Origin of the sequence: Nocardioides currus (genome assembly GCF_003057875.1) — a bacterium.
Classification (GTDB): domain Bacteria; phylum Actinomycetota; class Actinomycetes; order Propionibacteriales; family Nocardioidaceae; genus Nocardioides; species Nocardioides currus.
On the sequence record NZ_PYXZ01000003.1, the window covers coordinates 166,346 to 222,936 of the forward strand.

Below are 56,591 nucleotides of genomic sequence, written 5' to 3' on the forward strand. Positions count from 1 at the left end.
TCGACCGGCACCTCACCGAGGCCGCCGACCAGCTCGAGTCCGCGTTCGTCAGCGCCCGGTCGATGGTCGCGACGCTGGCCGCCGAGCGCGGCGACGAGGTGGAGGACTTCCTCGACAAGGCGTCCTCGTCGATCGACGAGCGCACCGACGGCAGGTACGCCGAGCAGGTCGGCAAGGTCCGTGAGGGCGTTTCCGGTGTCGTGGCGAAGCTGGCGGAGTACCGTCCTGCCAGCGCGCCGGTCGAGGAGATCGAGACGCCACCCGCCGAGTGACCGGCCCCCCAGCTGAAGGCCCGCTTCCACCCCCGTGGGGAGCGGGCCTTCACCCTTTCGGGCTTGTGTGCCGGCGGGTGGCGAGGCACGGTCGACGACATGACCGACACCAAGATCACCGTGGAACGGACCATCCAGGCCTCGACGGCCGACGTCTTCGACGTCCTGAGCAACCCCGAGCGGCACGCCGAGCTCGACGCCTCAGGCTTCGTCAAGGGCGACATCGGCTCCAACCGCATCCAGCAGGTCGGGGACGTGTTCACGATGGACATGACCGGCGACCACATGGGCGGCGACTACCAGACCGAGAACCACGTCACCGGCTACTCGCCCAACCAGCTGCTCGCCTGGCAGACCGCGCCCGCCGGTCAGGAGCCCCCCGGCTGGCAGTGGGTGTGGGAGCTCGAGGCGCAGGGGTCCGACGCGACGACCGTGCGCCACACCTACGACTGGACCAACGTCACCGACCAGGACCTGCTCCAGAAGGTCGGCTTCCCGCTGGTCAGCCAGTCGCAGCTCGAGGACACCCTGGCCAACCTCGACCAGGCGGTCACGGGCTCCTAGATTGGGTGGCGTCCCCACCAACCCCAGGAGCAGGTCATGGCGAGCAGGCTCAACCCCTACATCAACGTGCTCGACGGGAAGGCCCGCGAGGCGCTCGAGTTCTACCAGTCCGTCCTCGGCGGCGACTTCGACGTCATGACCTTCGGCGACATGGGCACCGAGGGCCCGATGGCCACGCAGGTGATGCACGGCCAGCTCGAGACGGACGCCGGCTACACCCTGATGGTCGCCGACGCGCCGCCGGAGATGGTGCAGGTGACGATGGGCAACAACATCACCGTCAGCCTCTCCGGCGGGACCGAGGACGCCGACGCGCTGCGTGGCTACTTCGCCGGTCTCGCCGAGGGCGGCTCCGTCCCGCAGCCCCTCGAGGCCGCGCCGTGGGGTGACGAGTTCGGGATGCTCACCGACAAGTTCGGGATCGGCTGGCTGGTGAACATCTCGGGCCAGGGCTGACGGCCTCGCGCCCGCCGCGCGTCATCGACGGCCTGCGGGGCGTCCTGCGAGGATCGCCGGCATGGACGCCGTACGACACCGCCCGGACCACCAGGAGTGGCTGCGCGCCGAGCGCATCCGGCTGCTGGACTTCGCGAAGGCCTCCGTCGAGCCGCGCGGCTTCGGCTGGCTCGACGAGCGGGGCCGGCTGACGCCGCACCGCGCCCCCGAGCTCTGGATCACGAGCCGGATGACCCACAGCTTCGCGCTCGGCACCCTCGACGACGTGCCGGGCTGCGAGGCGCCGGCCGACCACGGGATCGCCGCCCTGACCGGACCTCTGCACGACCCTGTCGACGGGGGCTGGTTCGCCTCCCTCGCCGACGACCCGTCGGGACAGGTGAAGGCCGCCTACGCCCACGCGTTCGTCGTCCTCGCCGGCGCCAGCTGCGTCGTGGCCGGGCGACCCGGGGCGGACGCGCTCCTCGACGAGGCGCTGACCGTCTTCACGCAGAGGTTCTGGGACGACGACGCCGGCATGGTCGTCGACGAGTGGGACCGCGGCTTCACCACGCTCGACCCCTACCGCGGCCTCAACGCCAACATGCACGCGGTCGAGGCGCTCGCGGCCGCCGCCGACGCGCTGGACGACGACCGGCTGCGCGCGATGGCGCTCAGGATCGTGACGCGCGCCGTCCACGACCTCGCGCCGGGCCACCAGGGACGGATCCCCGAGCACCTGGACACGGACTGGCGCCCGCTCCTCGACTACAACCGGGACGCGCCCCGCGACCAGTTCCGCCCCTTCGGCTCGACGATCGGGCACTCCTTCGAGTGGGCGCGGCTGACCGTCCAGCTCGCGGCCAGCCTCGGTCCGGACGCGCCCGCGTGGATGGTGGGCGACGCCGTCGCCCTGTTCGCCCGTGCGCTCGCCGACGGCTGGGCGGTCGACGGAGCCGACGGCTTCGTCTACACGGTCGACTGGGACGGCCGGCCGGTCGTCCGCGAGCGGATGCACTGGGTCGCGGCCGAGGCCATCGGCGCGGCCGCCGCCCTCCACGAGGCGACCGGGGACGACGCCTACGACGGGTGGTACGCCGCGTGGTGGGACTACGTCGTCGCCCACCTGCGCGACCCCGAGGGCGGGTCGTGGTGGCACGAGCTCTCGCCGACCAACCAGCCCAGCGCGACCACCTGGTCGGGCAAGCCGGACGTCTACCACGCCGTGCAGGCCACGCTCATCCCGCTCGCGCCCCTCGCGGGCTCGGTCGCCGGCGGGCTGGCGCGAGGCTGAGACACCTGCGTAGACACGCGGACGTAGGTCGCCTCCCAGTGGCGGCACGAGCCCGGAGCCTGCGGTCGACCTCGACCATGGTCCGCGCGTCTGCGCGGACCGACGGACCGAACGCACCCGTCCGGCTCGGCACCGGGTTCACGCCGACTCACCAGGGTGAGGGCTTGAAGTCCTTCACGAAGCAGCCGTAGAGGTCCTGGCCGGCCTCGCCGAGGACGACCGGGTCGTAGACGCGAGCGGCACCGTCGACCAGGTCGAGGGGCGCGTGCCAGCCCTCGGCGGCGATGCGCAGCTTGTCGGCGTGCGGACGCTCGTCGGTGATCCAGCCGGTGTCGACGGCCGTCATCAGGATCTTGTCGGTCTCGAACATCTCGCCGGCCGACGTGCGGGTCAGCATGTTGAGCGCGGCCTTGGCCATGTTGGTGTGCGGGTGCCCGGCGCCCTTGTAGCGCCGTCCGCCGAACTGCCCCTCCATGGCGGACACGTTGACGACGTACGCCCGTCCCGACGTCGCGGCGGAGGCGGCCGCCGCCAGCGCGGGCCGGAGCCGCGAGACCAGCAGGAACGGCGCGATCGAGTTGCACAGCTGCACCTCGAGGAGCTCGAGGGGGTTGACCTCGCCCACCGTCTGCGTCCAGGAGTTGTTGTCCTGCACGTCGGGGAGCAGGCCGCCGGCGTCCACGGCCGTGCCCGCGACGTGCGCGTCGAGGGATGCGTGCCCCGCGCTCAGGGCGAGCGCCGTCAGGGACGCGGCGTTGTGGGCCGCGAGCGCCGACTCGGCGGTCTCTCCGAGGTGGTGGGCCACGGCGGTGTCGGAGAGCGCGCCGGCGATGGAGGCGGGGTGGGCCGAGGAGATCTCGTCGAAGGTGACCATCTCCGGCAGCTCGCGGTCGGTCGGCAGCGGCGCCAGCTCGGCGTCGACCAGCGGTGCGTAGGCGCCCGGCGATCGCCGTACGGTCTGGCAGGCGTTGTTGATCAGGATGTCGAGGGAGCCGGCCGCGGCGACGTCGTCGGCCAGCGAGATGACCTGGGTGGGGTCGCGCAGGTCGATACCGACGATCTTGAGCCGGTGCAGCCACTCGTCGCTGTCCTCGAGTGAGGAGAACCGGCGCACCGCGTCCTTGGGGAACCGGGTGGTGATCGTGGTGTGCGCCCCGTCCCGGAGCAGGCGCAGCGCGATGTACATCCCGATCTTCGCTCGCCCGCCGGTGAGCAGCGCGCGCTTGCCGGTGAGGTCCGTGCGCTGGTCGCGCTTGGCGTGGCTGAACGCCGCGCAGGTCGGGCAGAGCCAGTGGTAGAACGCGTCGACGAGGGTGTAGTCGGTCTTGCAGATGTAGCAGCCGCGGGGCTGGATCAGCTCGCCCGCGAAGGCGCCCGGCGCGTGCGAGACCAGCGGGATGCCGGCGGTCTCGTCGTCGATGCGCACCGGCGAGCCGGTGGCCGTCAGCTCGGTGATCGCGCGGTCGTGGGCGAGCTCCTGGGCCCGCTTGGCCAGCTTCCGCTCGGACTTGATCGCCTTGTACATGTGGGAGGCGGCCCGTTTGACCTGCACGTGGTCGGGGTGGTCGGCCGGCACGGTGTGCAGCAGGCCCAGCACGCGGAGGGTGGCCGCCAGGTCGTCGGGGTCGATGCCGGGCTGCTCACTCACCGGCCAAGGGTACGGCGAGGGGTTCTCACCTCCCACTTCCCGACAGGCGTATGTTGGCGCGCACTATGAGCATCGGGGGCGCACTCGTGGCAGGCGAGGACACGCGATCCGGCGGCCCGGCGGGTGGACTCGGGGTCCGCTGCGAGGGCGTCGTCCACCTCTACAAGACCTTCGGCGGGCACGACGTCGTCGCGCTGCGCGGGGTCGACCTGGTGATCGCTCCGGGCGAGCGCGTCGCGTTCCTCGGTCCGTCGGGATCGGGCAAGTCGACCCTCCTGACCCTTCTCGGCGGCATCCAGAAGCCGAGCGCCGGCCGGATCTTCCTCGGCGACGAGGAGATCTCGCGGATGGGCGAGCGCTATCTCGCCCGCATCCGGTCGCGGTCCGTCTCCACCATGCTCCAGGGCGCCACCCGCAACCTCCTGCCCTACGCCACCGGCCGGCAGAACATCGCCTTCGCCCGCCTCGCGCTCAGCTCGAGCGAGCGCCGCGACGCGATGCTCGACACCGAGCTGCTCGGCCGGGTGGGCCTCGAGGAGCAGGCCGACCAGGTCGTCTCGACGATGTCGGGCGGCCAGCGCCAGCGGCTCGCGCTCGCCTGCTCGGTCGCCACCGCGCCGCGCCTGCTGCTCGCCGACGAGCCGACCAGCCAGCTCAGCCACGAGGACCGCGACCACGTCCTGCACCTGATCCACTCGCTCGGCGACGACTTCGGCACCACGATCGTCGTCGTCACCCACCAGCCCGAGGTCGCCGCCACCTTCCCGCGCACCGTCACCATGAAGGGCGGTCGCGTCGGCGCCGAGGGCCGCCACGGCTCGGAGTACGCCGTCGTCGGCGAGGACGGCGTCCTGCACCTGCCCGGCCACGTCGCGGCCGAGTGGCCCCCGGGCACCCTGGTGAAGTTCGAGGACGACGACCAGGGCCGGCTGATCATCACCCGCTCGAGCGGCGAGGGGGCCGGCCTGTGACCCATCGCGCGGAGGAGTCGACGGTCGTGGGCAGCGACCTCGTGCTGGAGAACATCACCTACGTCGCCGGCCGCACCCTGCTCGACGACGTCTCGCTCACCTTCCCCGCGGGCAAGGTGACCGCCCTGTCCGGGCCCAGCGGCTCGGGCAAGACCACGCTGCTCTCGATCGCGGGCGGGCTGCTCGAGCCGACGCAGGGCACCACGTCGTACGCCGATGCGTCGATGTGGCAGGGCACCGGCGACCCGCGACCCGACATCGCGTTCGTGCTGCAGGTCTACGGCCTGGTGCCGATCCTCAGCGCCCGCGAGAACGTCTCCATCGCGCTGCGCGCCCGCGGGGTCGAGCCCGCCCTCGCCGACGAGGAGGCCGAGGTCGCCCTGGGCCGCTTCGGCATCTCCGACCTCGGCGACCGCCAGGTGGAGGAGCTGTCCGGTGGCCAGATGCAGCGCGTCGCCTGCGCGCGCGGGTTCGTCGTCGGCGCCGGCATCCTGCTCGCCGACGAGCCCACCTCCGAGCTCGACGAGGGCAACCGCGGGGTGGTGCTGGCCGAGCTCCGCGCCGAGGCCGCCCGCGGCTCGGTCGTCGTCGTGGCCACCCACGACCCGGCGGTGGTGGACGCCTGCGACGTCCACTTCGCGCTCGACGAGGGTCGGCTGGTGGGCGGATGATCCGCAGCCTGCGGGGCGCCTGGAGCCGCCGCGGCGCCCTGCTGACCCTGCTCGCCATGACCACGGTCGTGGTGGGCGGCGCGGTCGCGGTGCTCGGCTTCGCCGAGGCCGCCGGCACGTCGCGCTGGCTGACGTCGCCGCTCCTGCTGCTCGGAGCGGTCGCCATCCCCAGCATCGGCCGCGAGCTCGCGACCGCCCGGCGCGAGGAGGTCGGTCTGGCGCGCCTGCGCGGGATCCGGGGCCCGCGCCTCGGCGCCGTGCTGCTCGCCGAGCCCCTCCTCACCATCCTGCTCGGCACCGGGCTCGGGCTGCTCCTCGGCCGCCTGGTCGTCCGGGTGGCCGGTGACGCGTGGCTGGACGGTGAGCCTCCCGGGCTCGGGTCGACCGCGGCGTACGTCGCCCTCGCCACCGCCGCCGGCAGCCTGCTGATCGTCCTCGTCGCCACCTGGGCGACCGTCAACGAACCGCTGTCGGTGCAGATCGCCACCCGCGTCCGCCCGCGGCGCGCCACCACGCTGGTGGTCTTCGCCAGCGTGCTCGTCATCGTCGCCGCCGGGGTCGCGGCGTTCCGCAGCCGCGAGGTCGTCGACGGCAAGCCCGACGTGCTCGTGCTGCTGGGTCCGGCCCTGGTCGGGCTCGCGCTCGGCCAGGTCGCGATCTGGGTGCTGCGGATCGTCGCGCGGGGCGCCACCAGCGCGACCAAGGGCTCGGGCCTGGCCGGGTTCCTCGCCACCCGCCGGCTCTCCCGCGCCGACGACCTCGTGACCCCGGTGCGCCTGCTGGTCGCGGCCGCCGTCGTCGGCGTGCTGGCCCTGACAGGCGCCTCGTCCGTCGGCGACTGGGTCGACGACGAGGCACGGATCGCGGCCGGCGCCCCGGTCTCGGTGCCGGTCGAGAACGGCGCCGTGCAGGCCCTAGCCCTCACCCGTCGCCTCGACCCCGAGGGGCAGCACCTGATGGCGGTCGCGGTCGTGCCCAACGAGACCCGCCTGGCCGAGCGCCGTGCGTACGTCGACGCCGAGCGGTTCGAGGCCGTCGCCGGCGACTTCTACGCCGGCACCGTCGCCGCGCCCGCCGCGGTCGAGGTGCCGACGCTCGCCGCGGACACACCGGACCTGTCCACCACGGCGGCCCGCTTCACCGTGGCGGGTCGCCTGCTCGAGTCGGACCGTGGACTCACCCGCGGCGTCGCCGTCCAGCTCTCCTACGTCACCGGCGTCGACCAGGGATCCTCGGCCGAGGTCGACCTCCGCTTCACCGGCGACGGCGCCACGGCCACCGGGTCGGCGCGGCTGCCGGGGTGCCGCGACGGCTGCCAGATCACCGGGCTGTCGGTCGTGCGGCTGTTCGGCGGCAACGACGTCAACTACTTCCCGTTCGACCCCAGCACCTACCGCGTGCTCCTCACCCGGATCGACGTCGGCGAGCGCTCGCTCGTCGCCGAGGGCTGGCGGCCCGACCCGCGGACGGTCGAGCAGGCCAGCCTCAACCGCTACCGCCTCGGGGTCGTCGACAAGGACCAGCGGGTGCTGGCCAACCGGCCCGACGGACTGGAGGTCATGCCGCTGCCCGACGGCGACCTGCCGATCCTGCTGGACGCAGCCTCGGCCGCGACGCCGATCCTCGTCGCGGGCAAGCAGCCCAGCGATCCGCTCGACGTCGCCGGCGACGACCGGGTCCTCGGCACCGCCACCCGCTTCGACGCGCTGCCGCTGCTCGGCGCGGTCGGCCAGCTCTCCGACCTGCCCACCAGCATGGTCGGCGCCCGGCCCACGGTCCCCGCCGCCGCGACCTCCGTCGTCGCCGACGCCGACACCCCCGACGAGATGCTGGCCGCGCTGACCGAGGCCACCGGCACGCAGGCGCGCACCATCGACGACGTACGCCGCGCGATCGGCGCCGACGCCGGAGCCGACCAGGCCCGCGCCTACGCGCTGATGGCGATCTTCTGCGGGCTGGTCGCGCTGCTCGCCCTCGCCGCGGGCGTGGCCCGGCACGTGCGCAGCTATCGCCACGACGTCGCGTCCCTGCGCGTCCTCGGGATCGGGCTGGGCGCCGCCCGCCGGGCCGGACGCGTCGAGCTGGTCGCCCTGGCGGTCGTGGTCGTGCTCGCCGTCGCCGCCGGAGGGTTGCTGGCGGTCCGGCTCCTGCTCGACGGACTCCCGCTGGTGACCCTCCCGCCGACCGCCCTGCCGCTCGACAACACGCCGACGCTCCTGACGGTGGTGGCGCCGGCGGCCCTCGCTGCCGCGGCGATGCTGGTCGTCGGCGGGCGGGCCCGCGCCGTACGCCCCGACGCGACGCGCCCCTCGACGCTGCGTGAGGAGGAGGGCTGAGATGACCTCGTTGCTCGGCACCATCCTCCGCGGCCTGCGCTCACGGGCACTGCTCAGCGTCGGCTCCGTCGTGCTCGCCGCCATGGCCCTCGGCTCGGCCGTGCTCGGGCCGATCTTCGCCGAGGCCGTCACCAACTCCTACGTCGTGACCCGGCTCCAGGAAGCGCCTGCGGCGTCGACCGGGCTGGCGCGCACCTTCACCCCCGACGGCGCGGTCGAGCCCGCCGAGGCGATCGACCAGGCGGTCACGGCCTCCGACGCGCTCAACGAAGGGCCGTGGGGCACCTCGACCGCGACGGTCCGGTCGGTCGAGTACAGCGCGCTGCGAGGGGCGATGACGTTCTGGTCGCGCGACGACGTCTGCGCCGGGCTGGAGATCGAGGGGAGCTGCCCGTCCGCGCCGGGCGAGGTGCTGATGCTCGCCACCGACGCGACGCAGGCCGGGGCGAAGATCGGCCGGCCGCTCGACGTCAACATCTTCGAGCCCGAGGGCGTCAAGGGTCAGTACCCCCGCTCGCCGCTGGCGCGGGTGACGGTGGTCGGGACCTACGCCACCCCGGTCTCCGACGACGTCTGGCAGTACCCCCTCCAGCTGCGCTCGTCACCCGAGCAGACCAGCATCGCCGGCGGCTACCAGCCCTACAAGCCGGCCCCCCTGCTCACGACCCACGAGACGATGGTCCGGCTGGGGGCCGATGCCTGGTCGGTCGAGGTCGACACCCCGCTCGACGTGCCGGCCGACGCCACGCCCCAGGACCTGGCCGACGCGGTCGCCACCGCCGCGACCCTGAAGGACACCGACGAGGTCGACGGCGGCACCCTCGTCGGCATCCCCGACACGATCAACCTCGCCCAGGTCGACCGCGACGTGCGCGACCAGCAGTCGACCGCCCGCAAGTCGATCGCGCCCGCGGTGCTGTCCCTGGTGCTCGTCGCCCTCGCGCTGCTGATGCGGCTGCTGATGGCGGCCAGCGAGATCCGCGTCCCCGAGCTCGCGCTCGCGTCGCTGCGCGGCGTCTCGTCCACCCGCCTGTGGCTGCTCGGGCTGGCCGAGCCGCTCGTCGTCCTGACCGTGGCCGTGCCGCTGGGCGTCGGGTTCGGGGTCGGGCTCGGCGCGCTGCTCACCCGGCGGTGGCTGGTGCCGGGCCTCCCGCTGCCGCTGCCCTGGCTGAGCTGGGCAGCAGCGTTGCTCGTGCTCGCCGCGGCGATCGCCGTCGCCTGCGTCGCCGTGGGGATGGTCGTGCGCGACACCCTCGCCTCCCAGCTCTCGGGCGTACGCCGCCCGCAGGCCTCGCGCCGGTGGGCGATCGTCGGCCAGCTGGTGCTGGTGTCGCTGGCCCTCGCCGTCCTCGTCTCCAAGCTGTCGGCCTCCGGGCAGAAGGACCCCGACCTCACCGACATGGTGCTGCCGGTGCTGCTCGCCGTGGTGGCCGGACTGGCCGCGACCCGGCTGACCGCGTGGGCCGCGACCTGGTGGACCAGGCGTCGCTCGCTGTCGCGCTCGCTGAGCGGGTTCGTGTCGGTGCGGGCGATCTCGCGCCGCCAGGAGGGCACCCTGGTGATCCTGCCCGTGACCGCGGCGATCGCGGTCGCCGTCTTCGGGGCCGGCGTCTACGACTCGGCGGCCACCTGGCGCGGCAGCGTCGCCGCCACCGCGTCGCCCGCGGCCACCACCTGGAGCTCCGCCCTGTCGCTGCGCGAGACCCGCGACCTGACCCGCCGGGTCGATCCCGAGGGCGAGTGGCTGATGGCGGCCGCGTCGGTGCTCAACCCCGGCGCCAGCTTCGCCGTCGTCGACGCGTCCCGGCTGGCCACGGTCTCGACCTGGCCGGAGACCTGGAGCCCCGGTCGCACCGTCGACCAGGTCGTCGACGACATCACGCTGCCAGGCGCCGTACCCCAGCTCGAGGGCAGGCGCCTGTCGATCACCGTCGACAACGAGGCGAGGACCTCGGGCGACCTCGCCATCGAGGCGAGGTTCGGCAGCGTCGGCGGCGTGCCGCAGCGGGCCTACCTCGGGCCCTACGAGTCGGGCGAGCAGACCCTGAGCGTCAAGCTCCCGAAGACCTGCCGGGCCGGCTGCCCGCTCGAGGGGATGACCCTGGGCGGCGGCGCGGGGACGACCATGGAGATGGCCGGCTCGGCCCGGGTGCTCGACATCTCCGTCGACGGCCAGCCCGTGGACGGGGGCATCGAGGGCGCGGGTTGGACGGAGTCGGCCGACAGCGGCGCCGCCTCCTCGGTCGTCGGCCTCGACGCGTCGGGCAGCAGCATCGACCTCACCTTCGACGACAGTGGCGGCCGGGGGATGGCGCGCCTGACGGCTGGCGGCATCCCGCTCGACCGGCCCGCCGTGCGCGGTGTCGACGTCCCCGACCGCGCGTTGGTCGCGCTCGAGGAGACCGAGACCTCGGGTGCCGTCCCGGTCGACCCGGTCTCGACCGTCCAGGGCATGCCGTTCGTGGGACCCGCCGGCCTGCTCGTCGACTACTCCTCGTTCGTCGCCGACCGCCCGGTCTACGACAACCTCTTCGCCACCCGGGTGCTGATGCGCAGCGGGGCGCCCGCGTCGATGTCGACGGCACTCACCGAGGCCGGGCTGAGCGTCGAGACGACCTACTCGGCGCAGAAGCGGGTGCTCGACCAGAGCGCCTACGCGCTGGCGCTGCGGCTCTATGCCGTGGTCGCGGCGCTGGTGCTGATGATGGCGCTCGCCGGGCTCTTCGTCTCGACCGCCGTCCAGCTCCCTGCGCGTCGTCGCGACGCCGCCGCGCTGCGCGTCGTCGGCGTTCCCCGGTCGTCGGTGATGTCGGCCGTCGCCCGCGAGTTCCTGGTGGTCCTCGGCGGCGCCGCGGTGGCCGGCATCCTGGCCGGGTCGTTGGCGCAGTACGTCGTCCTGCGCACGATCACCCTCGGCACCGTCGAGGCGATCTCGACGCCCCACCTCGTGGCCGCCATCTCGCCGGTGCGCCTCGCGATCCTGGCGGCGATCGCGGTCGTGGTGCTGGGCGTGGCCGCGTTCTTCTCCGCCTCGCTGACGGTCCGCGGCGCCCGCGGCTCGACGTTGCGCGAGTCGGCGCGGTGAGCGTGCCCGGAGGGATATCCATGGGCGAAATGAGGGTCGAACGACCCGATCCACCCCGATTTCTCCCATGGGTATCCCGCCACGAGTGTCGTATCGGGCGCCGGCCGTTCGTGGGGATCATGAACACCGCCACCAGGAGGAACGCCATGACCCACCCCGACCCCGCCCGCTGAGCCCATGGACACGCCGATCGGAGCCGACCTCGAGGTCGAGCTCACCCGCATCCACCGCGAGGAGCACGCCGTCGTCGTGGCCTCGCTGGTGCGGCGGTTCGGCAACATCGACATCGCCGAGGACGCCGCGAGCGAAGCACTCGTCGCGGCCCTCGAGCACTGGCCCGCCGAGGGGATTCCCCCCAACCCCGGCGGCTGGCTGACCACCACCGCGACCCGCAAGGCGATCGACCGGATCCGCCGCGAGTCGCACCGCGACACCAAGCACCAGCAGGCCGTGATGATCATCGACCCCACCCCGCCCGCCGACCCCGGCGTCGTCGACGACGACCGGTTGCGACTGCTCTTCACCTGCTGCCACCCGGCCCTAGCGCCGGAGGCGCGGGTCGCCCTGACGCTCAGGCTGATCGGCGGACTCACCGTCGAGGAGATCGCGGCCGCCTTCCTGGTCGCCGACACCACGATGGCCCAGCGCATCACCCGCGCGAAGCGCAAGATCTCCGACGCCCACATCCCTTACCGCGTGCCGGAGCCGGCCGACCTGCCCGTCCGCCTCGGCGCGGTGCTGGCGGTCGTCTACCTGGTCTTCAACGAGGGCTACCTCTCGTCGTCGGGCGGCGCCCCGATCCGCGACGACCTGTGCGCCGAGGCGATCCGGTTGGCGCGGCTGCTGCGCGCGCTGATGCCGACGGAGCCCGAGGTCACCGGCCTGCTCGCCCTGATGCTCCTCACCGAGGCCCGTCGCCCGGCCCGGCTCGCCGGCGGCGAGCTCGTCACCCTCGGCGAGCAGGACCGCGGCCGCTGGGACCGCGCGCTGATCGCCGAGGGACACGCGCTGGTCCGCGAGTGCCTGGCCGTCAACCGACCCGGGCACTACCAGCTGCTGGCCGCCATCAACGCCGTCCACACCGACGCACCGACCGCGGCCGACACCGACTGGCACCAGGTCGCGGCTCTCTACGACCAGCTCTACGCCGTCTCGCCGTCACCCATCGTCGCGCTCAACCGCGCCGTGGCCCTCGCCGAGCTCGACGGACCGGTCGTCGCGCTCGCCGCCGTCGACCGGCTGGAGCTCACGACCTACCACGCCTGGCACGCGACCCGGGCCGACCTGTTGCGCCGGCTCGGGCGGAGCGAGGAGGCGGCTGCGGCGTACGGCGCCGCCATCGCGGCCACCGACAACCCCGCCGAGCGGGCCTACCTCGGCCGGCGCCGGGGTCAGTTGGGCTAGCCGAGTCGGCGTGAACCGTGCGCCGAGTCGGCGTGAACCGTGCGCCGAGTCGGCGTGAACCGTGCGCCGAGTCGGCGTGAACCGTGCGCCGACCCGGCCGGGATCAGAGGTCGATCGCGCGGTTGACCCAGGTCGAGATCGGCACCATCCCGACCTTCTCGTAGAGACCGAGCGCGCCGGTGCGCGAGTCGGTACTGAGCTCGGAGACGGTCGCGCCGTGCTCTCGGGCGGTCGCGAACGAGTCGACGAGCAGCGCCTGCGCGATGCCGCGGTTGCGCTGGTCGCGGCGTACGGCGAGGCGCGAGATGTAGGCCGTCGGGCTCTCGGACGAGATGAAGACCAGCGAGACGCCGACCACCTCGCCCGCGTCGTCCAGGGCCACGCGGAAGTTCCACGGCTCGTAGCCGGGGCGGCTGAACGTGGAGGCGGCGAAGTCGTCGTACGTCTCCCGCTCGCGCACCGACCACTCCAGGAACGCGTCCTCGAGCACGTCGTGCGCCGGGACGAGGTCGGCCTCGCGCGCCTCACGGACCTCGTAGCCCTCGGGCAGGTCCCGGGACGGGACCGAGGTGCCCTCGGGCAGCTGGAGGACCCAGCTCGTCCAGCGCACGTGGTAGCCGAGGTCGGCGGCCAGCCGATCGCCCGCCGATCCCTCGGGCACCGGCATCCCGACCACCGACGCCCCGCGGGCGGTCGCGAGGTCGCGGATCCAGGCCGCCAGCCAGGTGCCGATCCCGCGTCCGCGGTAGGCCGGCAGGACGGCGGCGTCGCTGCGGTCGATGCCCAGCACCTCGGCGTACGCCACCATCAGGTCGCCGTCGAGGACGGCCACCGACGACGCCTCGAGGTCGTGGCTCGGCTTGGCCCAGTCGCTGATCAGGTCGGCCTCCTCGATGTCGGCCTCACCGGTGTCCTCGCGCTCCTGGGCGGCGATCAGCTCGAAGAGCACGCGCGAGTCGGCCTGCGTGAGCGGCCGGGTGGTGAGGCCGTCGGGAAGCGAGGTCATGGCGCGATTGTGGGACGGCGATCGCGTGCCTGTCGCCTGAGTTTTCGGGACAGTGACCGGAATCGCTCCGTCCTCGAAGCAGCCACCGGGCCCGGCAGCCACTACCGTTGCAGGGTGAGTGACCTTCCCCAGACCGCCAGCACCGACGCCCCCCAGGTGATGTTCGCCGACCTCGGACTGTCCCCGCAGGTGATGAAGGCACTCGCGGACGTCGGCTACGAGTCGCCCTCGCAGATCCAGGCCCAGACGATCCCGCCGCTGCTCGAGGGCCGCCACGTCGTGGGCCTCGCGCAGACCGGCACCGGCAAGACGGCCGCGTTCGCGCTGCCGATCCTGTCGCAGCTCGACCTGACGCAGAAGACGCCGCAGGCGCTGGTCCTCGCGCCGACCCGCGAGCTCGCCCTCCAGGTCTCCGAGGCCTTCGAGAAGTACGCCGCCCACATGAAGGGCGTGCACGTGCTGCCGATCTACGGCGGCCAGGGCTACGGCGTGCAGCTCTCCGCCCTCCGGCGCGGCGTGCACGTCGTCGTCGGCACCCCCGGCCGGATCATGGACCACCTCGAGAAGGGCACGCTCGACCTGTCCGAGCTGCGCTTCCTGGTGCTCGACGAGGCCGACGAGATGCTCAAGATGGGCTTCGCCGAGGACGTCGAGACGATCCTGTCCGACACCCCCGACGACAAGCACGTCGCGCTCTTCTCCGCGACGATGCCCAGCCAGATTCGCCGGATCTCCAAGAAGTACCTCCACGACCCGGTCGAGATCACCGTCAAGAACAAGACGACGACCTCCTCCACGATCACCCAGCGCTACCTCATCTGCTCCTACCCGCAGAAGGTCGACGCCCTCACCCGCATCCTCGAGGTGGAGAACTTCGAGGGGATGATCGTCTTCGTCCGCACCAAGAACGAGACCGAGCTCCTCGCCGAGAAGCTCCGCGCCCGCGGCTTCTCCGCGATGGCCATCAACGGCGACGTCCCGCAGGTGCAGCGCGAGCGCACCGTCAACCAGCTGAAGTCGGGCAAGCTCGACATCCTGGTCGCCACCGACGTCGCCGCCCGCGGCCTCGACGTCGAGCGCATCAGCCACGTCGTCAACTACGACATCCCCACCGACACCGAGTCCTACGTCCACCGCATCGGCCGCACGGGCCGCGCCGGTCGCAAGGGCGACTCGATCGCGTTCGTGACGCCGCGTGAGAAACACCTGCTCCGCGCGATCGAGAAGGCGACGCGCCAGCCGCTGACGCAGATGCAGATCCCGACGATCGAGGACATCAACTCCACGCGGCTCAACCGCTTCGACGACGCGATCACCGAGGCGCTGTCGGGCGAGAAGCTCGAGTTCTTCCGCGAGGTCGTCAACCACTACATCTCCGAGCACGACGTCCCCGAGGTCGACGTGGCCGCGGCGCTCGCTGCGGTGATGTACGGCGACAACCCGCTGCTCATGGAGCCCGAGCGCGAGCCGGTCCGTCGCGACTTCGACACCCGCGAGCAGCGCCCCGAGCGCGGCGGCGGCAAGAAGCCCGAGCGCCGCCCGCGCGGACGCACCGACGTCGAGATGGCCTCCTACCGCCTCGCGGTCGGCAAGCGCCACAAGGTCGAGCCGCGCCAGGTCGTCGGCGCGCTCGCCAACGAGGGCGGCCTGTCCCGCGGCGACTTCGGGCACATCGACATCCGGCCCGACTTCACCCTCGTCGAGCTGCCGCGCGACCTGCCGCCCGGCACCCTCGACCGGCTCGCCGGCACCCGCATCTCGGGCAAGCTGATCGAGATCCGGCCCGACACCGGAGCGCCCACCAACCGGGCCTCGGCCCGCTCCTCGTCGTACGGCGACGACCGCCCGCGCACGAAGAAGCCCCGCCACAAGGGCTGAGCGCGGGCCGCTGTCGCGGTGCGTGAGCCACGTTCCGCGGTCGCGGCATGTGGGTGGCTCACCGTTGCCGGGTGGGTCGCCGGCGACGCGCGGACGCGGCGGTGCGTGAGCCACCTTTCTCAGCCGCGGACTGTGGGTGACTCACCACTGAGCGTGGCGTACGGCGACGGCGGCTGCGCGCCGTACCGCACCCCGCCACCCCCGAGCGCGACGAAGCCCCGCCACCGGGAGGTGACGGGGCTTCGGAATGTCCCCCTTGACGCCAGCGGCTGCGGGGCTCGCGAGCACACTCAGTCCCGACTGCGTCGGGCCTGAGCGTCCTCGCTCAGGCGCTCTTGATCGCCGAGATGTCGAACTCGAGCTTGACCTTCTCCGAGACGAGCACGCCGCCGGTCTCGAGGGCCGCGTTCCAGGTCAGGCCGAAGTCCTTGCGGTTGACGGTGGTCTCGCCCTCGAAGCCCACGCGGGTGTTGCCGAAGGGGTCCACGGCCGAGCCGGTCTGCTCGAACTCGATGGTGACGGGCTTGGTGACGTCCTTGATGGTCAGGTCGCCGGTGATGGTCCAGTCGTCGCCGTCACGCGTGACGTCGGTCGAGACGAAGCGGATCGTGGGGTAGTTCTCGACGTCGAAGAAGTCGGGCGAGACGAGGTGACCGTTGCGGTCGGGGTTGCCGGTGTCGACCGAGGCGGTGTCGATGGTGAGCTCGACCTTCGACTCGGCGGGGGTGGCGGTGTTGATCGTGGCGGTGCCCTCGAAGGCGCCGAACGCGCCGCGGACCTTGGTCACCATGGCGTGGCGGGCCACGAAGCCGAGGCGGGTGTGCGAGACGTCGAGGGCGTAGGTGCCGGCGATGTCGTCGATGGCGGTGGTGGGAGCGTCGAACTGCGACATGAGGTGTCTCCTAGTGAGGGTGGACGAGCAGGTAGTACAACATTCAACGTGTCTGCTCTCCCAGTATTCCCGATCCCGGAAAAAATCTGGTGAACGGCAGCGAGCCGCGGCCCCCGGCGGGGCCACGGCTCGCGAAGCGGTGTGGATCGGTGCTCAGGCGGCGTGCGCTGCGGCTGCCTGGCGCAGGCTCCAGCGTGCCTCCATGTGCGTGCGGCCGGCGTCGTCGGTCACGCTCACCCAGGTGCACACGAGCCCGTTGGTCGTGTTCTCGTCCATCATGGGACACCTCCTGTTCACTTTCTGTTCACCTAGAGTAGCCCATCCCCACTCCACTGCCAACACAACGGCGAATCCGGGGTGTGGACTCCACTTGGAGGGGTCGACACGCGTCGTACGGCGACCGCTTGCTCCACCTCGCGGTGGGAGTCGGCCGCGAAGGACCAGAACGAGCGTGACCGCGGATGCTCAACGGGGCGGATGTGACGACAGTGACCCGTCCCCGGAGCAAGCGCCGCACCCCTTGCTGCATGGGGTCAGCAAGGGGCGCGGCGATCCGAACCTTCTCACCCGTCGGTCCACGTGTCTTGAGATCGAGGGAAGTGTGTACGAACGGACCAGTCCACCCGCCCGGGGCAACAGCTCTGCCACGCCCGGGTGGGGCTGCGGGACCGACTCCGGCGATGCCATGATGAGCCGCATGGAGCGACTGCCTGAGCTGCTGTTCATCGCCGGCGAGTGGCGCGAGGCCAACGACGGTGCTCGATTCGCCGTCGAGGACCCGGCCGACGGCTCGACCATCGTGAAGATCGCCGACGCGGGCGAGGCCGACGCCGCCGACGCCCTCGACGCCGCCGTCGCCGCGCAGGCCGCGTGGGCCGCGACGCCGCCGCGCGAACGAGGCGAGCTCCTGCGCTCGGCGTTCGAGCTCATCACCGAGCGCAAGGACGCCTTCGCCGAGGTGATCAGCCTGGAGATGGGCAAGCCGCTGGCCGAGGCGGCCGGCGAGGTGGCCTACGGTGCCGAGTTCTTCCGCTGGTTCTCCGAGGAGGCCGTGCGCATCCACGGTCGCTGGATGTCGGCGCCCGACGGCAAGAGCCGGCTGCTGACCACCAAGCGCGCGGTCGGGCCCTGCCTGTTCGTGACGCCGTGGAACTTCCCGATCGCGATGGGCACCCGCAAGATCGGACCGGCCATCGCCGCCGGCTGCACCATGGTGGTCAAGCCCGCCGCGCAGACGCCGCTGACGATGCTCAAGCTCGCCGAGCTGCTCGACGAGGTGGGGCTGCCGAAGGGCGTCCTCAACGTCATCCCCACCACGAGCCCCGGCCCGGTGGTCAGCTCGCTGATGGCTGACGACCGGCTCCGCAAGGTCAGCTTCACCGGCTCCACCGGCGTCGGAAAGACGCTGGTCAAGCAGTCGGCGGACAACCTCCAGCGCGTGAGCATGGAGCTCGGGGGCAACGCCCCGTTCCTCGTCTTCGCCGACGCCGACCTCGACGCGGCCGTCGACGGCGCGATGCTGGCCAAGATGCGCAACATGGGCGAGGCCTGCACGGCCGCCAACCGCTTCCTCGTGCACGTCGACGTCGCGGAGGAGTTCGCCCGGAAGCTGGGCGAGCGGATGGGCGCGATGAAGGTCGGTCGCGGCCAGGACGAGGGCGTCCAGGTCGGCCCCCTCATCGACGCCAACGCCGTCGACTCGGTCAGCCAGCTGGTCACCGACGCCATCCACGACGGAGCCAAGGTCGTCGTCGGTGCCGAGCGCCCCGACGGGGCCGGCCACTTCTACCCGCCGACCGTCCTGCTCGACGTCCCGCCGGAGGCGCAGATCAACGCCGTCGAGGTCTTCGGCCCGGTCGCCCCGATCACCACCTTCACCTCCGAGGACGAGGCGATCGCCGCGGCCAACGACACCGAGTACGGCCTGGCGTCCTACGCCTACACCCGCGACCTCGACCGCACGCTGCGGCTGGCCGAGCGGCTGGAGTTCGGCATGCTCGGCATCAACACCGGCCTGGTCTCCAACCCCGCTGCCCCCTTCGGCGGCATGAAGGCCAGCGGGTTCGGGCGCGAGGGCGGCTTCGAGGGCATCGAGGAGTACCTCGAGACGACGTACGTCGCTCTGCCGGTCAGCTAGGCCTGCTCGACCGTGCCGGCGCGGGCCAGGTCCAGCGCGCGCCGGGCCAGCGGCTCGAGCAGCGCGCGGTCGGCACCGATGAGCCCGACCCGGGTGCGCCGGTCGAGCAGGTCGTCGACGTCGACGGCCCCCTCGTGGGTGACGCCGAAGACGAGCTCGGCCAGCGTGACCGGCACGTCGGCGGAGAAGGGCGCCAGCAGCTCCTCGTCGCCCAGTCCGGTCGCGGCCCGCGCGGTGTCGAGCACGAGCCGGGCGTCGGTGCCGAAGCGGCGTACGAGCCGGGCGGGCTCCTCCAGCCGGGCCAGCTCCGCGCGCGACGCGGCCCCCAGCAGCGGGGTGGTCGCGGTGACGCAGGGCGCGTCGGTCAGGCCGGCGGCGTCCACGGCGTCCTGCGCCATCCGGCGGTAGGTCGTGAGCTTGCCGCCCACGATCGTGACCACGCCGGTCGCGCTGGTGAGCACCGCGTGCTTGCGCGAGACGTCCGCCGTGGAGCCGTCGCCAGCGTCGATCAACGGACGCAGGCCGGCGAAGGCGCCGACCACGTCGCTGCGGCGCAGCGGTCGGGCGAACGCCGCCGAGACGACGTCGAGGAGGAAGCCGATCTCGGGGTCGGAGGGCGTGGGTACGTCGGGGACGTCACCGTCGACGGGTTCGTCGGTGAGGCCCACGTAGACCGTGCCGTCCGGCTGCGGGATCACCATGACGAAGCGGCTCGTCGAGCCCGGGACGGGAGCGGTGACGGTCACGCGCAGGCCGGGGAAGGTCTCGCCCCGGAGCACGAGGTGGGTGCCGCGGCTCGGGCGCAGGGTGATCTCGTCGACCAGGTCCGCGGCCCACACGCCGGTCGCGTTGACGACCGCCCGGGCCGTGATCGTGCGGGTCTCGCCGGTCAGCTCGTCGCGCAGCTCGACGCCGGTGCCGGTCGCGGACAGGACGCGGGCGCGGGTGCGGACGTGCGCCCCGTGTGCGGCCGCGGTGCGGGCGATCGTCGTGACGAGCCGGGCGTCGTCCTCGAGCTGGCCGTCCCAGGAGAGCAGTCCGCCGCGCAGGCCGTCGGTGCGCAGGCCGGGGGCGAGGCTGAGCGTCTCGGTCGCGGAGATCCGGCGCGGTCGCGGGAGCGTCTCGGCGGAGGTGCGCGCCGTACGACGCAGGACGTCGCCGGCCACGATCCCGGCCCGGGCGATGCCGGCCCCGACCCGCGAGGTGCCCGACATCAGCGGGATCAGCATCGGCATCGCGTGCGTGAGGTGCGGCGCAGTGACCTGCATCAGGATGCCGCGCTCGACCGCGCTCTCGTGGGCGACCCCGACCTGGAGACGAGCGAGGTAGCGCAGGCCGCCGTGGACCAGCTTGGACGACCAGCGCGAGGTGCCGAAGGCGAGGTCGTGCGCGTCGACGGCCAGGGTCGACAGACCGCGGGTCACCGCGTCGAGGGCGACGCCTGCGCCGGTGACGCCCAGGCCGACCACGACCAGGTCGACGTGGTCGGGCAGGTCGGCGGTGCCGTGCCCGACGCGCCGCTCGGGCGTGGCGCTCATGGCGCCAGCACCCGGGTGACCACGAGGCGGGCCTCGTCGTAGAGGTCCTCCTCGCTGACCTCGTCGTCGACCATCGTGTGCCCGCTGAGCACGAACCCGTGGGCGGCCAGCACCAGCGAGCGGGCCATCACGACCGGGTCGCCGGTGCGGATGCTCCCGTCGGCCTGGCCCGCGCGGATCGCGTCCTCGATCAGGTCGAGGAGGAGGTCCTGCGAGCGGCCGCGCCGGTTGAGGAGGTAGGGCAGGAGCAGCTCGGGGTCGAGCTCGACGATCCGCACGAACAGCTCGTTGGACCGCAGGGCGCGGACCGTGTCGAGCACCCGGTCGACGATCCCGGCCTCCGGGTCGCCGGCCGCGACGATGCCCGACCACTCGCGGGTCATCAGGTCGCCCAGCAGCTGGGACATGTCGGACCACGCGCGATAGATCGTCATCCGCGATACGCCGGCCCGACGGGCGACCTCGGTCAGGGTCGTACGACGCCAGCCGATGTCGAGGAGGCAGTCGCGGGCCGCGTCGAGGTAGGAGGCGAGGGAAGCGATCCTCGCGGCGTCCTTGTTACGAAGTGACGACATATGTCACACTGTAACATGTGACCACCCAGAACGAGATGCACCCACAGCGCTGGGGCGACCCCGCGGCTGCCTCCGCGCTGCCCGAGTCCGCGCGCGGGCTGATCGAGCTCGTCTTCGGCATCGACGAGAAGCCCAGCGCCCAGGGCGCAGTCCCGCCGGAGCCGGTCATCGGCGCCGACGGCGTCGCTGCGCTGGCCGCGGTCGTGGGCGACGAGCACGTGCTGCTCGACGACGCCACGCGCGCCCTGCGCACCCGCGGCAAGTCCACCCCCGACCTCCTGCGGGCGCGAGCCGGCGACCTGGGCGACGCCCCCGACGTGGTCGTGCGCCCGGCCGACCAGGGGGAGATCGAGCGGCTGCTCGCCGTCGCGGTCGCGCACAACCTCGCGGTCGTCCCCTTCGGTGGCGGGACGTCGGTCACCGGCGGTCTCGTGGCCGCGCGGGCGGCGTACGACGGCGTGGTCAGCCTGGACCTGGTGCGGATGAAGGCGCTCGTGTCCGTCGACCGCGAGTCGATGACGGCGACCCTCGAGCCGGGCCTGCGGGGCCCGGAGGCCGAGGCCCTGCTCTCCGAGCACGGGTTGACGCTCGGGCACTACCCGCAGTCGTTCCAGTACGCCTCGATCGGCGGCTTCGCCGCGACGCGCTCGAGCGGCCAGTCGAGCGCGGGCTACGGCCGCTTCGACGCGCTGGTCGTCGGGCTGAGCGTGGTCACGCCCTCGGGCACCATCTCGGCCGGCTCCGCGCCGGCGAGCGCCGCCGGGCCCGACCTGCGGCAGGTCTTCCTCGGCTCCGAGGGCACGCTCGGCGTCATCACCTCCGTCACGGTGCGCGTGCGCGAGCTGCCGGCTGTCAAGGAGTACGTCGGTTGGCGCTGGCCCTCCTTCGACGCCGGCGCCGCGGCGATGCGCACCCTCGCGCAGGCCGGGCTGCTGCCGACCGTCATCCGGCTCTCCGACGAGGCCGAGACCGCGATCAACCTGGCCGACCCGTCGGCCATCGGCCAGGACAACCCCGGCTGCCTGATGATCACCGGGTTCGAGGGCGCGCCGTCCGCGGTCGCGGCCCGGAGGAGGGCCGTCTCCGCGCTCCTCATCGAGCTCGGCGGCGTTGACCTCGGCGAGGAGCCGGGGGAGAAGTGGGCGCACGGGCGGTTCGACGCGCCGTACCTCCGCGACTCGCTGCTCGACGTCGGGGTGCTGGTCGAGACCCTCGAGACGGCGACGTTCTGGTCCAACCGCGCCCGGTTGTACGCCGACGTGAAGGCCGCCCTCGAGACGTCGCTCGGCGAGGGGTCGATCGTGCTGTGCCACATCTCGCACGTCTACGAGACCGGGTGCTCGCTCTACTTCACGATCGCCGCCAAGGAGCAGGACGACCCGCTGGCGCAGTGGTCCGTCGCCAAGGCGGCCGCGTCCGACGCGATGATCGCGGCCGGCGCCACCATCACCCACCACCACGCGGTCGGCACCGACCACAAGCCGTGGTTCGCGCAGGAGATCGGACCGGTCGGCGTGCAGGTGCTGCGGGCGATCAAGTCGTCCCTCGACCCGGCCGGGGTCCTCAACCCGGGAGTGCTGGTCTGATGGACGCCTTCGCCTTCCTGGTCAACCCCGCGTCCGGCGGCGGCGCCGCGCCCGAGGCGGTCGTCCCGGTGGCCCGGCACCTGCGCGAGGCCGGCGCCTCGGTCGAGGTGACCTACTCGCCCGGCCCGCACGCCGCCCAGCTCCTGGTGGCCGACGCGGTCGCCCGGGGCGACGTCGTGGTGTCGGTCGGCGGCGACGGGATGCTCTCGTCGGTCGCCGGCGCGGTGGCCCACCTCGGCGGCACCCTCGGGATCGTCCCGGCCGGCCGCGGCAACGACTTCGCCCGGATGCTCGGCCTGCCCGACGACCCCATCGCCCAGGCCGACGTCCTCCTCGCCGGTCGCCGATGCACGGTCGACCTGATCGGCTACGGCGCCGCCGACGGCCAGCGCGTCGTGGCTGGCTCCGTCTACGCCGGCGTCGACGCGCACGCCGCCGACCTCGTCGACCGCTCCCGCTACGTGCCGAAGGTCGCGCAGTATCCCCTCGCCGCGGTGCGGTCGCTGGCGACGTACACCCCGGCGCTCTACCGCCTCTCGATCGACGGCGACCGGCACGAGCTCGAGGGTGCGACGGTCGTGGTCGCCAACTCCGGGTTCTACGGCAAGGGCATGAAGATCGCGCCCGCCGCGTCGCTCGACGACGGGCTGCTCGACGTCGTCGTCATCGGCGCCGGCTCGAAGCGGAGCCTCATCCGGGCGCTGCCCAGCGTGTACGACGGCCGCCACGTCGAGCGCCACGAGGTGCACGTCTTCACCGGGCGCGAGATCACGCTGTCCGCGACGTCGCGCCGGCCGGTCCTCGTCGGCGGTGACGGCGAGAGCCTCGGCGTGCTGCCGTCAGACCCGGCCGCGCCGGTCGCGATCGCGGTGCGGCCCGGCGCGCTGAGCGTCATCTGCTGAACGACCAGACCACCAGCTCGGTGTGGTCGGTCGCGGTGAACCGGGCGCCGGGCTCGTCGACGAGGCGTACGGCGTCGCCGACCGTGACGTCCCGGCCGGGGACGAAGCCCGAGCCGAGCGCGACGAACGCGTGGGCCAGCCCGGCGTCGGGGAGGTCGACCGCCTCGCCCGGCGCGAGCCGCGCGACGGCCAGCTCGGCACCGCGGGTGCCGATGGGGAGGCCTTGCCCGCCCACCACCTGCGTCAGCCCGGGACCCGGGTCGACGTGCTCGGAGCGCCAGCGCGGCGGCGTACCCCCCTCGTCCGGGGTGATCCACGTCTGCAGGAATCGCGTGGGACCGCTGCCCGCGTCCGCCACCTCCGCGTGCCGGATGCCCGACCCGGCGCTCATCACCTGGACGTCGCCGGGGCGCAGCTCCTCGGTGTGGCCGGTGCTGTCGGTGTGCAGGAGGACGCCGTCCAGGACCCAGGTGACGATCTCGAGGTCGGCGTGCGGGTGGTCGGGGTAGCCACCGCCGGGGCGGAGCAGGTCGTCGTTGTGGCAGATCATCGGGCCGAACCCGAGGTTGGCCGGGTCGTAGTGCGGCCCGAACGAGAAGGAATGGCGCGTCAACCGGTCGTCCAGGCTTGTGGAAAACCTCTCCGATCCCGCGTACACGACGATGCCCATGGCGCTATCTTCGCGAACGTGAGTGACTTCCCCCAGCTGCCTGCCGGATTCAGGTTCGGCACCAGCACGGCGGCCTACCAGATCGAGGGCGCCGCTACCGAGGGCGGACGGGGACCGAGCATCTGGGACACCTTCGCGGCCCAGGAGGGCCGCATCCTCGACGGCAGCAGTGGCGAGGTCGCGTGCGACCACTACCACCGCTTCGAGGAGGACGTCGCCCTGATGAAGCGGCTCGGGACGAAGGACTACCGGCTGTCGCTGAGCTGGTCGCGGATCCAGCCCACCGGTCGCGGGCCAGCCAACGAGGAGGGGCTGGCCTTCTACGACCGGCTGATCGACACCCTCGTCGAGAACGGCATCGCGCCGATGGTGACGCTCTACCACTGGGACCTGCCGCAGGCGCTCGAGGACGACGGCGGCTGGCTCAACCGCGAGACGGTCGACTGCTTCGCGGCCTACGCCGCGATCGTGGCCGAGCGCTTCGCCGACCGGGTGGCGCACTGGATCCCGATCAACGAGCCCAATGTCGCCTCCTTCCTCGGCTACGCCGTCGGGACGCACGCGCCGGGTCGGACCCTGCTGTTCGACTCGCTGTGGGTGTCCCACCACATGCTGCTCGGCCACGGACGCGCGATCATCGAGCTGCGTCGTCACGGCGCGACGAGCGTTGGGTGCGCCAACAACCACGCCCCCGTGTGGCCGGCCTCCGACGACGACGCCGACGTGGGCGCGAGCAAGCTCTTCGACGCGCTGTGGAACGGGATGTTCCTCGAGCCGATGCTGCTCGGTCGCTATCCCGCGGACCTGATGCCGCTGCTCGACGGGCTGCCCGAGACGGGCGACATGGCCACGATCCGGCAGCCGCTCGACTTCTACGGCGTCAACTACTACAACCCGATGAAGGTCGCGGCCGCCGCCGAGGACGCCGAGATGCCGTTCGTGTTCCGCGACGTCCTCGGCTACCCGATCACCGACCGCGGCTGGCCGGTCGTGCCCGACGCGCTGCGCGAGTGGCTGATCATGTTCCGCGCGCGCTACCGCGCCGCGCTGCCCCCGATCGTGATCACGGAGTCCGGGGCCGCCTACAACGTCGAGCCCGACGAGTCCGGCGTGGTCGACGACCAGCTCCGCATCGACTACCTCGACGCGCACATCCGCGCCGTCGCCACGGCCATCGAGCGCGGTGTCGACGTCCGCGGCTACTTCTGCTGGTCGCTGATGGACAACTTCGAGTGGGCCGAGGGCCTGACACAGCGCTACGGCCTGGTGCACGTCGACTTCGAGACGCTGGTCCGGACGCCGAAGAAGTCCTTCGAGTGGTACTCCTCCGTCATCGCCGCCCAGCAACCCGTCGAGTCGGCGTGAACCCGGTGCCGAGTCGGCGTGAACCCGGTGCCGAGTCGGCGTGAACCCGGTGCCGAGTCGGCGTGAACCCGGTGCCGAGTCGGCGTGAACCCGGTGCCGAGTCGGCGTGAACCCGGTGCCGAGTCGGCGTGAACCCGGTGCCGAGTCGGCGTGAACCCGGTGCCGAGTCGGCGTGAACCCGGTGCCGAGTCGGCGTGAACCCGGTGCCGAGTCGGCGTGAACCCGGTGCCGAGTCGGCGTGAACCCGGTGCCGAGTCGGCGTGAACCCGGTGCCGAGTCGGCGTGAACCCGGTGCCGAGTCGGCGTGAACCCGGTGCCGAGTCGGCGTGAACCCGGTGCCGAGTCGGCGTGAACCCGGTGCCGAGTCGGCGTGAACCCGGTGCCGAGTCGGCGTGAACCCGGTGCCGAGTCGGCGTGAACCCGGTGCCGAGTCGGCGTGAACCCGGTGCCGAGTCGGCGTGAACCCGGTGCCGAGTCGGCGTGAACCCGGTGCCGAGTCGGCGTGAACCCGGTGCCGAGTCGGCGTGAACCCGGTGCCGAGTCGGCGTGAACCCGGTGCCGAGTCGGCGTGAACCCGGTGCCGAGTCGGCGTGAACCCGGTGCCGAGTCGGCGTGAACGCGGTGCCGAGTCGGCGTGAACGTCGTGGCACCGTCGCCGGTCGATAGGCTGCGGACCATGTCGAGTCGCCGGGTCGTGTTCGTGGTCGGGTCGGGTCGCAGCGGCACCAGCACCATGAGCGGGACCCTCCAGACGCTGGGGATGCACGTCCCGCAGCCCGAGGTCGCGGCCGACTCCACCAACCCGAAGGGCTTCGGCGAGCCGCAGTGGGTCGTCGACCTGCACCAGGAGCTGCTCGCCCGCACCGGCGTCCAGGTCTCCGACGCCCGGCCCCGCGCCTGGCTCGACGCGGGGAAGATCAGCGGGGACCACGCGACCCGCGACCGGGTCACCGCGTGGCTGGAGACGCAGTTCGCCGAGTCGGACGAGCTGGTCATCAAGGACCCGCGCGCGGCGTGGTTCATGGGCCTGTGGCGCGCGTGCGCCGACCGCTGCGACGCCACGTCGTCGTACGTCACGATGCTGCGCCCCGTCACCGAGGTGATCGGGTCGAAGCAGAAGTACTACGCCCAACGCACCGGCGACGTCACCCGCGCCGCCGCCTGGGTCAACATGATGCTCCACACTGAGCGGGCCACCCGCGGCGAGGCACGGCGGTTCGTGAGGTACGCCGACCTGCTGGCCGACTGGACGCAGCCGGTGTTCGCTCTGGGCGAGGCCTTCGACCTGACGGCGGTGAAGACGGCGATGGCCAACGACATCGCGCAGGTCCACCGGTTCATCGACCCGTCGCTGCGTCGCGTCACCCTGACCTGGGACGACGTGCAGGTGCCCGCCTCGCTGCGCGACCTCGCCGAGGAGACCTGGCAGACCCTCGACGGCCTCGCCGACGAGGACGGCGACACCTCGGAGGCGCACGCGCGGTGCGACCGGCTGCGCGTGGCCTACGACGAGATGTACGCCGATGCGGAGGCGTTCGCCCACTCGACCACGCTCGCCGCACGCCGCGAGGGCGCGGCGACCACGCGCCGCGAGCTGGAGCAGGCGGGCGCCCGACCCGGTGGCGGCCCGGGTGCCGGCCGGGGCGCCGACCGCGTCCCCCACTCCGTCCGCGCGCTCGTGCCCGAGGGCGCGCGCCGAGGCCTGCGCAAGGCGCTGGGCCGGGAGCGGTGAGCGGTGCCTGACATCCCCTCGCTCGAGGGCCTGCCCGACTACGACGTCACCTGGCCCTGGACCGACGGCCGGACCCTGGCCCCGGGCCTGACCTGCGTCTTCCGGGTGCGCAACGAGGCGCGCAACCTGCCGTGGGTGCTGCCGCCGATCCTCGGCGCCGTGCAGCACGTGCTGCTGGTCGACAACGGCTCGGACGACGACACCCTCGAGGTCGCACGCCGGATCGCCGACGAGTGCGGGGCCGCCGACCGGTTCACCGGCATCAGTTATCCGCACGCGGTCGCCCGCGCCGGCGGCGAGCATCTCGCCACCCCGGCCACCAGCGTCCACTCGCTGACGCACTTCTACAACTGGTGCTTCTCCCACGTCACCACGACCTACTCGATGAAGTGGGACGGCGACATGGTGCTCACGCCGGAGGGCGCCGGCATCCTGCGCGACCTGTCGTGGCAGCTCGAGTCGACACGGACGATCGTCGCGATGCCGCGCCACCCGCTGACCGTCGTCGACGAGTCGACCGGATGGCTGGACCTGTCGCTGCGCTTCCTCGAACCGTGGGTCTACCCGATGGGTCCGGAGTTCACGTTCGTGAAGGCCTTCGACTGGGAGCTGCGGGAGTATCCGCCCGCCACCGAGCGGCTGGTCCTCCAGCAGGGGCTCTGCGTGGAGGTCAAGTGGCTCGACGCCGACGAGTACGCCCACTGGCGCCGCGAGGGCGTGGACTTCACCAACACCCGCCTCTACCGCAAGCTGCGTGAGTTCGAGGTCGACGAGGCGATCCGCTCGGGTCGCCCCGAGGAGCTGGGCGGACTGGTCCGCGTCGACGCCCCGCCCGACGTCCACATCATCGACCACGTCACCCGGACCTGGCTGCGTCAGCAGCCGCGGCCCCTCGTCACGCACTCACTGCCCGCGTCCCTGCGGGAACGGGCTCCTCGATCAGGAGCTCCCTCGTGACTCATCCCCTCGATGGCTTCACCTCCCCCGAGCCCCTCCTCGTCGTCGGCGACGACCAGGCGGCCGCCGCGCAGGCCCCGGCCGGGGCCACGTTCACGACCATCGCAGCGGCCACCGACATCGGCCGCGGCTGGAAGAGCGTCCTGTGGATGACGACCGACCGGGCGTCGCTCCGGCAGCGAGCCTCCGCCCTGCCGCGGCTCGGCCAGGTGCGGGTCGTCGCCGTCTGGCTGACCGAGTCGACCACCCCGCTCGTCGTCCACCCCCGACCGGAGTGGTCCGCGATCACCAGCCTGATGGCGCGCGAGGCCGGCCGGGGCGTGCTGACCGTGCTCCGCTTCGCCGCCCCCGTCCCCGCCCACCAGGTGCTCATCGAGTGCGCCCGGCAGGCCGCCGACGGTGACCGCGGCCACGGCGGGCTCGTGGTGGGCTACGCGGGGCGCGACGCCGCCCCCGGGCTCGACGTCCGCGCGCCGTCCTTCGACCACGCGGGCGACGCGGGCGACCCGGAGCGCGACGTACCCCCGGACGTGGTGGTCTCGAGGCTCGGCGCTGGCGCGCCTCGCACCTCGACCAGCGAGGGGGCCGGTGAGCCCGCGGTCCACACCGTCATCGACCGAGCGCCCCTCGTCGTCACCGACCCCGGGCTGGAGCCGGTCGACGAGCAGGTGGTCAACCCCCGCGGCTGGCGCAAGGAGTGGGACGAGCCGGTCCGCCGCCTCGCCCCTGACCAGCCCCTGACCGAGCGCGCGATCGCCGACCTCCGCGCTGTCCAGGGCCTCGACGTCGACCTGGGCACCGCCGACCCGCGCACCGTCGCCGGGCTCGCGATGGCGGGGGTCCCGCTGCGCGCGACCGGCACCAACCCGCGGTTGAGCGACGCGCTGACCGCTGCCCTGGGCCGCACGGTCGACCTCGACGACCCCCTCGCCCGCGAGCAGCACAGCGTCACCACCCGGCGCGCCGCGCTCGACACGCACTCGACGCTCGCCTGGCGCCGCGGCCTCGCGCAGCGAGCAGGCGTGCGGTTCGTCGCGCAGCCCAGGGTCAGCGTCCTGCTCGCCACGATGCGGCCCCACCAGATGGACTTCGCCCTGCGCCAGATCGCCCGCCAGCGCGACGTCGAGCTCCAGGTCGTCCTCGGCACCCACGGCTGGACGGTCGACGAGGACGAGGTCCGCGCCAGGCTCGGGGGGCACGACGTCGTCGTACGACCCCACGACACGGACGCCTTCTTCGGCGACGTGCTCGACGACGCGGCCACCGTGGCCGACGGCGACGTGCTGCTCAAGGTCGACGACGACGACTGGTACTCGCCGTACGCGATCGGGGACCTGCTCCGCGCGCGCCGCTACACCGGCGCCGACGTCGTCGGCATGCCCAGCGAGTTCGTCTTCCTCGAGGAGCTCGGCGTCACGGCGCGCCGCAACCACCCGACCGAGATCCACAACCGTTTCGTCGCCGGCGGCACGATCATGATCGACCGCCAGCTGCTGCGCAGCGTGGGCGGCTTCCGGCGCGTGCGCCGCTTCGTCGACGCCCAGCTCCTCAACGCGGTCGAGGCGGCCGGCGGCCGGATCTACCGCACCCACGGCCTGGGCTACGTCCTCCGGCGTACGGCGAGCGGGCACACCTGGCAGTCGGACCCGGAGTCCTTCCGGACCCCCGCGATCCTCGAGCGCGAGTGGCCGGGCTTCCACCCGCCGGCGGAGCTCGTGATCGAGGACGGGGACCGGCCATGAGCCAGCCGCTGGTCCGACGCAACGAGTGGCGCGCGCTGCCGGCGCGCGACGGCTGGACCCCGACGCTGAGCGCCAGCGTCGTCATCCCGACGTGGAGCGCCGACGCGACCCTGCCGTTCGTGCTCGCCGGGCTCGCGGCCCAGACCTACCCATCCCACCTGCTCGAGGTCGTCGTCGTCGACGACGGCAACCCGACGCCGGTCAGCCTGCCCGACGTCCGGCCGGAGAACACGAGGGTCGTCCGCGTCGTCGACGGCTGGGGTCGCGCCAACGCCTGCCACACCGGCGTGCTGGCCAGCGACGGCGAGGTGGTCATGTGGCTGGACGCCGACATGCTCGCCTTCTCCGAGCACGTCGAGGCGCAGCTGCGCTGGCACCACGAGATCGACTACGCCGTCGTGCTCGGCACCAAGCGGTTCGTCGACCCCGGGCGGCTCGAAGGCCGCACGCCCGAGAACGTCCGCGACGCCGTGGCCAGCCACGAGATCGCCGGTGTCTGGGACTGGGACACCGAGGAGACCCACAAGTGGGTCGAGGGGATGTGGCGGCGCACGGACGACCTCACCCTCGCCGGTCCGCGGGCGTTCCGGGCCCACGTCGGCGCGACGGGCTCGCTGACGCGCTCGCTCTACGACGCGGCCGGCGGCATGGCGACGGACCTGCGGCTGGGCGAGGACATGGAGCTCGGGCACCGGCTCGCAGAGGCGGGCGGCGTCCTGATCCCCGAGCACGCGTCGCGCGCGTGGCACCTCGGGCGCACGCACGTCATGCAGCACCGCGACCAGATCAACCGCTACAACGACGCGTTCCTGGCCAACCTGGTGCCGACGATGCGCCCCAAGCGCAACCGGCGCGGGCGGCGCTACGACGTGCCCTACCTCGAGGTCGTGCTCGACGCCCGCTCTCGTCCGGCCGACGAGGTCATCGGCGTCGTCGACTCCGTGCTCGACTCCTCGCTCGACGACCTGCGGGTGGTGCTGCTCGGTGACTGGGCGGAGCTGACCGATGCGCGCCAGTCCCCCCTCGGCGACCCGCAGCTCGAGACCCGGATCGTGCACCGGACCTACGCCGGCGACCAGCGCGTGGCGCTCCTCGGCGAGCTGCCGGCGGGCCGGTGCCCGTCGCCGTGGCGGCTCACGCTCGACGGCGTCGCGCTCGCCCCGGAACCCCCGACGCTCGAGGCGCTGCTCGACGACCTCGAGGCGCACCACGACGGGGCCGCCGTGATCGACGGCGTCGGCCGCCTCGTGCGCACCGCGGCCGCCGAACGCGTGCTCCGGGTCCAGACCGAGGTCAGCGACGACGCGCTGCACGCGGCGTACGGACTGGTGAGGCTCGGCGCCGACGGCTGGCTGCCGACCGCCGAGCGGGACGTGCCGCGCTACGAGGGCAAGATGAAGCCGCCGGTGGAGCGGGAGAGCGGCGAGAAGAAGGGACTCTTCGGGCGCCTGCGCTGAGTCGAGTGCGCACGCATGTGCGAAACACGACCGTCAGCGCACTCGACCCCGCGGAAGCGGGAGTGGGTGGCCTCAGTCGGAGCCGAAGAGATCGCGCGTGTAGACCTTCTCGCGCACGTCCTCGAGCTCGTCGGCCATCCGGTTGGCCACGATGACGTCGGCCTTCGCCTTGAACTTGTCGAGCTTCTTGTAGACCTTCGAGCCGAAGAACTTCCCGTCCTCGTCGAGCTGGTCGGCGGTGAGCTCGGGCTCGAAGACGACGACCTTGATGCCCTTGGCCTTGATCCGCTTCATGATCCCCTGCACCGACGACTCGCGGAAGTTGTCGGAGCCGGCCTTCATCAGCAGCCGGTGGATGCCGACGACCTTGGGCTGGCGGTCGAGGATGTCGAAGGCGACGAAGTCCTTGCGCGTGGTGTTGGCGTCGACGATCGCGGTGATGAGCGTCTGCGGGACCTCGGAGTAGTTGGCGAGCAGCTGGCGCGTGTCCTTGGGCAGGCAGTAGCCGCCGTACCCGAACGACGGATTGTTGTAGTGCGTGCCGATGCGCGGGTCGAGCCCGACGCCGTCGATGATCTGGCGCGAGGAGAGGCCGCGCGAGATCGCGAACGAGTCGAGCTCGTTGAAGAACGCGACGCGCATCGCGAGGTAGGTGTTGGCGAAGAGCTTGATCGCCTCGGCCTCGGTGGGGGCGGTGAAGAGGAGGGGTACGTCGTCGACGTCGGCGCCCTTCACCAGCAGCTCGGCGAAGCGACGGGCGCGGGTCGAGTCCTCGCCGACGACGATCCGCGACGGGTTGAGGTTGTCGTGCAGCGCACGGCCCTCGCGCAGGAACTCGGGGCTGAAGATCACCTGGTCGGTGCCGAGCCGGGCGCGGACGTCCTCGATGAACCCGACGGGGATCGTCGACTTCACGACCATCGTCGCCTCGGGCGCGAGCCGTGCGACGTCGGCGATCACGGACTCGACCGAGCCGGTGTTGAAGTAGTTGGTGACCTCGTCGTAGTTGGTCGGCGTCGCGATGATCACGAACTCCGCGCCGGCGTAGGCCTCCGCGGGATCCGTGGTGAAGGTCAGCGCGAGGTCCTCGTGCTCGAGGAAGCGCTCGATGTCCTCGTCGTGGATCGGGCTCCGGCCCTGGCGCAGCCCCTCGACGCGTGCCTCGTCGAGGTCGAGGCCGACGACCTCGTTGTCGCGCGCGAGCAGGCAGGCCATGGACAGTCCGACGTAGCCGAGGCCGGCGACAGCGATCTTGGTGGTCACCGGAGCATCATCCCTGACTGGCCGGACAGCGCGGTGGCCATGCGGCGAACAATCTCCGTCAGCCGCTCGGGCGAGGTCGCGATGTTGAGGCGCACGTGCCCGGCCGAGCCGGGGTGGTAGTCGTGCCCGGGCGCGAGCCTGACCTTCCCGCGGTTGAGGCAGGTCGCCGCCGGGTCGCGGTGGCCGTAGGCGCGCAGGTCGAGCCACGCGAGGTACGTCGCCTCGAGCGGTCGCGTCCGGGCGTCCGGGAGGTGCTCGGCGAGGAGGTCGGCCAGGAGCGTGCGCTGCTGGTCGAGCCGCTCGATCAGTGCGGCCAGCCACGGGTCGCCCAGGTCGTACGCCGCGACGCTGGCCACGACGCCCAGGGTCGACCACGAGTCGTTGCGGGTCATCGGGGCGGCGAAGATCCGGTCGCGGGTCGCGTCGTCGCCGGTGACGAGCTGGGCGCACTTGAGTCCGGCGGTGTTGAAGGCCTTGGACGCGGCGACGAGCGCGACGGCGTGGTCGGCGGTGCCGTCGAGGCTGAGGTAGGGCACGTGCTCCGCGCCGGGCAGCACGAGGGGCGCGTGGATCTCGTCGCTGATCACGCGTGCGCCGTACCTCACGACGACGTCGCGGATGCGCTCGAGCTCGGCCCGGGTGAACACCCGCCCCCATGGGTTGTGCGGCTGGGTGAGGACCAGCGTGCGCGCCCCGTCGCGCAGCGCGGCTTCGAGCGCGTCGAGGTCGATGCCGGCGCGCTCGCTGTCGGGGTCGAGGACGAGGTCGACCCGCTCGCGGCCGGTGATCTCGGCGAGGTCGAGCTGGGGCGGGTAGGCCGGCACCGGCAGCACGACCGGCGCGTCCTCGCTGAGGACGTCGAGCGCGAGGCGCATCCCCTGCGAGACGTCGACGACCGGGACGACGTGGTCGGGGTCGACGGTGTGGCCGACGTGCCGCTGCGCCCATTCGGAGTAGGCGCGACCGAGCTCGCCGCCCGACTCGTACGGCGGGTAGCCGGTCCGGCTCGCCCGCACCGCGTCCACGAGCGCGTCGGTGAGGACGTCGGCCGTCGCGTAGTCCATCTCCGCGACCCAGGCGGGGATCACCCCCGGCTCGGTCTGTCCCCACTTGAGGACCAGGGCGGCGCGGGCTTCGTCGTCGGTGAGGTCGCGGATCACGCTCTCGACCCTAGGGGCCGGACCCTCGGATGGTGCGCCCGCGGAGACACGCGGGCGATGCTCCCCCGGAGCGGGCGTCGGCACGCTCAGCTCGGCCCGCCGGCCTGACCAATGCCCGCGCGCCTACGCGGAGCTGATCGTTTGCCGCGTCTCGCTACGGTCCGATCATGGGAATGATGAAGAAGGTCGCCGCCCTCGGAGTGGCCAAGAAGGTCTACGACGAGGCGCGCAAGCCCCACAACCAGGCCAAGATCAAGCAGGCCGTGCAGCAGGTGAGGAACCGTCGCAGCCAGGGTCGCTCCTCCTGAGGCAGGGGTCGGTTCAGGGCTGATCCCGATGGTCCGGGGCGAGGCGAGGGAGCACGCTGGTGGGACCAGTCCAGCCACGGAGGAACACCATGACCGAGATCCGATCCACCCTCGCCCAGCAGGGCCTCATCCGTCCTCGTGACGGCAAGATCCTCGGCGGCGTGTGCGCCGGGGTCGGTCGGCGGTTCGGCCTGACACCGTGGATCTCGCGGCTGCTGTTCGTGCTGCTGCTGATGGTGGTCCCGGGCAGCCAGCTGCTGATCTACCCGGTGCTGTGGATCCTGATGCCGGCGGAGGAGAACGTCTTCCCGGAGGCCGGCCCCTCGGCGTACCCCGCCGCCTGACCGCCCGCCTATGCTCGCGTGATGACCATCACGCAGGCCACCGAGATCACGCACGCGGCGATGCTGGGCCTGGGGGTCTACCGGCCCGAGCGCGTCGTCACCAACGACGAGATATGCGAGGTCCTCGACTCGAACGACGAGTGGATCCAGACCCGCTCCGGCATCAGGACCCGCCGGTTCGCCGGTGAGGGCGAGGGCCTGCTCGACATGGCGACCACCGCCGCCGAGCGGGCGCTCGCCGTGTCGGGCGTCGGCATCGACCAGGTCGGTTGCGTGATCGTGGCGACCTCGACGCATCCCGAGCACACGCCGGCCTCCGCGCCGCAGGTCGCGACCCGCCTCGGGTCGACGGCCGCGGCCTTCGACGTCTCGGCGGGATGCGCCGGCTTCTGCCACGCGCTCGGCCTCGCGTCCGCGATGGTCCGCTCCGGCGCCGAGACGCACGTGCTGGTGATCGGCGTCGAGCAGCTCAGCAAGTTCATGGACCCGACCGACCGCGGGACGGCGTTCATCTTCGCCGACGGTGCGGGCGCGGTCGTCGTGGGTCCGGCCGACGCGACCGGGATCGGCCCGACGGCGTGGGGCTCGGACGGTTCGCAGGCGCACGTGATCACGCAGACGCCGAGCTGCCTCGGCGGTCACCAGGTCGAGGACCCGGTCGTGCAGATGGAGGGTACGGCGGTCTTCCGCTGGGCGCCGTTCGCGATGGCCGACGTGGCGCACCAGGCGCTGGCCGCGGCGGGCGTCGGGGTCGACGACCTCGACGCCTTCGTCCCGCACCAGGCGAACCTCCGCATCACGCAGACCCTGTCGCGCAACATCAAGCTCCCCGAGACCGTCGCCGTCGCCACCGACGTCGTCGACTCGGGCAACACCTCCGCCGCCTCCGTCCCGCTCGCGATCGAGGCGATGCTGCGCAAGGGCGAGGCGAAGGCGGGCGACCTCGCGCTGCTGATCGCGTTCGGGGCCGGACTGAGCTACGCCGGCCAGGTCGTCACGCTGCCGCCGATCGAGTGACGAGACGCTAGGACCTCATCAGCCGTCGCCCTCGGTGCACCGCAACGGCCGCCAGCGCCGTACACACCCCGGCGGCGACGATGCCGCGCGGCAGCTCGCCGCGGGACCGGCGGCTGAGGAGAGCGCGGCCGGACTGGCTGGAGAGCACCGATCCGTTGCTCTGGTGCGACAGCGCCGAGCCCGAGCTCTGGTGGGACAGCACGCTCGCGACCGACATCGACGACCCGATCGACACGGCCGACGCGAACGAGAAGAGGCTGCCGACCGACGCGAACGAGGCGGCGCTGCCGATCGACAGCACCGAGTCCTGCGAGCAGATCGACAGGATGGAGTTCTCGGACCAGAGGGACCACACGCCTCGCAGCGTAGACCCGCTCACTCGTCGCGATTGGCCCACGCGGCGGCGCCGACCCCGAACAGCACCGGCCACAGGGCCAGCCGCTCGAGCCCACCGGAGACCGCGGAGTCCTCGCCCGACACGATGAACCCGATCGCGGCCGCGGCCGTCACGACGCCGGTCGCCGCGAGCGCCCTGGCCAGCCACGGGCGCCGGTGCTTGAGCCGGTGCCCGAGGGCGAGGAGGGCGAGCGGCTGCGCCACGAACAGCGGCGTCGCGGCGATCGCGTGCAGGGTCGCTTCCTGGTCGAGCGGCGCCAGACCGGTGGCCACCGAGCTCAGTCCGGAGACGACGAGCAGCCCGGTCGCGACCGGACCCATCGTGCGCGCGGACAGGGCCGCGCCCCCGGCCAGCAGTGCGCCGTACCCGATGAAGGAGCCGTTCATCACCTCGTGCCGCGGGGAGCAGTACGCCGCCGCGCAGCCGACCTCGCCGAGCTTGCTCACCGAGTCGGCGAGGAAGCTGTAGCCGCCCGTCGTCGCGGCGGCGGTGACGACCTCGGTCGCGATGTAAGTCGGGCGGACGAGCAGGGCGAGGGCGCCGAGGCGCGCGGCAGTCGAGGTCACGGGCACAACGTAGACCGCGCCGAGTCACACATCGCTCGCGCGCTTCGTCAACCAGTCGAGAGCACACCCACCGACCGGACGAAGGAGACGACCATGAGCACCACCGAGAACGGGTTCACCGACGAGGAACGGGCCGCCATGAAGGCGCGGGCCGGCGAGGTGAAGGCCGCACGTGGGCGCGGGAGCAACAAGCAGGCCGCCGAGGCGCAGGCCGTCCTCGACGCCATCGCCGCGCTGCCGACCGAGGACCGCACGCTGGCCGAGAAGCTGCACGCGCTGGTGTCCGAGGTGGCGCCGGAGCTGACCCACAAGACGTGGTACGGGATGCCGGCCTACTTCAAGGACGGCAAGATCCTCTGCTACTTCAAGGCCGCGGGGAAGTTCAAGACCCGCTACGCGCAGTTCGGCTTCGAGGACGCCGCCCAGCTCGACGACGGCAACGTCTGGCCGACCGTCTTCGCCGTCACCGACCTGTCCGACGCCGACCTCGCATCGATCGGCGAGCGGGTGCGCACGGCCGTCGGCTGAGCAGCTCGCAAACAGATGCAACCTGCCGTGGGGTGGTCGCGTCCTGACGATGACAACCACCACCGGGAGAGAACATGAACACCAGCACCACCCTGGGGGCCAAGGCCCTCGCCACCGTCGCCCTGCTCGCAGTGACCCTCGCGCCGACTGCCGTCACCGGCTCGGCCGCAGGGGCAGCGAGCAGCGAGCGGTCCGCCGCGCCGCGCACCGAGCTCACCTTCACCGTCGACGACTGCGAGGGCTGCGAGCTGCAGCTGACCAGCGCGCTCGGCACCCTCGCCGAGGCCGACGCGGGTGAGGTCGACATCTGGAGCTCGAAGACCCGCACCGTCCGGGACGGCTCGGTGACGTTCGACGTCCCGACCCGACGCACGTGGGGGATGTCGGTCGCCGTCCGGGCGCCGTGGGAGGGCTTCACCGGCTACCGCACGACCGTGGCCTGGCGCTACAACGGCAACCGGCAGGGAGACCCCGTCACCCTCGAGCAGGCCGTGACGAAGAAGCGCGCCTCCGCCTGCTGGGAGGGCGTGCGCAGCCGTGAGGCGACCGTCCCCCTCGTCGTCGAGAAGGTCCGGGTCGAGGGCGTGAAGAAGCAGGTCAACGGCAGCATCGCGTTCGTGCCGGTCACCCAGAGCTGGCTGCGTCCGATGCGTGAGGTCTGGGACGGCGTGCTGGGCTCGCAGGACGTCAACATCTGCCACTGATTGCACTGGCGGATTCGGTGGTCGCGGCGGCCACCGAGTCCTACAGTGACCGGATGGGGCCGGGGCGGCAGGGAACGACAGCAGTTCTCGACTCCCTCGTGCCCGGGACGCACCTCTGCGCGTTCCACCGCGACGACGACGAGCAGACGCGTGTCGCGGCCACCTTCATCGGCCAGGGCCTCTCGGACGGCGACCAGCTGATGTACGTCGGCACCGACGACCAGGTCCACGCCCTGCTCCGTGCGCTGCCGGACGAGGTGGACGCGAGGTCGGCGCTCGCCGTCGGCCAGCTGCTCGTGACGTCGTTCGCCGATGCCTACGGCACGCGCCGGCCCGGCGACCTGACCACCGTCGCCGACGGGTTCCGTGCCGCGGCCGAGCTCAGCCGCACGCGCGGGTTCGCGGGACTGCGGGTCGCGGCCCAGATGGACGGACTCGTCCCGCTCCTCGGCTCGAGCGAGGAGGTCGTGCGCTGGGAGCGGATGTCGACCGGGCTGCAGCGGGAGATCGGCGTCAGCTCGGTCTGCCTGTACGACGCGTCCCGGCTCGACGAGGAGCTGCTCGACCTGCTCGCCGGTGAGCACAGCGGCTTCTCCCCGCAGGTCTCGCCGACCCCGCAGGCCAGGTTCCTGGCCCTCGAGCACCCGTGGGGGTTGCGGATCAGCGGCGAGGTCGACCTCGCCAACCGAGAGCTGCTGCGCCGGATGCTCCTTGCGCGTGGTGCGGTCCTGCCGCAGCTGCACGTCGACCTGACGGGGTTGGCGTTCGCCGACGTGGGCAGCGTGTCGATCCTCCGGTCGGTGGCGGCGGAGCTGCCCGACGACGGCTGGCTCGTCCTCAGCGGTGTGCCTGACGGCGTACGCCGCATCCTCGCCGTCACCGGCCTGGGCCACGAGCGCCTGAGGTTCGCATCGTGACGACGGCGACCGGGGCCACGCACACCAGCGTCTTCTACGACGGCTCGCGGCAGTACGCCGCCGAGGTCGGCGGCTACCTGCGTGACGGGCTCGCGCGGGGACGGCGCGGGTTGGTGATGGCACCGCCGCGGCGGGTGGACGAGCTGCGCGCCACCCTGGGCCGCGACGCCGACGAGGTGACCTTCGTCGAGGACACGATCGCCTACGAGCCGCAGTGGAACGCCTATCGCGTGCTGCGCGACTTCGCCGCCACCGCGGGCGGCGCCCGGTCGTGCGTGGTCGCCGAGCAGCGGCTCGCCGAGCGGATCCCGGCCGAGGTGGTCGACTACGGCCGGCTCGAGGCGGCCGCCGGCGTGGTGTTCGCCGACTTCGACGTCGACCTGCTCTGTCCGTACGACGCGGGCACCCTGCCGCCCCACCTGCTGGACATCGGTCTGCACGCCCACGCGGTGGTGCGGTCGAACGGCGAGAGCCTGCCCAACTCCCGCTTCGAGGATCCGTTCGACGTGCTGGCCGGCTTGTCGGTCGTGTCACCTCCGCCGCCGGAGGCGACCAGCATCGACTGCTCGGCACCGACCGACGTGGCGCAGGCGCGCCGCTTGGTGCGTGCCCGCGGAGCCGAGGCGGGGCTGCGTCCCGACGTGGTCTCGGACATCACGCTGGCCGTCAGCGAGGTGCTGACCAACTCGATCATGCACGGCGAGTCACCGACCCTCCTCCACCTCTACACCGAGGGGGACACCTGGGTCTGCCACGTCCACGACGGTGGCCGCGCGCCGCTGGACCCGCTCGTCGGACTGCTCCCGCCGGCCGAACCGTCGGACCACGGCTACGGCCTGTGGCTGGCCCGGCAGCTGTGCACGGCCGTCGACGTCGGCACCGACCGGTCGGGCACGCACGTCCGGCTGCACATGCGCATGCCGCGGGCCGATCACACTCCGTAGTACGGCGCCTGCAGCGGCCACTCCTCGGCGATCCAGCGCGGCACGAGCTCGTCGAGCGCGGCCTCGACCGGCGAGGCGACGTGCTCGTCGCGGACCCACCACGAGATCACCGCGTCGACGCCGTCGCGGTCGGGCGGGTCGATGTAGACGCAGCCGACGAGCTCCGTCTCGTCGGCGTCGAAGACGGCGTAGTTGAACGACTCGTGCGCGAGCGCCTCGTCCCAGTGTCGTTGCAGGTCCGTGCGGTCCTCCTCGGCGGTCATGGTGGCCGGCGGCCAGCCCCATGTCTCGCCGTAGATCGACCAGAGCCGCTCGCGCGAGCCCATCACCGCGGGCATGTCGAGGTCGGTGTCGTCGGGGTGGATCGGTCGCAGGTGGTGGCCGGTCGACAGCTCGACGCGCGTGGGGTGCTGCCAGTCCGCGGGGAGCCAGGAGGTTTTCTGCCCGTCCGTCATGCATCGACTCTGGCACAGGAGCGGCGATGTCTTTACCCCAATCGGGATGATGCTGGCCGCGAGCGAGCCCACCTAGCGTGGCGAGGGTGGTCGCCCCCCGCGCTCACGACGTATGCCCCTGGAGTTGACGATGTCGCGAGTGCCGATCCGATCCATCGCCGTGCTCGGCCTGATGGCGGTCTCCAGCCTGGTCGTCGTCGCCACGCCCGTCGCCACGCCCGTCGCCCAGGCGGCGACCGTCGACATCACGGTCGACGGCGGTCGCCGGCTCCAGACGATGTCGGCGCTCGGCGCCAACATCAACCCCGGCTCGTGGGACGACGGCAACCTCGAGCCGGCCCTCGACCTGTTGATCGACCAGCAGGGCATGAAGACCTTCCGCGTCGCGATGGACATGATGGACTGGGAGTCGACGAACGACGACGACGATCCCCGGACCTTCAACTGGGACTACTACGACCCGATCTACTCCGGGCGGGTCGACTTCGACACCGACCTCGTCGGCTCCAACTTCGCCGACACCTGGGCCGTCATCGACTACCTGCACCGGAAGGGGATCCCCGACAGCGGCATCGTCCTCAGCTTCATGGGGCCGGGCCCGGAGTGGATGGGCGGCAAGTCGCTCGCGCCCGGTCAGGACGACGAGTTCGTCGAGTCGGTGCTCTCGGCTGCGTGGTGGGGCTACAGCCACGGCCACACGTTCGGCCTGTTCAGCCCCAACAACGAGATGGACATCGACCTCAACGAGGGCGTCACCATCGAGGACAACCGGTACGCCGACATCCTCGACCGCCTCGCCGGGCGGATGGACGACCTGGGCATGGACGGGGTCCAGCTGGTCGGACCGGAGACCTGCTGCAACGTCGACTACGCGAGGTCGATGAAGCGCTACCCGACCCTCATGGCCCGGCTCGGCCACTTCGACTTCCACAACTACGGCGGCAACGACAACGGCGCGGCCGCCGCGTCGGCCGGCGCCGGCAAGGACTTCTGGATCAGTGAGTACGGCGAGTGGGACCACACCTTCGCCTACCTCGAGCAGGGTGCCGCCGGCCTGCTGATGTGGGAGGCCTACGACAGCGTCTACAACCACGCCGTCGTCAACGGCCACGGACGCGAGCCCGGCAACGACTCGCTCAGCTTCGGGATCACGCCGATGCTGGCCTACGACGAGGCCTCGCGCACCTACACGCCGCGCGACGAGTTCTTCTACTTCGGGCAGCTCTTCAAGTGGGTGCCGATCGGCGCGCAGCGCATCTCGGCGGAGTCGACCAACGGTGACGTGACGATCGAGGCGTTCCATGATGCAGCGATCGGCCGCGTCACCCTGGTCGGTCAGAACAGCTCGGACAGCGAGCAGACGCTGTCCATCGCCCTCAACGACGTCACGGCGAGCACGTTGGAGTACTTCCAGACCAACGCCGAGAGTCGTATGGCGCAGGGAGCCGACGTTCCCGTCGGCGCCAACGGTGCCGCGTCCGTGACCGTGCCGGGCGACACCACCTTCACCCTCACCGGGACGGACGGGACGGTCTCCGTGCCACCCCCGTCCCCCACGCCGAGTCCCACGCCGACGCCCACGTCGTCCCCCGATCCGTCGCCGTCGCCGTCGCCGTCGCCGTCGCCGTCGCCGTCGCCGTCGCCGTCGCCGGATCCGTCGCCGTCGCCGAGTCCCACACCGTCGCCCACACCGTCACCTGATCCCGCACCGACGCCGTCGTCCGAGCCGCTCCTCGGCCTCGACACGGTCCAGGGCTTCGCCGACAACGACGCCGCCGGCGAGGCGGAGGCCTTCCAGTTCACGGCGACGGACACCGGCCGGGCCGACACGGTCACGCTGTACGTCGACTCGGGCTCGCGCGCCGACACGCTCGACATCGGCATCTACACCGACGTCGACGGCAACCCGGGCACGCTGCTGGCCTCGGGGCAGCTCGACGACCTCCGACCGGCCTCGTGGAACACCGCCGACCTCGCCTCCGACCTCACGCTCACGCGGGGCACGGCGTACTGGATCGGCGTGCTCGGCACCGGCGGGGCGCTGCACTTCCGCGCCGGCCTCACCGGCCAGTGCTCGCAGTCCAACGCCCGGACCGGGCTCACCGAGCTGCCGACCAGCTGGCGGACCGGGACGTGGTGGCCGACGTGCCACATGTCGGCGTACGTCTCGGACCCCACCACCGCCGAGCCCGTGGCGGCGACCGGATCGTCGGACTGGCTCAATCCTGGGAGGAGGCCCGGAGCGAATCGATGGTGACGGTGCGCTCGCACAGTCCCATCCGCTTCAGGGCCGGCGTCACCGGGACCACCCACCTCGGGGGAGGCCTTCCGGCCGCGCCGCCGGGCGCCGCTTGCCCGGTGCGTCCCCGCGGCGGGAGGATGGCGCCATGCCGGTGACCAGAGGGTTCGTACGTCGTCGCGCGGATGGTCCGGAGGGACGGCTCCCTCCTGGTCAGTACGACACCGGCAGCGGCTGGCCGGTCCTGACCGCGGAGGCCACCCCGCATGTTGCGCCCGAGACGTGGACGATCACGGTGGACGGGCTGGTGGACCGGCCGACCACCTGGAGCTGGGACGAGGCCCACCAGCTCCCGACCTCGACGTACACCGGGGACATCCACTGCGTGACGACCTGGTCCAAGTTCGACGTCGCCTTCACCGGCGTGAGCGTCGACGCGCTGCTCGAGGCGGCTGGGCCCCGGTCCGAGGCAGCCTTCGTCATGGCCCACTCGAGCACCGGCTACACGACCAACCTCCCGCTGCGCGACGTCACCGGCGGCAAGGCGTGGGTGGTCTGGGAGTACGGCGGCAAGCCGCTCGCGCGCGAGCACGGCGGACCGGTGCGGCTGCTCGTCCCGCACCTGTACTTCTGGAAGTCCGCGAAGTGGATCAGTCGTCTGGAGCTGATGGCCCACGACCAGCCGGGCTTCTGGGAGCGCAACGGATATCACGACCGGGGAGACCCGTGGCTCGAGCAGCGCTACCAGGGCGACTGAGGTCCCGGCGTTGAGCATCGACGACGTCGCACCGACCGCGACCACCTGGACGAGCGGCCGGATCATCACCAAGGAGCTGGTCACCCCGACCACGGTGCGGCTGCGCATGCACGTCGACGACCGGCTGCGGCACTGGCCGGGCCAGCACTACCTGCTCCGGCTGCGTGCGCCCGACGACTACACCGCCCAACGCTCCTACTCGCTCGCCTCCGACGACAGCGACCCGCTGCTCGAGTTCTTCGTCGAGAGGCTGCCGGACGGCGAGGTGTCGGAGTTCCTCGCCGACGTCGCCGAGGTCGGCGACGTGCTCGAGATGCGCGGCCCCATCGGTCGGTGGTTCACCTGGGACGTGCGGACGCCTGCGCTGTGCCTGGTCGGCGGCACCGGCATCGTCCCCGCGATCGCGATGAGTCGCGCCGCCCGACACGCCGGTCGGCCCGACCTGCTGCGGATCCTCGCGGTGGGTCGCAGCCCCGAGGAGCTTCCGTACGGCGACGAGCTGCACCGCTTCGGCGCGACCGTCGCCTACACGCGCCACGCGGTGGACGACCGGCCCGCGGGACCTCCGACCGCTGCGGAGCTCGCGCCCCTGCTGGACGGGATCCAGCGCGCCTACGTCTGCGGGTCCTCGCGCTTCGCGGGCCTCGCGGAGGCACTGCTCATGGAGTGCGGGATGCCCGCTGACTCGATCCGCGTCGAGCAGTTCGGGGCCACCGGCTGATCTTGCGTTCGGCGGCTTGCACGACAGGCAGGATGGTGGGGTGACACCACCACCCAAGACCTGCGCCTCGTGCGGGCGACGGATCGAGTGGCGCAAGAAGTGGGAGCGCGACTGGGACGACGTGCGCTACTGCTCGACCGCGTGCCGGCGGCGCGGAGTGACGCCCGTCGACCGGGCCCTCGAGGACGCGCTCCACACGCTGGTGGCAGCTGCCGGCGCCCGAGCCGTCGACGTGGCCGAGGCCGCGGACACCGTTGCGGCAGCGACCGGTCGGCCTCGGCAGGAGCTGGACGAACCGGCCCGACGGGCGGCCCGGCGCCTGGTGTCTCGCGGCGAGGTCAGCATCGTCCAGAAGGGCAGGGTCGTGGACCCCTCCACGGCCAAGGGCCCGATCAGCGTGCGCAGGACCAGGTAAGGGCCGGACCTACTCGCTCACGCGGCCGGCGCGCCAGAAGTCCAGGTGCTCCGCCGCGTCCACCACCTCCGGGTTCGTGGTGCTGTCGAGACGGGGGTCGTGGGCCGCGGCGACGAGGGCGTCGACGTCGACGGGCAGGTCCGCGGTGCGCGGGTCCTCCGTCAGCAGGGCGCCGTACAACGCGACCTGCACCGTCGTCTCGCCCTTCACCACGGTGACCTGCACGTGGCCCGGGTCCTCGCCCGGGTCGAACAGCGACCAGACCATCGTGCTGCCGCCGTCGAGGTCGACGCAGCTGTCCTGGTGGGACGTGGGACAACGCGCCAGGTCCTCGTGCAGGAACCCGGTGCCGACCAGCACCTGCACCTCGGTCCCGGTCGCACCGCGAGGCGGGTCCGGCATCGGGTAGACCAGCGTCGTCCTGGCGAGCTCGCCCGTGAACTCCGAGGCCATGCCGTAGGCCTCGCCGACGGCGTAGGACGGTTCGCCGACGTGCTCGGCCGCGACCATCGCCAGGGTCCGGTCGGTGATCGCGACACCGGCCGGGGCGCTGCAGCCGGTGAGGGGCAGCAGGGCAGAGACGCCGACCAGCCCGAGGACCCCGCGAATGGACATGCCTCCATCGTGCCCCCTCGACCCGCAGCGGCCCTGTCGGTCGAGCGCGCCGGTCCCTACGCTGCGATGGATCCGGACGAGGGAGCCACGATGAGCGACGAGACGCCGACGATCTATGAGTGGGCCGGGGAGCGGGCGGGCTTCGAGCGCTCACTCGACGCGTTCTACGACCTGGTCGAGGACGACGGGCTGCTCGCGCCCGTGTTCGAGGGACAGGTCAGCGAGCAGCACCGCCGCGACGTCGTGACGTGGTGGTGCGAGGTGATGGGCGGTCCGGCCGACTACACCGAGGTGCTGGGTGGCTACGAGCACATGCTCTCCAAGCACCGCGGACTCCACATCACCGCCGAGCAGCGGCTGCGGTTCGTCACCCTGCTCTCGCAGGCCGCCGACCTCGCCGGGCTCCCCGACGACCCCGAGTTCCGCGCGGCGATCATGGGCTACGCCGAGTGGGGAACGCGGCTGGCGGCGTACAACTCCTCCGACGCGACCGACATCGTCGAGCACGCGCCCGTCCCGCGCTGGGGCTGGGGCGTCGCTCCGCCGTACCAGCCCTGAGCCCACCTACAGCGCCGCCACCAGCTCGGTCGCCTGCTTGATCGCGCGCTTCGCGTCGAGCTCCGCGGCGACATCGGCGCCGCCGATCAGGTGGCCGCCGACCTCGTCGTAGAGGTCGCGCACGCTCTCCTGTCCGGCGCAGATCACGACGTCGTCGCACTCGATCAGTCGCGGCTCACCGTCGACGGTGATGTGCAGCCCCTGGTCGGAGATCCGGTCGTACGTCGCACCGCGCACCTGCACCACGCCCGACTGCTTGAGGACGGCCCGGTGCGCCCAGCCCGACGTCTTGCCGAGCCCGATGCCGATCGGCGTCTCCTTGCGCTGGACGAGCGTCACCGATCGCACGACCGAGCGGGCCTTCGGCGAGGTGAGCCCGCCCGGGTGCAGGGTCGGGTCGCCGACGCCCCACGCGGAGAACCAGTCCTCGTCGGTGTCCGCGGGGTCGTGGGTGAGGAAGTGGCTGACGTCGACGCCGATGCCGCCGGCCCCGATGACCGCCACCCGCTCGCCGACCTCGACGCGGCCGGCCAGCACGTCGGCGTACGACACGGCGCGCTCGATGCCCTCGATCTCCGGCATCCGGGGCACGACGCCCGTGGCGACGACGACCTCGTCGAAGCCCGCGAGCAGGTCGGCGGTCGCGGCGGTCGAGAGCCGGAGGTCGATGTCGAGCGCGGTGAGGCGTGCCGTGTAGTAGCGCAGGGTCTCGGCGAAGTCCTCCTTGCCCGGGATCTGCATCGCGAGGCGGAACTGTCCGCCGATCTCGGCGGCCTGCTCGAAGAGCGTCACGGCGAAGCCACGCTCGGCGGCCGAGACGGCGGCGGCCAGCCCGGCCGGACCGGCACCGACGACAGCGATGGTCTTCCTCACGCGCGTGGGGGAGAGGACCAGCGTCGTCTCGCGGCACGCGCGCGGGTTGACCAGGCAGGACGCCAGCTGGTTGTCGAAGACGTGGTCGAGGCAGGCCTGGTTGCAGGCGATGCAGGTGTTGATCTGCTCGGCCCGGCCGGCCGCAGCCTTGGCGACGAACGCCGGGTCGGCCAGCAGCGGGCGCGCCATCGAGACGAGGTCGGCCTCGCCGGACGCGAGGATGTCCTCGGCCATCTCGGGGGAGTTGATCCGGTTGGACGCGCAGACCGGCACGGTCGCGACCGCCTTCAGCCGCGCGGTCGCCGAGCGCCAGGCACCGCGCGGGACCTGCGTGATGATCGTGGGGACGCGTGCCTCGTGCCAGCCGATGCCGGTGTTGAAGACGGAGACCCCGGCCTCCTCGAGCCGGCCGGCGAGCTCAGCGACCTCGTCCCAGGTCTGGCCGCCCTCGACGAGGTCGAGCAGGGAGATGCGATAGATGATCGGGAAGCCGTCGCCGACGAGCTCGCGCGAGCGGCGCACGATCTCGACCGGGAAGCGCATCCGCGCCGCCGCGCTGCCGCCCCACTCGTCGTCGCGGTCGTTGGTGCGTGCGGCGAGGAACTGGTTGATGAGGTAGCCCTCGGAGCCCATGATCTCGACGCCGTCGTAGCCCGCCTTCCTGGCCAGGCCGACCGCGTGCGCGAAGTCAGAGGCCGTGCGGTCGACCGCCTTCGTGGAGAGGGCGGCCGGCTTGAACGGCGTGATCGGCGACTTCTTCGACGACGCGCTGACGCTCAGCGGGTGGTAGCCGTAGCGGCCCGCGTGCAGCACCTGCATCGCGATCGCGCCGCCCTCCTCGTGCACGGCATCGGTGATCCGCGTGTGCCGCATCGCCTGCAGCCGGTTGGTCATCTCGGAGGCGAACGGCTTGAGCCAGCCGCGCTTGTTGGGCGCGTAGCCGCCGGTGACGATGAGGCCGACCTCGCCGCGGGCGCGCTCGGCGAAGTAGGCCGCGAGCTTGTCGATGTCCCACGGCTTGTCCTCGAGCCCGGTGTGCATCGAGCCCATCACCACGCGGTTGCGCAGGGTCAGGTCGCCGATGGTCATCGGGGCGAGCAGGTGCGGGTAGGTCGTCACGAGTGGGCCTCCAGGTATTCGTTGAGCCAGCCGATCCAGAACTCCTCCAGGCGGATGCCACCGCGCAGGACGAGGAATCGGTCAAGCGCGGCGAGGTCGCCGGGTACGGGGTAGTCGCGCTTCTCCAGCACGAGGTAGTGCGCCAGCCGCGCCTCGTGGTCGGCGAGGGTCTCGCGCACTCGGTCGAGGAGCACCTGCCTCTCGCCGTACGCCGCTGCGCGCAGCTTCACCGCGAGGTCGCTGCGGAAGGTCTCCATCGGGAGGGGCTCGGCGAGCCAGTCCGCGAGCACGGAGGCGCCGGACTCCGAGACGGAGTAGACCCGCTTGTCGGGGCGGCCGGTCTGGGGGACGGTCTCGACGCTCAGCCAGCCGTCCTTCTCCATCCGGCCGAGCACGCGGTAGATCTGCTGGTGGGTGGCGTGCCAGAAGAAGCCGATCGACTTCTCGAAGCGGCCCGCCAGCTCGAGGCCCGACCCCGGGCGCTCGCTGAGCGCGACGAGGAGCGCGTGTTCGAGGGCCATGGCGGGATGGTGGCAGACCTATGCAACGAGTTGCAAGGGCTAGCGCGCGGAGTGACGCAGCACTCGGCCCCAGCCGATCCCGCCGAGGAGGCCGAGCGCGAGCATCCCGGCCGAGGTGAGGGCCAGGTCGTTCGTGCCCTGGTCGTCCGCGATCCGCACGGTGATCGCGACCACGGCAGCAGACAGCAGGGCGAGCGGGAGCACCACGATGCCCTGCGCGAGGAAGGCGCCGAGACCGGGGATCGCCGCGATCCGCCACCACCCACTGCGACCGCTCGCCAGCGCAGCTCCGACGAGGCCGGTGAGGAGGCCGAGGAGCGTGAACATGGCGGCGATGGCGATCGTCCCGCCCCACGTGAACTCCGGCTCGGAGGCGATCAGCCTCATCCAACCGCGGGCGAGCGCGGCGACCACCACGCCGATCACGGCTCCGACGACGGCGCTTCGGGTCATGGGGAGAGGGCCCGCCTGGGCTCGTGGAGGTTGCCCAACCCGTCACGGTTTCCCCGGCTAAGCGGGGAAACCCAGACTTCATGACCCTTGCTTGCTACATGAAGTTCGCAATTCCCCGCTTAGCCGGGGAAACCAAAACGGCGCCCGGGCACTCGCGACCGTGACAGCAGTGGTGTCATGATCGGCGCATGACGTACGCACTCGGACACGGCACCGGGCCCCTGCGGGGCGTCCGGGTCGTCGAGCTCGCCGCCATCGGCCCGGGACCGCACGCCTGCATGATCCTGGCCGACCTCGGCGCCGACGTGATCCGGATCGACCGGCCGGGTGGCGCGATGTTCGGCAGCGGCCGCTTCGACGTGCTCAACCGCGGGCGGCCCAGCGTCGCGCTGGACCTCAAGCAGGAGAGCGCCGTCGCCACCGTGCTCGACCTCGTCGAGGGTGCCGACGTGCTGGTCGAGGGACTGCGTCCCGGAGCCACCGAACGGCTCGGCCTCGGGCCCGACGCCTGCCTCGCCCGCAACCCGCGGCTCGTCTACGGCCGCATGACCGGGTGGGGCCAGGACGGTCCGTGGAGCCGGGCGGCGGGCCACGACATGAACTACATCGCCATCACCGGTGCGCTCCACTCGTCAGGCCAGGACCCCGCGCGACCGCACTTCCCGACCAACCTGCTCGGGGACTTCGGCGGCGGATCGACGTACCTCGTGATCGGCGTCCTCGCCGCCCTGATCGAGGCGAGGACCAGCGGCACGGGCCAGGTCGTCGACGCCGCGATCGTCGACGGCACCGCCCACCTCAACGCGATGGCCGCCACCTTCGCCGGTCTCGGCCTGGCCAGCGGCGCGCGGCGCAGCGGCCTGCTCGACGGCGGCACGCCGTGGTACGACGTCTACGAGACCGCCGACCGCAAGCACGTCAGCGTCGGGGCGCTGGAGCCGCAGTTCTACGCCGACCTCGTCGCGCGGCTCGGGCTCGACCTCCCCGACCGCGACGACCCCGCCAACGCAGGAGCCATCCGTACGGCGCTCACGGAGCGCTTCAAGGAGCGGACGCAGGCCGAGTGGGCGGAGGTCTTCGACGGCACCGACGCCTGCGTCGCGCCGATCCTTCCGCTCGCCGAGGCCTACGCCCACCCGCACCTCGCCGCCCGCGGCACCTTCGTGGAGAGCGCCGGCCTCACCCAGCCCGCGCCCGCGCCGCGCTTCTCCCGCACCGCGAGCACGATCCAGATGCCGCCCGACGAGCCCGGCGCCCACACCCGCGAGGCCCTGGCCGCCTGGGGCGTGGCCGGGGACGACGTCGACCGGCTGCTCGAGTCCGGCGCGGCGGTGCAGGCCTGACGTGCGCCCCTTCCTCTTCCTCGGCACCCGAGCGGAGGACGACGTCGCCCAGCAGGAGTACGACGCCGTGCTCGCCGGCACCGGCCTGCACCCCGACGAGCTGGTGCGCGTCCGGCTCGAGGCCGGCCCGCTCGGTGTCCCCGACCTCGACGACTGGTCGGGGATCATCCTCGGCGGCGGGCCCTACAACGTCTCCGACCCGGACGAGCGCAAGTCGCCCGACCAGCACCGCGCGGAGGCCGAGCTGCGGGCGCTGGCCGAGCGCGTGGTGGAGCGCGACTTCCCGTTCCTCGGCGCCTGCTACGGCATCGGCGTGCTCGGGACGCTGCCCGGCGGCGTCGTCGACCGCGAGTTCGGCGAGCCCATCTGCGCGCTGCCGGTGCGGCTCAGCGACGAGGGTCGGGCCGATCCGCTCTTCGGGATCCTCCCCGACCCGTTCGACGCCTACCTCGGCCACAAGGAGGCGGTCTCGCGGCTGCCCGACGGTGCGGTGCTGCTCGCCTCCACCGACACCTGCCCGGTGCACGCCTTCCGGATCGGTCGCAACGTCTACGCCACGCAGTTCCACCCCGAGCTCGACGCGGTCGCGATCTGCGACCGGATCGACGCCTACAGCGCCCACGGCTACTACGAGCCGCACGAGCAGGAGTCGCTCAAGGCCGCCGCCCGCGAGGCGATGGTCAGCGAGCCGGTGCGGTTGCTGGCGAGGTTCGTGGAGCTGCACGCCCGTGCCTGACCAACGAGAGGAACCCACATGAGCGACCACGTCGACGTCCTGATCATCGGTGCCGGCCTGTCCGGCATCGGCGCGGCCGCGCAGCTGACCCGCGAGCACCCGGGCCGCAGCTACGCGATCCTCGAGGGCCGCTCGGCCAGCGGCGGCACCTGGGACCTCTTCCGCTACCCCGGCGTGCGCTCCGACTCCGACATGTTCACGCTCGGCTACCGCTTCAAGCCGTGGACCGACGAGCGCTCGCTCGCCGACGGCGGGTCGATCCTGTCCTACGTCCGCGAGACCGCGACCGACTACGGCATCGACGCCCACATCCGCTTCGACCACCGGGTCGTCGCCGCCGACTGGGACAGCGAGCAGGCGCGGTGGACCGTCACCGCCGAGACTCCCGACGGCCCGACCACGATCACCACCAGCCTCCTGTGGGCGTGCAGCGGCTACTACGACTACGACCAGGGCTTCACGCCGACCTTCGTCGGTGTCGACGACTTCGAGGGCGAGGTCGTGCACCCGCAGCACTGGCCGGCCGACCTCGACCACACCGGCAAGCGGATCGTCGTGATCGGGTCCGGCGCCACCGCCGTCACGCTGGTGCCCGCCCTCTCGGCGTCCGGGGCCGGGCCGGTGACGATGCTGCAGCGCACCCCGACGTACGTCCTGTCCGTCCCGTCCGTCGACAAGATCGCCGTCGGCCTGCGCAAGGTGCTGGGGGACCGGGCGTCCTACGTCGCCAACCGCTGGCGCAACATCGGCGTCGCCACCGGGCTCTACCAGTTCTCCCAGCGCCGCCCGGTCGCCGCCCGCAAGCTCATCCGGCGGCTCAACACCAAGCTGCTGCCCGCCGGCTACGACGTCGACACGCACTTCAACCCGCCCTACGACCCGTGGGACCAGCGGATGTGCCTGGTGCCCGACAGCGACCTGTTCCGCGAGATCAGCGAGGGCCGCGCGAGCATCGTCACCGGGCAGATCGAGCGGTTCACGAGGGCCGGGGTGCTGCTCACGAACGGCGACGAGCTGGCGGCCGACGTGGTCGTCACCGCGACCGGCCTCAACCTGCTCGCCTTCGGCGGGATGACGCTGAGCGTCGACGGCACCGAGGTCGACCTGCCCGACACGATGGCCTACAAGGCGCTGATGCTCAGCGGCGTGCCCAACTTCGTGTTCACCATCGGCTACACCAACGCGTCCTGGACGCTCAAGGCCGACCTGGTCGCGGAGTACGTCTGCCGCCTGCTGTCGCACCTCGACGAGACCGGGCGGCGCTTCGCCGTGCCGCAGCCGGACCCGAGCGTGCGGCCGCGGCCGTTCATGGACTTCGAGGCGGGCTACGTCCTGCGCGCCCTGGACCGGCTGCCGAAGCAGGGCGACGTGGAGCCGTGGAAGCTGAAGCAGAACTACTTCCACGACATGCGCTCGATCCGGCGCGGTGCCATCGAGGACGGGGCACTGCGGTTCGGGTGAGGCGTGCGTGGAAGCGCTCTCACCACAATGGGTGGAGTTTTCACGCTGACCGTTGACACCGGATGTGACGAGTGTCATGGTGTGGGCGATCGATCGTGGAAGCGCTTCCACCAGCGCTGCAGCGAGGGATCACCTTCCAGCCGGGCATCCGCGTCCGGCATCTCGCAGGACGGCAGGAGAGCAGTGGTGCACACACGGAAGACTCGGCGAGCGCGACTCGTCACGGGCGCCCTGATGGCGCTCACGCTCACGATGACCGCCGCCGCGTGCGGTGGCGGCGACTCCGACGACGAGACCGCGGACGGCAAGATCAAGCTGACCGTGGCGACGTTCAACGAGTTCGGCTACGAGGGCCTCATCGAGGAGTACAACGCGATGCAGGACGACGTCGTCGTCGAGCAGAAGAAGGCCGGCACGGCCAACGAGCACCAGGACAACCTCTACACCAAGCTGGCGGCGGGCTCCGGGCTCTCCGACATCGAGGCGATCGAGGTCGACTGGTGGTCGGCGCTGATGGAGCAGTCCGACGCCTTCGTCGACCTCTCCGACCCCGAGCTCGACGGTCGCTGGCTGGACTGGAAGACCGAGGCTGCCACGACGCCCGACGGCGAGCTGATCGGCTACGGCACCGACATCGGACCCGAGGGCATGTGCTACCGCGCCGACCTGTTCAAGAAGGCCGGCCTGCCGACCGACCGCGAGGAGGTGGCCTCCCTCTTCGCCGACTGGGACAGCTACTTCGAGGCCGGACGCCAGTTCGTCAAGAAGATGCCGAAGACCGCGTGGTACGACAGCTCGGGCGGTACGGCGCAGGCCATGATCAACCAGACGGAGTACTCCTTCGAGGACGAGGACAACAACGTCATCGCGGCCGACAACGCCGACGTGAAGGCAGTCTTCGACACCATCACCGCCAACGCCGCCGACGGACTGTCGACGGGTCTCACCCAGTGGAGCGAGGACTGGACGGCCTCCTTCCAGAACGACGGCTTCGCCACGATGGCCTGCCCGGGCTGGATGCTCGGCGTCATCGAGGGCAACGCGGACGGCGTCGAGGGCTGGGACATCGCCAACGCCTTCCCGGGTGGCGGCGGCAACTGGGGAGGCTCCTACCTCACCGTGCCGGCGCAGGGCGACCACCCGGAGGAGGCGAAGGCGCTGGCGGCCTGGCTGACCGCGCCCGAGCAGCAGGTCAAGGCCTTCGAGGCCAAGGGCACGTTCCCCAGCCAGGTCGACGCGCTCACCGACCCGGCCCTGACCGGGGCGACCAACGCGTTCTTCAACGACGCCCCGACCGGCGAGATCCTCGCCGAGCGGGCCGAGGCCGTGCCGTTCATCCCGCACAAGGGCCCGAAGTTCGCCGACATCAACACCGCCTACCAGCAGGCGATCCAGCGCGTCGACGAGGGCAAGGAGTCGGCCGACGAGGCCTGGCAGTCCTTCCTGGCCGACGTGGAGCGACTGGGCTGATCCCCGGATCCTCCACGCCATGACGCTCGACTCTCCCTCCGTGACGTCCGTCGAGGACGGCAGTGACCCCAGCCCCATCGGGGACACCGCCGCCCTCGCGGGCGCACGGTCGCGTGCGGTGACCGACGAGCGCGACCGGCGACCGTCGTCGCCGTTCCGACAGCGGCTGTCCCGGCTCGACAACCGCCTCTCGCCGTACCTCTACGTCTCGCCGTTCTTCCTGCTCTTCGCGCTCGTCGGCCTCTTCCCGCTGCTCTACACCGCCTTCGTCTCGGTGCACGACTGGTCGCTGCTCGGCGGGCAGGGTGACTACACCGGGCTCGAGAACTACCGGCGCGTGCTCGAGGACCGCTACTTCTGGAACGCGCTGCGCAACACGATCAGCATCTTCTTGCTGTCCTCGGTCCCGCAGGTGCTCATCGCGCTGGTCCTCGCGGGGCTGCTCGACACCCAGCTGCGCGGTCGCACGCTGTGGCGGATGGGCGTGCTGATCCCCTTCGTGGTCGCGCCCGCCGCGGTCGCGCTGATCTTCGGCAACGTCTTCGGCGACCGCTACGGCCTGGTCAACGAGGCGCTGCAGGGCATCGGCCTCGAGCCGATCAAGTGGCACGTCAACACCCTCGCCAGCCACGTCGCCATCGCCTCGATGGTCAACTGGCGCTGGACCGGCTACAACGCGCTGATCTTCCTGGCCGCGATGCAGGCCGTGCCGCGCGAGCTCTACGAGTCGGCCGCCATCGACGGAGCCGGCAAGGTCCGCCAGTTCGTCTCGGTCACGCTGCCGCTGATCCGCCCCACGCTGCTCTTCGTCGTCATCACCTCGACCATCGGCGGGCTGCAGGTGTTCGCCGAGCCGCGGCTCTTCGACACCCAGGGCCTCGGGGGCTCCGACCGGCAGTACCAGACGCTCACGATGTACCTCTGGGAGCTCGGCTGGCGGGTGCGCGACCTCGGCATGGCCTCGGCCGTGGCGTGGCTGCTGTTCCTCATCATCATCGTCTTCGCGCTCGTCAACCTCGCGGTGAGCCGGCGCTTCGGAGCCCTGGGAGGCCGCAGGTGAACCGCCGCCCCGGCTTCCTGGTCTACGGGCTGCTGACCGCCTTCCTGCTGGGCTCGTCGGCGCCCCTGTACTGGTCGTTCCTCGTCGGCTCCCACAGCCGCGACGTGCTGACCAAGCGCGTCCCGCCGCTGCTGCCGGGCGGCCACTTCTTCGAGAACGCGCAGCGGGCCTTCGAGGCCGTGCCGTTCTGGAAGGCGCTCGGCAACAGCCTGCTCGTCTCCGGCACCGTCGCGACCTCCGTGGTCTTCTTCTCCACCCTCGCGGGCTACGCCTTCGCCAAGCTCACCTTCCGCGGCAGCACACCGCTGCTGGTCTTCGTGGTCGCGACCCTCGCGGTGCCCACCCAGCTCGGCGTGATCCCGCTGTTCATCGTGATGGCCAAGCTCGGCTGGGTCGGCTCGATGTGGGCGCTGATCGTGCCCGGCATGGTCACCGCCTTCGGCGTCTTCTTCATGCGGCAGTACCTCGTCGACGCGGTGCCCGACGAGCTGATCGAGGCCGCGCGCGTCGACGGCTGCTCGATGCTGCGGACCTTCTGGACCGTCGCCGTCCCGGCCGCGCGTCCGGCCGCCGCGATCTTGTGGCTGTTCACCTTCATGGCCACCTGGACCGACTTCTTCTGGCCGCTGATCGTGCTGCCCGCGAGCAACCCCACCGTCCAGATCGCACTCCAGCAGCTCCAGAGCGGCTACTACGTCGACTACAGCCTGGTGCTCGCCGGCGCCGCCATCTCCACGGTGCCACTGCTGACCCTCTTCGTCCTCACCGGCAGGCAGCTCGTCGCCGGCATCATGCAAGGAGCAGTCAAGGGATGACCACCCAGCGCACGACCGCCATCCGTCCGGAGCCGCGCACCGCGGCGTACGACCTGGGCCCGCTCGCCTTCCCGGAGGGATTCGTCTGGGGTGCGGCCACGGCCTGCTACCAGATCGAGGGCGCGGTGGCCGAGGACGGACGCAGCGCCTCGATCTGGGACACCTTCTCCCACACCCCCGGGGCGGTGCTCAACCAGGACACCGGCGACGTCGCCTGCGACCACTTCCACCGGATGCCCTCGGACGTCGCGCTGATGCGCGAGCTGAAGATGGCGTCCTACCGCTTCTCGGTGGCGTGGCCGCGCGTGCGCCCGGACGGGGGAGCGGTCAACCGCGCCGGCCTCGCGTTCTACGACCGGCTCGTCGACGAGCTGCTCGCCCACGACGTCGCGCCCTGGCTGACGCTCTACCACTGGGACCTCCCGCAGGCGCTGGAGGACGCGGGCGGCTGGACCAACCGCGACACGGCCCACCGGTTCGCCGACTACGCCTTCAGCGTGTACGACGTCCTGGGTGACCGCGTCCCGACCTGGACGACGCTCAACGAGCCGTGGTGCTCGGCGTTCCTCGGCTACTCCGCCGGCCACCACGCCCCGGGCCGGCAGGACGGCGTCGCCGGTCTCGTCGCCGCGCACCACCTGCTGCTCGGTCACGGGATCGTCGTCGACGAGCTCCGCCGCCGGGCCGACGGAGCCGGCGACGACATCCGGCTCGGGCTCAGCCTCAACCTGACGGTGCCCGACCCGTTCGACCCCGAGGACCCGGCTGACGTCGACGCTGCGCGCCGCATCGACGGGCTGCACAACCGGCTCTTCCTCGACCCGATCTTCAAGGCCACCTATCCCGAGGACGTCCTCGAGGACACCGCGCACCTCGACTGGGGCACCGGCCACTGGCACGAGGTCGTGCAGGACGGCGACCTCGAGCTGATCTCCAGCCCCATCGACGTCCTGGGCGTGAACTACTACCACGGCAACGCCGTCTCGGGGCATGAGCACACCGCGGTCATGGGGCTCGGCGCCGACAAGCCGGACCGGGTCGCGCTGTCGCCGTTCGTCGGCTCCGAGCACGTCACCTTCCCGAGCCGCGACCTGCCCGTCACCGCCATGGGCTGGGAGGTGCAGGCCGAGGGGCTGCACCGGTTGCTCGTCCGTCTCGACACCGACTACCGCCACCTGCCGATCTACCTCACCGAGACCGGAGCGGCGTACGACGACGCCCCTGACCCCGACGGCGAGGTGCGCGACCCCGAGCGCATCGCCTTCCTCGACGACTACCTCCGCGCGGTGCACGCAGCGATCACCGACGGGGTCGACGTGCGTGGCTTCTTCCAGTGGTCGCTGATGGACAACTTCGAGTGGGCCTTCGGCTACGCCAAGCGCTTCGGGCTGGTCCACGTCGACTACGACACCCAGGTCCGCACGCCCAAGTCGAGCGCCCACTGGTACGCCGCCGTCGCCGAGCGGGGTGGGCTGACAGCGCGCGGGCCGGACGAGTGGCTACCGTGACCCGCGTGAACGGCACGAGGAAGCCCGCGGCGGGCGGCACCCCGACGCTCGACGAGGTGGCCCGGGTGGCCGGCGTCTCGCGCGCGACCGCGTCGCGCGCCATCAACGGCGGTCAGCGGGTCAGCGCCGCCGCGCAGGCCTCGGTCGACAGCGCCGTACGCACCCTCGGCTACGTCCCCAACCCCGCCGCCCGCAGCCTCGTCACCC

The 56,591-nt window shown here is 72.1% G+C and carries 54 protein-coding genes (2 of these 54 running past the window's edge); 38 read left to right on the top strand and 16 right to left on the bottom strand.

Going from position 1 to position 56,591, the window contains the following annotated elements; genetic code table 11:
- The 4 genes from C7S10_RS22520 to C7S10_RS09645 form a co-directional block, all read left to right on the top strand.
- Positions 1-272, top strand: partial view of an antitoxin gene (locus C7S10_RS22520; protein ID WP_207769316.1) — the 3' portion only. 58 nt of this gene lie to the left of the window's left edge; the window shows 272 of its 330 coding nt (coding positions 59-330); the start codon falls outside the window, past its left edge; it ends in the stop codon at positions 270-272.
- Positions 273-371: 99 nt separating this feature from the next.
- The gene (locus C7S10_RS09635; RefSeq protein ID WP_108344219.1) at positions 372-836 is read left to right on the top strand and encodes an SRPBCC family protein; all 465 of its coding nucleotides are present in this window, start codon (positions 372-374) and stop codon (positions 834-836) included.
- Between the two features lie 36 nt (positions 837-872).
- A complete protein-coding gene (locus C7S10_RS09640; protein ID WP_108344220.1) occupies positions 873-1,292 on the top strand; it encodes a VOC family protein in 420 nt (139 codons plus the stop codon).
- Between the two features lie 61 nt (positions 1,293-1,353).
- The gene (locus tag C7S10_RS09645) at positions 1,354-2,565 is read left to right on the top strand and encodes an AGE family epimerase/isomerase (protein ID WP_108344221.1); all 1,212 of its coding nucleotides are present in this window, start codon (positions 1,354-1,356) and stop codon (positions 2,563-2,565) included.
- 148 nt (positions 2,566-2,713) lie between these two features.
- Here C7S10_RS09645 and C7S10_RS09650 read toward each other — a convergent pair whose 3' ends face one another.
- On the bottom strand, positions 2,714-4,213 hold the full coding sequence (locus C7S10_RS09650) for an SDR family NAD(P)-dependent oxidoreductase (RefSeq protein ID WP_207769317.1): 1,500 nt from the start codon (positions 4,211-4,213) through the stop codon (positions 2,714-2,716).
- Between the two features lie 65 nt (positions 4,214-4,278).
- On the opposite strand from C7S10_RS09650, the gene C7S10_RS09655 reads away from it, so the two are divergent.
- The 5 genes from C7S10_RS09655 (at position 4,279) to C7S10_RS09675 (ending at position 12,680) form a co-directional block, all read left to right on the top strand.
- A complete protein-coding gene (locus C7S10_RS09655; protein WP_108344222.1) occupies positions 4,279-5,184 on the top strand; it encodes an ABC transporter ATP-binding protein in 906 nt (301 codons plus the stop codon).
- Positions 5,181-5,855 (top strand): ABC transporter ATP-binding protein, encoded by a 675-nt coding sequence (locus C7S10_RS09660; protein WP_165807101.1) that lies wholly within the window; start codon positions 5,181-5,183, stop codon positions 5,853-5,855. The genes C7S10_RS09655 and C7S10_RS09660 overlap by 4 nt, the downstream gene beginning before the upstream one ends.
- Entirely contained in the window at positions 5,852-8,191 is a 2,340-nt protein-coding gene (locus tag C7S10_RS09665; protein WP_108344224.1) for a hypothetical protein, read from the top strand. The genes C7S10_RS09660 and C7S10_RS09665 overlap by 4 nt, the downstream gene beginning before the upstream one ends.
- Before the next feature lies 1 nt (position 8,192).
- A complete protein-coding gene (locus C7S10_RS09670; protein ID WP_108344225.1) occupies positions 8,193-11,276 on the top strand; it encodes an FtsX-like permease family protein in 3,084 nt (1,027 codons plus the stop codon).
- A 177-nt stretch (positions 11,277-11,453) separates the two neighbouring features.
- Complete coding sequence (locus tag C7S10_RS09675) at positions 11,454-12,680, top strand: RNA polymerase sigma factor (RefSeq protein ID WP_108344226.1); 1,227 nt, start codon at positions 11,454-11,456, stop codon at positions 12,678-12,680.
- Between the two features lie 103 nt (positions 12,681-12,783).
- Here the strand turns inward: C7S10_RS09675 and C7S10_RS09680 are convergent, their stop codons facing one another.
- Entirely contained in the window at positions 12,784-13,686 is a 903-nt protein-coding gene (locus tag C7S10_RS09680; protein ID WP_108344227.1) for a GNAT family N-acetyltransferase, read from the bottom strand.
- Between the two features lie 114 nt (positions 13,687-13,800).
- On the opposite strand from C7S10_RS09680, the gene C7S10_RS09685 reads away from it, so the two are divergent.
- A complete protein-coding gene (locus C7S10_RS09685; RefSeq protein ID WP_243395294.1) occupies positions 13,801-15,564 on the top strand; it encodes a DEAD/DEAH box helicase in 1,764 nt (587 codons plus the stop codon).
- Between the two features lie 325 nt (positions 15,565-15,889).
- Here the strand turns inward: C7S10_RS09685 and C7S10_RS09690 are convergent, their stop codons facing one another.
- Positions 15,890-16,456, bottom strand: coding sequence for a YceI family protein (locus C7S10_RS09690; RefSeq protein ID WP_108344229.1), 567 nt, complete (start codon positions 16,454-16,456; stop codon positions 15,890-15,892).
- A gap of 153 nt (positions 16,457-16,609) precedes the next feature.
- The gene (locus C7S10_RS22985; RefSeq protein WP_279303163.1) at positions 16,610-16,735 is read right to left on the bottom strand and encodes a hypothetical protein; all 126 of its coding nucleotides are present in this window, start codon (positions 16,733-16,735) and stop codon (positions 16,610-16,612) included.
- A gap of 418 nt (positions 16,736-17,153) precedes the next feature.
- Here C7S10_RS22985 and C7S10_RS09695 point away from each other — a divergent pair, with 418 nt between their 5' ends.
- Positions 17,154-18,593, top strand: a complete 1,440-nt coding sequence (locus tag C7S10_RS09695; RefSeq protein ID WP_423802710.1) for an NAD-dependent succinate-semialdehyde dehydrogenase — start codon at positions 17,154-17,156, stop codon at positions 18,591-18,593.
- Here C7S10_RS09695 and C7S10_RS09700 read toward each other — a convergent pair.
- Positions 18,590-20,131, bottom strand: a complete 1,542-nt coding sequence (locus C7S10_RS09700; protein ID WP_108344230.1) for a glycerol-3-phosphate dehydrogenase/oxidase — start codon at positions 20,129-20,131, stop codon at positions 18,590-18,592. The two genes, C7S10_RS09695 and C7S10_RS09700, sit on opposite strands and share 4 nt — an antisense overlap.
- Positions 20,128-20,706 carry a TetR/AcrR family transcriptional regulator gene (locus C7S10_RS09705; protein WP_108344231.1) on the bottom strand — a complete coding sequence of 193 codons (579 nt, stop codon included), beginning with the start codon at positions 20,704-20,706 and terminating at the stop codon, positions 20,128-20,130. Before C7S10_RS09705 ends, C7S10_RS09700 begins: the two co-directional genes overlap by 4 nt.
- Before the next feature lie 17 nt (positions 20,707-20,723).
- Between C7S10_RS09705 and C7S10_RS09710 the strand changes: the two genes are divergently transcribed.
- Together C7S10_RS09710 and C7S10_RS09715 are read left to right on the top strand one after the other, a co-directional pair.
- Positions 20,724-22,292 (top strand): FAD-binding oxidoreductase, encoded by a 1,569-nt coding sequence (locus C7S10_RS09710; protein ID WP_243395295.1) that lies wholly within the window; start codon positions 20,724-20,726, stop codon positions 22,290-22,292.
- Positions 22,292-23,194: a diacylglycerol/lipid kinase family protein gene (locus C7S10_RS09715; protein ID WP_108344232.1), complete on the top strand. Its 903-nt coding sequence runs from the start codon at positions 22,292-22,294 to the stop codon at positions 23,192-23,194. Before C7S10_RS09710 ends, C7S10_RS09715 begins: the two co-directional genes overlap by 1 nt.
- On the opposite strand, the gene C7S10_RS09720 is transcribed toward C7S10_RS09715, so the two are convergent.
- Positions 23,184-23,864 carry a pirin family protein gene (locus tag C7S10_RS09720; RefSeq protein WP_108344233.1) on the bottom strand — a complete coding sequence of 227 codons (681 nt, stop codon included), beginning with the start codon at positions 23,862-23,864 and terminating at the stop codon, positions 23,184-23,186. The genes C7S10_RS09715 and C7S10_RS09720 overlap by 11 nt on opposite strands.
- Positions 23,865-23,882: 18 nt before the next feature.
- Here C7S10_RS09720 and C7S10_RS09725 point away from each other — a divergent pair, with 18 nt between their 5' ends.
- The 5 genes from C7S10_RS09725 to C7S10_RS09745 all read left to right on the top strand — a co-directional run bounded on the left by C7S10_RS09725 (position 23,883) and on the right by C7S10_RS09745 (position 31,117).
- Entirely contained in the window at positions 23,883-25,229 is a 1,347-nt protein-coding gene (locus C7S10_RS09725) for a GH1 family beta-glucosidase (RefSeq protein ID WP_243395296.1), read from the top strand.
- Between the two features lie 676 nt (positions 25,230-25,905).
- Entirely contained in the window at positions 25,906-26,961 is a 1,056-nt protein-coding gene (locus C7S10_RS09730; RefSeq protein ID WP_108344235.1) for a sulfotransferase family protein, read from the top strand.
- A 3-nt stretch (positions 26,962-26,964) separates the two neighbouring features.
- Positions 26,965-27,918 (top strand): glycosyltransferase family 2 protein, encoded by a 954-nt coding sequence (locus C7S10_RS09735; protein WP_108344236.1) that lies wholly within the window; start codon positions 26,965-26,967, stop codon positions 27,916-27,918.
- Entirely contained in the window at positions 27,915-29,660 is a 1,746-nt protein-coding gene (locus C7S10_RS09740; RefSeq protein WP_108344237.1) for a hypothetical protein, read from the top strand. Before C7S10_RS09735 ends, C7S10_RS09740 begins: the two co-directional genes overlap by 4 nt.
- On the top strand, positions 29,657-31,117 hold the full coding sequence (locus C7S10_RS09745; RefSeq protein WP_108344238.1) for a glycosyltransferase family 2 protein: 1,461 nt from the start codon (positions 29,657-29,659) through the stop codon (positions 31,115-31,117). The genes C7S10_RS09740 and C7S10_RS09745 overlap by 4 nt, the downstream gene beginning before the upstream one ends.
- A 72-nt stretch (positions 31,118-31,189) precedes the next feature.
- On the opposite strand, the gene C7S10_RS09750 is transcribed toward C7S10_RS09745, so the two are convergent.
- On the bottom strand, positions 31,190-32,380 hold the full coding sequence (locus C7S10_RS09750) for a nucleotide sugar dehydrogenase (protein WP_108344239.1): 1,191 nt from the start codon (positions 32,378-32,380) through the stop codon (positions 31,190-31,192).
- A complete protein-coding gene (locus tag C7S10_RS09755) occupies positions 32,377-33,540 on the bottom strand; it encodes a MalY/PatB family protein (protein ID WP_108344240.1) in 1,164 nt (387 codons plus the stop codon). Before C7S10_RS09755 ends, C7S10_RS09750 begins: the two co-directional genes overlap by 4 nt.
- 167 nt (positions 33,541-33,707) lie before the next feature.
- Here C7S10_RS09755 and C7S10_RS22185 point away from each other — a divergent pair, with 167 nt between their 5' ends.
- The 3 genes from C7S10_RS22185 to C7S10_RS09765 all read left to right on the top strand — a co-directional run bounded on the left by C7S10_RS22185 (position 33,708) and on the right by C7S10_RS09765 (position 35,209).
- Positions 33,708-33,848, top strand: a complete 141-nt coding sequence (locus tag C7S10_RS22185) for a hypothetical protein (protein WP_165807102.1) — start codon at positions 33,708-33,710, stop codon at positions 33,846-33,848.
- An 89-nt stretch (positions 33,849-33,937) separates the two neighbouring features.
- Entirely contained in the window at positions 33,938-34,192 is a 255-nt protein-coding gene (locus C7S10_RS09760) for a PspC domain-containing protein (RefSeq protein ID WP_108344241.1), read from the top strand.
- Between the two features lie 21 nt (positions 34,193-34,213).
- Entirely contained in the window at positions 34,214-35,209 is a 996-nt protein-coding gene (locus tag C7S10_RS09765) for a beta-ketoacyl-ACP synthase III (protein ID WP_108344242.1), read from the top strand.
- Positions 35,210-35,216: 7 nt separating this feature from the next.
- On the opposite strand, the gene C7S10_RS22525 is transcribed toward C7S10_RS09765, so the two are convergent.
- Both C7S10_RS22525 and C7S10_RS09775 read right to left on the bottom strand, forming a co-directional pair.
- A complete protein-coding gene (locus C7S10_RS22525) occupies positions 35,217-35,564 on the bottom strand; it encodes a hypothetical protein (protein ID WP_207769318.1) in 348 nt (115 codons plus the stop codon).
- Positions 35,565-35,584: 20 nt separating this feature from the next.
- Positions 35,585-36,172, bottom strand: coding sequence for a DUF998 domain-containing protein (locus C7S10_RS09775; RefSeq protein ID WP_165807103.1), 588 nt, complete (start codon positions 36,170-36,172; stop codon positions 35,585-35,587).
- A gap of 93 nt (positions 36,173-36,265) precedes the next feature.
- Between C7S10_RS09775 and C7S10_RS09780 the strand changes: the two genes are divergently transcribed.
- The 4 genes from C7S10_RS09780 (at position 36,266) to C7S10_RS09795 (ending at position 39,265) form a co-directional block, all read left to right on the top strand.
- The gene (locus tag C7S10_RS09780) at positions 36,266-36,700 is read left to right on the top strand and encodes an iron chaperone (RefSeq protein WP_108344244.1); all 435 of its coding nucleotides are present in this window, start codon (positions 36,266-36,268) and stop codon (positions 36,698-36,700) included.
- 74 nt (positions 36,701-36,774) lie between these two features.
- Positions 36,775-37,404, top strand: a complete 630-nt coding sequence (locus tag C7S10_RS09785; protein WP_108344245.1) for a hypothetical protein — start codon at positions 36,775-36,777, stop codon at positions 37,402-37,404.
- Between the two features lie 53 nt (positions 37,405-37,457).
- Positions 37,458-38,321: an MEDS domain-containing protein gene (locus tag C7S10_RS09790; protein WP_133176478.1), complete on the top strand. Its 864-nt coding sequence runs from the start codon at positions 37,458-37,460 to the stop codon at positions 38,319-38,321.
- Entirely contained in the window at positions 38,318-39,265 is a 948-nt protein-coding gene (locus C7S10_RS09795; RefSeq protein WP_108344247.1) for an anti-sigma factor RsbA family regulatory protein, read from the top strand. Before C7S10_RS09790 ends, C7S10_RS09795 begins: the two co-directional genes overlap by 4 nt.
- Here the strand turns inward: C7S10_RS09795 and C7S10_RS09800 are convergent.
- Positions 39,253-39,720, bottom strand: a complete 468-nt coding sequence (locus C7S10_RS09800; RefSeq protein WP_108344248.1) for a GNAT family N-acetyltransferase — start codon at positions 39,718-39,720, stop codon at positions 39,253-39,255. The genes C7S10_RS09795 and C7S10_RS09800 overlap by 13 nt on opposite strands.
- Positions 39,721-39,859: 139 nt before the next feature.
- Here C7S10_RS09800 and C7S10_RS09805 point away from each other — a divergent pair, with 139 nt between their 5' ends.
- The 4 genes from C7S10_RS09805 (at position 39,860) to C7S10_RS09820 (ending at position 43,852) form a co-directional block, all read left to right on the top strand.
- Complete coding sequence (locus C7S10_RS09805) at positions 39,860-41,977, top strand: hypothetical protein (RefSeq protein WP_108344249.1); 2,118 nt, start codon at positions 39,860-39,862, stop codon at positions 41,975-41,977.
- Between the two features lie 130 nt (positions 41,978-42,107).
- Positions 42,108-42,716 (top strand): sulfite oxidase-like oxidoreductase, encoded by a 609-nt coding sequence (locus C7S10_RS09810; RefSeq protein WP_108344250.1) that lies wholly within the window; start codon positions 42,108-42,110, stop codon positions 42,714-42,716.
- Positions 42,717-42,726: 10 nt separating this feature from the next.
- Entirely contained in the window at positions 42,727-43,437 is a 711-nt protein-coding gene (locus C7S10_RS09815) for an FAD-binding oxidoreductase (RefSeq protein ID WP_243395297.1), read from the top strand.
- Between the two features lie 40 nt (positions 43,438-43,477).
- The gene (locus tag C7S10_RS09820; protein WP_207769319.1) at positions 43,478-43,852 is read left to right on the top strand and encodes a DUF2256 and DUF3253 domain-containing protein; all 375 of its coding nucleotides are present in this window, start codon (positions 43,478-43,480) and stop codon (positions 43,850-43,852) included.
- A 9-nt stretch (positions 43,853-43,861) separates the two neighbouring features.
- Here C7S10_RS09820 and C7S10_RS09825 read toward each other — a convergent pair whose 3' ends face one another.
- Positions 43,862-44,467, bottom strand: coding sequence for a hypothetical protein (locus C7S10_RS09825; RefSeq protein ID WP_108344252.1), 606 nt, complete (start codon positions 44,465-44,467; stop codon positions 43,862-43,864).
- Positions 44,468-44,557: 90 nt separating this feature from the next.
- Between C7S10_RS09825 and C7S10_RS09830 the strand changes: the two genes are divergently transcribed.
- Complete coding sequence (locus C7S10_RS09830) at positions 44,558-45,025, top strand: group II truncated hemoglobin (protein WP_108344378.1); 468 nt, start codon at positions 44,558-44,560, stop codon at positions 45,023-45,025.
- Between the two features lie 6 nt (positions 45,026-45,031).
- Here the strand turns inward: C7S10_RS09830 and C7S10_RS09835 are convergent, their stop codons facing one another.
- From C7S10_RS09835 to C7S10_RS09845, 3 genes are read right to left on the bottom strand one after another with little or no spacing between them, the layout of a single operon-like run.
- Complete coding sequence (locus C7S10_RS09835; protein ID WP_165807104.1) at positions 45,032-47,017, bottom strand: NADPH-dependent 2,4-dienoyl-CoA reductase; 1,986 nt, start codon at positions 47,015-47,017, stop codon at positions 45,032-45,034.
- On the bottom strand, positions 47,014-47,538 hold the full coding sequence (locus tag C7S10_RS09840) for a PadR family transcriptional regulator (protein ID WP_108344253.1): 525 nt from the start codon (positions 47,536-47,538) through the stop codon (positions 47,014-47,016). The genes C7S10_RS09835 and C7S10_RS09840 overlap by 4 nt, the downstream gene beginning before the upstream one ends.
- A 39-nt stretch (positions 47,539-47,577) precedes the next feature.
- Positions 47,578-47,991, bottom strand: coding sequence for a hypothetical protein (locus C7S10_RS09845; RefSeq protein ID WP_108344254.1), 414 nt, complete (start codon positions 47,989-47,991; stop codon positions 47,578-47,580).
- Positions 47,992-48,179: 188 nt separating this feature from the next.
- Here C7S10_RS09845 and C7S10_RS09850 point away from each other — a divergent pair, with 188 nt between their 5' ends.
- From C7S10_RS09850 to C7S10_RS09885, 8 genes are all read left to right on the top strand, one after another.
- On the top strand, positions 48,180-49,334 hold the full coding sequence (locus C7S10_RS09850; protein WP_108344255.1) for a CaiB/BaiF CoA transferase family protein: 1,155 nt from the start codon (positions 48,180-48,182) through the stop codon (positions 49,332-49,334).
- A gap of 1 nt (position 49,335) precedes the next feature.
- On the top strand, positions 49,336-50,070 hold the full coding sequence (locus tag C7S10_RS09855; RefSeq protein WP_108344256.1) for a glutamine amidotransferase: 735 nt from the start codon (positions 49,336-49,338) through the stop codon (positions 50,068-50,070).
- Positions 50,071-50,088: 18 nt separating this feature from the next.
- Positions 50,089-51,531, top strand: coding sequence for a flavin-containing monooxygenase (locus C7S10_RS09860; protein ID WP_108344257.1), 1,443 nt, complete (start codon positions 50,089-50,091; stop codon positions 51,529-51,531).
- Positions 51,532-51,765: 234 nt separating this feature from the next.
- The gene (locus C7S10_RS09865) at positions 51,766-53,001 is read left to right on the top strand and encodes an ABC transporter substrate-binding protein (protein WP_108344258.1); all 1,236 of its coding nucleotides are present in this window, start codon (positions 51,766-51,768) and stop codon (positions 52,999-53,001) included.
- 19 nt (positions 53,002-53,020) lie between these two features.
- Positions 53,021-54,061, top strand: a complete 1,041-nt coding sequence (locus C7S10_RS09870) for a carbohydrate ABC transporter permease (protein ID WP_108344259.1) — start codon at positions 53,021-53,023, stop codon at positions 54,059-54,061.
- Positions 54,058-54,876 carry a carbohydrate ABC transporter permease gene (locus C7S10_RS09875; protein WP_243395298.1) on the top strand — a complete coding sequence of 273 codons (819 nt, stop codon included), beginning with the start codon at positions 54,058-54,060 and terminating at the stop codon, positions 54,874-54,876. Before C7S10_RS09870 ends, C7S10_RS09875 begins: the two co-directional genes overlap by 4 nt.
- A complete protein-coding gene (locus C7S10_RS09880) occupies positions 54,873-56,384 on the top strand; it encodes a GH1 family beta-glucosidase (RefSeq protein ID WP_108344261.1) in 1,512 nt (503 codons plus the stop codon). The genes C7S10_RS09875 and C7S10_RS09880 overlap by 4 nt, the downstream gene beginning before the upstream one ends.
- Positions 56,385-56,389: 5 nt before the next feature.
- Positions 56,390-56,591: the start of a LacI family DNA-binding transcriptional regulator gene (locus C7S10_RS09885; protein ID WP_108344380.1), read on the top strand. Its footprint extends 833 nt past the window's final position; only the first 202 of its 1,035 coding nucleotides appear in the window; it begins with the start codon at positions 56,390-56,392; its stop codon lies beyond the right edge, outside the window.

Excerpts from the sequence above, each read along its gene's own strand:
- C7S10_RS22985 (WP_279303163.1), bottom strand. The coding sequence starts at position 16,735 with ATGATGGACGAGAACACGACCAACGGGCTCGTGTGCACCTGGGTGAGC.
- C7S10_RS09705 (WP_108344231.1), bottom strand. The coding sequence starts at position 20,706 with ATGTCGTCACTTCGTAACAAGGACGCCGCGAGGATCGCTTCCCTCGCC.
- C7S10_RS09840 (WP_108344253.1), bottom strand. The coding sequence starts at position 47,538 with ATGGCCCTCGAACACGCGCTCCTCGTCGCGCTCAGCGAGCGCCCGGGG.
- C7S10_RS09745 (WP_108344238.1), top strand. The coding sequence starts at position 29,657 with ATGAGCCAGCCGCTGGTCCGACGCAACGAGTGGCGCGCGCTGCCGGCG.
- C7S10_RS09785 (WP_108344245.1), top strand. The coding sequence starts at position 36,775 with ATGAACACCAGCACCACCCTGGGGGCCAAGGCCCTCGCCACCGTCGCC.
- C7S10_RS09640 (WP_108344220.1), top strand. The coding sequence starts at position 873 with ATGGCGAGCAGGCTCAACCCCTACATCAACGTGCTCGACGGGAAGGCC.
- C7S10_RS09690 (WP_108344229.1), bottom strand. The coding sequence starts at position 16,456 with ATGTCGCAGTTCGACGCTCCCACCACCGCCATCGACGACATCGCCGGC.
- C7S10_RS09790 (WP_133176478.1), top strand. The coding sequence starts at position 37,458 with ATGGGGCCGGGGCGGCAGGGAACGACAGCAGTTCTCGACTCCCTCGTG.
- C7S10_RS09880 (WP_108344261.1), top strand. The coding sequence starts at position 54,873 with ATGACCACCCAGCGCACGACCGCCATCCGTCCGGAGCCGCGCACCGCG.
- C7S10_RS09700 (WP_108344230.1), bottom strand. The coding sequence starts at position 20,131 with ATGAGCGCCACGCCCGAGCGGCGCGTCGGGCACGGCACCGCCGACCTG.
- C7S10_RS22185 (WP_165807102.1), top strand. The coding sequence starts at position 33,708 with ATGGGAATGATGAAGAAGGTCGCCGCCCTCGGAGTGGCCAAGAAGGTC.
- C7S10_RS09830 (WP_108344378.1), top strand. The coding sequence starts at position 44,558 with ATGAGCGACGAGACGCCGACGATCTATGAGTGGGCCGGGGAGCGGGCG.
- C7S10_RS09695 (WP_423802710.1), top strand. The coding sequence starts at position 17,154 with ATGGAGCGACTGCCTGAGCTGCTGTTCATCGCCGGCGAGTGGCGCGAG.
- C7S10_RS09665 (WP_108344224.1), top strand. The coding sequence starts at position 5,852 with ATGATCCGCAGCCTGCGGGGCGCCTGGAGCCGCCGCGGCGCCCTGCTG.
- C7S10_RS09860 (WP_108344257.1), top strand. The coding sequence starts at position 50,089 with ATGAGCGACCACGTCGACGTCCTGATCATCGGTGCCGGCCTGTCCGGC.
- C7S10_RS09850 (WP_108344255.1), top strand. The coding sequence starts at position 48,180 with ATGACGTACGCACTCGGACACGGCACCGGGCCCCTGCGGGGCGTCCGG.
- C7S10_RS09865 (WP_108344258.1), top strand. The coding sequence starts at position 51,766 with ATGGCGCTCACGCTCACGATGACCGCCGCCGCGTGCGGTGGCGGCGAC.
- C7S10_RS09675 (WP_108344226.1), top strand. The coding sequence starts at position 11,454 with ATGGACACGCCGATCGGAGCCGACCTCGAGGTCGAGCTCACCCGCATC.
- C7S10_RS09655 (WP_108344222.1), top strand. The coding sequence starts at position 4,279 with ATGAGCATCGGGGGCGCACTCGTGGCAGGCGAGGACACGCGATCCGGC.
- C7S10_RS09680 (WP_108344227.1), bottom strand. The coding sequence starts at position 13,686 with ATGACCTCGCTTCCCGACGGCCTCACCACCCGGCCGCTCACGCAGGCC.
- C7S10_RS09635 (WP_108344219.1), top strand. The coding sequence starts at position 372 with ATGACCGACACCAAGATCACCGTGGAACGGACCATCCAGGCCTCGACG.
- C7S10_RS09645 (WP_108344221.1), top strand. The coding sequence starts at position 1,354 with ATGGACGCCGTACGACACCGCCCGGACCACCAGGAGTGGCTGCGCGCC.
- C7S10_RS09765 (WP_108344242.1), top strand. The coding sequence starts at position 34,214 with ATGACCATCACGCAGGCCACCGAGATCACGCACGCGGCGATGCTGGGC.
- C7S10_RS09780 (WP_108344244.1), top strand. The coding sequence starts at position 36,266 with ATGAGCACCACCGAGAACGGGTTCACCGACGAGGAACGGGCCGCCATG.
- C7S10_RS09720 (WP_108344233.1), bottom strand. The coding sequence starts at position 23,864 with ATGGGCATCGTCGTGTACGCGGGATCGGAGAGGTTTTCCACAAGCCTG.
- C7S10_RS09760 (WP_108344241.1), top strand. The coding sequence starts at position 33,938 with ATGACCGAGATCCGATCCACCCTCGCCCAGCAGGGCCTCATCCGTCCT.
- C7S10_RS09800 (WP_108344248.1), bottom strand. The coding sequence starts at position 39,720 with ATGACGGACGGGCAGAAAACCTCCTGGCTCCCCGCGGACTGGCAGCAC.
- C7S10_RS09715 (WP_108344232.1), top strand. The coding sequence starts at position 22,292 with ATGGACGCCTTCGCCTTCCTGGTCAACCCCGCGTCCGGCGGCGGCGCC.
- C7S10_RS09845 (WP_108344254.1), bottom strand. The coding sequence starts at position 47,991 with ATGACCCGAAGCGCCGTCGTCGGAGCCGTGATCGGCGTGGTGGTCGCC.
- C7S10_RS09870 (WP_108344259.1), top strand. The coding sequence starts at position 53,021 with ATGACGCTCGACTCTCCCTCCGTGACGTCCGTCGAGGACGGCAGTGAC.
- C7S10_RS09670 (WP_108344225.1), top strand. The coding sequence starts at position 8,193 with ATGACCTCGTTGCTCGGCACCATCCTCCGCGGCCTGCGCTCACGGGCA.
- C7S10_RS09810 (WP_108344250.1), top strand. The coding sequence starts at position 42,108 with ATGCCGGTGACCAGAGGGTTCGTACGTCGTCGCGCGGATGGTCCGGAG.
- C7S10_RS09825 (WP_108344252.1), bottom strand. The coding sequence starts at position 44,467 with ATGTCCATTCGCGGGGTCCTCGGGCTGGTCGGCGTCTCTGCCCTGCTG.
- C7S10_RS09730 (WP_108344235.1), top strand. The coding sequence starts at position 25,906 with ATGTCGAGTCGCCGGGTCGTGTTCGTGGTCGGGTCGGGTCGCAGCGGC.